This is a genomic window from Streptomyces sp. NRRL F-5755 (assembly GCF_001279365.1).
Taxonomy (GTDB): Bacteria; Actinomycetota; Actinomycetes; order Streptomycetales; family Streptomycetaceae; genus Streptomyces; species Streptomyces rimosus.
This window is the reverse complement of the sequence record NZ_LGCW01000321.1, coordinates 1-55,975: the sequence shown is the minus strand read 5'-3', so window position 1 is coordinate 55,975 and position 55,975 is coordinate 1. Positions and strand designations below refer to the sequence as shown.

Sequence of the window (55,975 nt, the reverse complement as noted above, 5' to 3'; positions counted from 1 at the left end):
GCGCTGCTGCCCGACTTCCGCCTCCAGTCCGCGAGCGGTGAGAGCATCACCCGGACCTTCCTCACCGCCGCGCTCGGCGCCGGCGCCTTCGGCCTGCTCAGCGCCCTGGTGTGGCCGCTGCTCGTCCGGGCCCTGCTGCTGGTGCCGGCCCTCGTCCTCGGGCTGCTGGTCTTCTTCCTGAACGGCTCCCTGCTGCTGGTCGCCCTCGGCCTGATCCCCGAGGGCGGCCAGGCCGCGCCCGAGACAGCGGTGATCGTCGCCGCCGTGATGTCCGCGACCTCCTCCGCCACCTCCACCTTCCTCGCGGTGCGCGACGACGACGCGTATCGAAGACGCCTGGTGCGGCTGGCCGGGCGCCGGCACGGCCGCCGCCGCGGCGCCCCCGGCGACGTCGGCCCCGTCGCGCCCGGCACGGTCTTCCTCCAGCTCGACGGCCTGGGCCACGACGTGCTGCGCGAGGCGACGGACGGTGAGCGGCCCCTGATGGGCACGGTCGCGGGCTGGCTCCGCAGCACCCACCGGCTGACCCCGTGGCGTACGGACTGGTCCAGCCAGACCGGCGCCAGCCAGCTCGCCCTCCTGCACGGCACCAACCACGACCTGCCCGCCTTCCGGTGGTACGAAAAGGAGACCGGCCGGCTGATCGTCAGCAACCGGCCCAGCAGCGCGGCCGAGCTCCAGCGCCGCGCCGTGGCCCGCACCGGCGACGCCGGGCTGCTGAGCTACGACGGCGCCGGCCGCGGCAACCTCTTCAGCGGCGGCGCCGACCAGCTCGCGCTCGTGATGTCGGTGGCCGCCCGCCGCGGCCGGCACAACCGCTCCCGCGCCGGCTATTTCGCGTACTTCTCCGACCCGGCCAACGCGACCCGCACGGCCGTCTCCTTCGCCGCCGAGATCGTGCGGGAGGCGGGCCAGTCCCTGCGCTCCCGCATCCGCGGGGAGCGCCCGCGGGTGAAGCGCGGCGGCCTCTACCCCTTCATCCGGGCCTTCGCGACCGTCGTCGAGCGCGACGTCGTGGTCGCCGCCGTGATCGGCGACCTGCTCGCGGGCCGCACGGCCGTCTACGCCGACCTCGTCGCGTACGACGAGGTCGCGCACCACTCCGGCCCCCGGCACCGGGACACCCACCAGGTCCTGCGCCGCCTGGACCGCGCCGTCGGCCTGATCGCCGATGCCGCGCAGTACGCCCCCCGCCGCTACCGGATCGTGCTGCTCTCCGACCACGGCCAGAGCCCGGGACCGACCTTCCTGGAGACCTACGGACTCGGCCTGGAGGACCTGGTGCGCGCGGGCTGCGGCCTGCCGGTGTCCCGGCGCGCCGGGCGGTCCGCGAGCGGCGCGGAGGCGCGCGAGGCGGCCCGCGCCGCGCTGCACCGCCCGGAGGGCACGGACGGCTGCGGCACCTTTGACCCCGTCGTGCTCGCCTCCGGGAATCTCGGCCTGGTGTCCTTCCCCGACCTGCCCGGGCGGGTGACGCGCGAGGAGATCGACCGCCGCCACCCGGCGCTGCTGCCCACCCTCGCCAACCACCCGGGCATCGGCTTCCTGCTCGTGCGCTCCGCCGCGCACGGCGCCGTGGTGCTCGGACCGGACGGCGCCGAACACCACCTCGACACCGGCCGGACCGTGGGCCGCGACCCCCTCGCCGGGTTCGGCCCGGGCGCGGCGGAGGCCGTGCGGCGCACGGACGGCTTCCCGCACGCCGCCGACATCATGGTCAACTCCGCCTGCGACCCGCGGACCGGCGCGGTGCACGCCTTCGAGGAGCAGATCGGCTCGCACGGCGGCCTGGGCGGCGAGCAGAGCCGCCCCTTCCTGCTGTGGCCCGCCGAACTGTCCCCGCCGGCCGCCGACGGGCGGGAGCCGGCCGGGGCGGAGCAGGTCCACGCGGTCCTGCGGCGCTGGCTGCACGAGGTGGACGGGCCGCAGATACCCCTCGGGGGTCCGGCGGACGAACTGCGGCCGGAAGGCCCCCGGCCCGAAGTATTTCCGCCCGCCGACGGCACCGTGCGGGACAAAACCCGCTGATTTTGTGCAACGTCGCAGGTCGAAGACCATATGCAGTCGCCCGGCAACTCCGGGCCCGCACAGCACGACGAGAGGCCCACCCTGCCATGCACGACCGGCACACCCGCCGTTTCGGTCTGGGGACCGCAACCTGCCTAGTGATGGGCAACATCATCGGCGGCGGTATCTTCCTGCTGCCCGCATCAGTGGCCCCCTTCGGCACCGTGAGCCTGGTCGCCTTCGGTGTCCTGACCGTCGGCGCCATCGCACTGGCCCTGGTCTTCGGGCGGCTGGCCGAGCGCCACCCGGACACCGGCGGCCCGTATGTCTACGCCCGCGAGGCGTTCGGCGACTTCGCCGGCTTCCTGTCGGCCTGGTCGTACTGGACCATGACCTGGGTCAGCAACGCGGCCCTCGCGGTCGCCGCCGTCGGCTATGTCCATGTGCTCTTCCCCGGCCATGACTCCAAGGGCACCGACCTGCTGGTGGCGCTGGTCGCGCTCTGGCTCCCGGCGCTCTCCAACTTCGCCGGAACGCGTTATGTGGGCGCCGTCCAGCTGGTCTCCACGGTCCTGAAGTTCGTCCCGCTGCTGTTCATCGCGGTCGTCGGACTGTTCTTCTTCGACCCGGACAAGCTCGGCTCGTTCCACGAGGGCGGCGGCAGCGCGATCGGCGGCATGTCGGCCGCGGCGGCCATCCTGCTCTACAGCTACGTCGGCGTGGAATCCGCGGCGATGAGCGCGGGCGAGGTGCGCGACCCGGAGCGCAACGTGGGCCGCGCCACCGTCCTCGGCACCATCGGCGCCGCCGTCGTCTACCTGCTCGGCACGGTCTCGGTCTTCGGCACGGTCGCCCACGACAAGCTGGTGGACTCCAAGGCGCCGTTCTCCGACGCGGTCAACGCCATGTTCGGCGGGCAGTGGGGCGGCACCGTCATCGCGATCGCCGCGGTCATCTCCATCGTCGGCGCGCTGAACGGCTGGACGCTGATGAGCGCCCAGTCGCCGTACGCCGCCGCCAAGGACGGCCTGTTCCCGGCCGCCTTCCTGAAGAAGCAGCGCGGTGTGCCGACCTTCGGCGTGCTGGCCGCCTCGGTGCTGGCCACCGCCCTGACCGTGATCAACTACCTGATCGGCGCGGGCGGCGTCTTCGAGATCCTCGTACTGATCACGACGTTCTCCGCGACCGTGCCGTATCTGCTCGCCGCCGGCGCCCAGATCTACTTCCTGCTCACCGGACGCCGCGACCAGGTCCGCCCGGCCCGCTTCGCCCGCGACATGGTGCTCGCCGTGGTCGCCTTCGGCTTCACCTTCTGGCTGGTCGCCGGCGCCGGATACGCGGCCATCTACCAGGGCGTGCTGTTCCTGTTCGCCGGCATCCTCGTGTACGCCTGGATGGCCGCCCGCCGCACGGTCCGCGGCCGGACGGCCGGGGAGGATCAGGCGGTGACCCCGCCGTCCACCACCAGCTCGGCGCCCACGGTGAACGCCGCCTCGTCGGACGACAGGTAGAGCACCGCCGCCGCGATCTCGGCGGTCGCGGCCGAGCGCCCCACGGGCACCTCGCGCCGCATCCGCTCGGCCTTCTGCTCCGCGGTCTCGCCCGGCAGCGTCGACATGGAAGTGTCGACCTTGCCGGGCGAGACCGCGTTGATGCGTACGCCGTCCTTGATGTGGTCGAGGGCGGCGTTCCGGGTCAGGGCGCTCACCGCCGCCTTGGCCGCGACGTAGGCGCTGATCCCGGGGCGGCGCAGCGAGGCGCCCAGGTTGGACGCGATGTTCACGATCGCGCCGCCGCCGTGCGCCCGCATATGGGCGATCTCGTGCTTCATCGACAGGAACGTGCCGGTGAGATTGGTGTCCAGGGCGCGCCGCCAGTCCTCCTCGGGGATGTCGGCGGTGGGTGCCGGGGGCACGAACACCCCGACGTTGTTGACCGCCACGTGCAGCCCGCCGAAGCGGCGCACGGTCTCCTCGACCAGCGCGGCCACGTCGGCGCCCCGGGTCACGTCGGCGGTGACGGCCGCCGCCCGGCCGCCCGCGGCCTCCACCAGGGCGACCGTCTCCTTCAGCGTCTCCTCGGTACGCCCGGCGACCACGACGCTCGCGCCCTCGCCCGCGAACGCGAGGGCGACCGCCCGGCCGATACCGGTGCCGCCGCCGGTGACCAGGACCGACTTTCCGGCGAAGCGTGCGGGGGTGGGGGTGGTGGTCATGGGGGTGGTCATGGGGGTGGTCCCTTCTCCGGTCGTGCTCGTGGTGATGTGGTGGTCGTGTTCGTGCGGTGATCGTGCTCGTGGTGCGTGCCGTGCTCGTGGTGCGTGTTGTGCTCGCGGACACCTTCTATCGAGAACGATCAGTCTCGAATCGAGGCATGCGGAGGCGCGCGGAGGCATGCGGAGAAGGCCCCGGAGTCCCACCCCCGGCCAACCCGCCCGCGCCCTCAGTCCAGCAGCGCCAGCGCCTGTTCCGCCGCGTCGCGGAGCCGCCCCGGTTCCTGTCCCGACTTGCCCATCAGGCGCAGCCCCTGCATCAGGACGAGCAGCATCCGGGCCAGTGCCCGCGGGTCGCGGCCGGCGGGCAGCTCGCCCTGGGCCCGTGCCCGCGTCAGCGCCGAGGTCAGCGCCGTTTCCAGTACGGTCCAGCTCGCCTCGACCTGCCGGGCGGCGTGCCGGTCGTGCGCGGCCAGTTCCGCGGCCGTGTTCGTCACGAAGCAGCCGCGCCCCAGGTCGTCGCAGGCGGCCTCCTCCGCGAACCGGTGCACCAGCGCCCGTATGGCGGGCAGTGCGGGCCCCGGCTGTGACAGTTCCTCGATGAGTCCCGGGTCCGAGAGCCGGCTGTAGCGCTCCAGGGCTTTGAGGTAGAGGTCGTGCTTGCTGCCGAAGGTCGCGTAGATGCTGGCGCGGGCGATGCCGAGGTGGTCGACGAGGTCGGTCATCGACGTCGCTTCGTAGCCGCGCCGCCAGAACAGTTCGAGGGCTGCCTGGAGGGCGGCGTCCGGATCGAATGCCTTGGTCCGTGCCATGAGGGAACCCTAGGCTTTCGAGACCGACCGGTCAATAATCAGCAGGGGAATCATGACATCCCGTCACCGCCCCAGCGCCTCCGTCACATTCCGGTCCAGTTCCTCGCGCAGGTGGGTGCACTCCCGTACCGGATCGTTCTTCGGGCAGGTCAGCAGGTGCGCGAGGCGCTGCTGGGCGGCCTGGAGGTCCGCCATGCGCTCTTCGAGCTGCTGGATGGTGCCGGTCAGCACCGCCCGCCCCGGCGGGCGCAGCACCCCGTCCGGGCCGCGCTCGCCGAGCGCGGCGGCGGTGTCCGCGAGGCTCAGCATGCCGCCGTGGTGCAGGTGCTGGATCAGCGCGAGCCGCCGCAGTTCGCGCCGGCCGTAGTGCCGTACGTTCCCGCGGCGTCCGGCGGGCGGCAGCAGCCCCAGCTCGTCGTAGTACCGCAGCGTGGCCACCGACAGGCCGAAGCAGCGGGCCACTTCGCTGATCGGATACAGCTGGTCGTCCTCGTCGCCGGGCAGCACGGAACCATCTTGCGCTCAAGCCGACTTGAGCGTCCAGGCTGGGCGGATCGGGCCCGGCGGCGGACCGGGCCGGGGGAAAAGGACGGTGTGCTGTGCGCATACGGGAAACGAAGACGGAGCGGCCGACGGCGGGGCGGCCGCTCCCCCGCAGGGTGCCGGTGCTGGTGGCCGGGGGCGGCCCGGTCGGTCTGGTCACCGCGATGTTCCTGGCACGGTGGGGCGTGCCCGCGCTCGTCGTCGACAAGCGGGACCCGCTCACCGGCCCGCCCAGGGCGATGAGCAGCATCCGCACGCTGGAACTGCTCCGGTCGGCGGGCCTCGGGGACGCCGTCGAGCGGACGGGCTGGTACGGGGCCGAGCCCTTCCAGGCGGTGTTCAAGGACAGCGCGCTGGGCACCGTACGGCAGCGGGTGGCGCCGCCCGAGCCGTATGTCCGCTGGCTGCGGGCCTGCAGCCCGGTCGACTGCCGGCTGGTGCTCAACCATCTCCAGGTGCAGCGGCTGGCGCTGGACGAACTGCTGCGGCGCGGCGGTGACGCGCGGTCCGGCCTCGGCGTGACCGGCCTCGAACAGGGCGCGGACGGCGTACGGGTGCGGCTCGCCGACAGCGGCAGCGGCGAGGAGCACGACATCGCCGCGGACTATGTGATCGGCGCCGACGGCGCGCACAGCACCGTACGGCGCCTGCTCGGCATCACCATGCCCGACCGCGAGGTGGTCGCCCGGCTGCACACCGCCTTCTACCGCGCCGGCCTCCCGGCCGGGGCGGACGGCCGGCGCGACCTCATGTGCTTCATACGCACCGCGGGCATCTACGCGACGGTCTTCTCCATGAACGGCCGCGACCAGTGGGTCTCGCACCTCATGGACTACCCGGACCGCCCCGACGACACGGATGGCATCGCGCCCCTGCCTACGGACCGCGCCCTGGCCCTGCTGCGGACCGCCATCGGCGACCCGGACCTGCCCATCGACCTGGTGGCGGTGAACGCCTGGGAGGCGGCCGTCGGCGCGGCCCCGTCCTTCCGGAACGGCCGGGTCTTCCTCGCCGGGGACTCCGCGCACGTACAGAGTTCGGCCGGCGGCCTCGGGATGAACACCGGCATCCAGGACGGCCACAACCTCGCCTGGAAACTCGCCGCGGTCCTGCGCGGACAGGCCGGGGAACGGCTGCTGGACACGTACGAGCCGGAGCGCCGCGCCGCGGTACGGGCCTCCCTCGCCCTCTCCCGCGGCATGCACCAGGGGTACCGGACCCTCGGCGGCGCCGACCCGAACGAGCTGTACGCGCGGACGGCGCGGGACTACGTACGGGCGATGATGCGCTATGCGTACCCGTCCGGGGCCGTCGTCCCGCCCGACAGTGCCCCCGATCCCACCCCGGACACCCTCTCCGACCACGTACACCCGGGCCACCGGCTCCCGCACCGCACGCTGGAGCACCTGGAGCACGCCAAGGACGGCCGCACCTCCACCCACGACCTCGTCGGCGCGGACTGGGCCCTGATCGCCGGTCCGCAGGGCGCCGCCTGGCTCCCCGCCGCCACGGAGGCGGCCGCCGCCTTCGGCATCACCCTGACCGCACACCGGGTCCCGGCCGGCACCCTGCCGGGACTCGCCCCCGAAGGCGCCGTACTCGTCCGCCCCGACCACTTCGTGGCCTGGCGCGCGGACGGCCCCGCGGCCGATCCGGGCACCACCGTCAAGCGGACGCTGGCGACGCTGCTCGGCCGGTGACGCTCACGCGGCCCGCAGCCGGAAGAACATGTCCATCGCGTCGTCCGCGGCGGCCCGGCCATCCGCGTCCGTGACCGACACCGTGGCCAGCCCGGCCGCCGCGGCCAGCTCCTCGAACACCGAGCGGGGATACCAGTGCAGCAGCCACGGACGCTCCACGACCGTGGACTCACCGGCGCCGTGCCGCTCGTAGCGCAGCACGGCGGTCTGCGTCCGCGCGGTCTCGTCGCGCTCCTCGGAGACGACGGAGAAGCGCAGCTCGGCGCCGTCGTCGGCGACGGCCGTGCGGACCCGGCCCACCCGCTCGGCGGGGGTGGGGGAGGGGACGTGCAACGGAACCAGCGCGGAACCGCCGTCGGTCAGGTGGCGGCGGATGCCGTGGAGCGCGGCGGCCGCGGTCGCGTCGTCCGGCAGCAGGTTGAAGGTCGGCCCGGCCAGGAACACCGCCCGGAACCGGCGCGGCAGGCTGAGCGCTTCCATCCGCTGGTGGTGGACGGTGACGGAGACGCCCGCCGCGTCGGCCCGGCGACGGCAGCGCTCCAGCATGTCCGCGGAGGAGTCGACGCCTTCGACGTCCAGACCGTCGCGGCGCAGGGCGAGCAGCGGGTCACCGTCTCCGCAGCCCAGTTCCAGCGCCGGGCCGCCCGCCTCGCGCACGAAGGCCGCGTAGATCTCCGCATCGTAGGAGAAGGTCTTCAACGGGGCGTAGGACTCCGCGACGATACCGGTGTAGAAGTCCGCCGGATCCGTGTGCTGCTGCTCCAACAACCGCTTCCTCGTCTCTCGATACCGGCCGCCGCGCGACGGGCGCAGCGTAGGCCGCGGGTGATCGCCACCGCCGGCGAATATCCGGTCGGCCGCCCGGCGTCCCCCATTACCCCGCACGTAATCGCACCCTTCCCCGCGCCCCGGCATCTTTGGGGCATCGGTCGGCGGGCCGGCGCACTCCGGCCCGCCGACCGGCCCGAACGCGGGCCCGCGACGCACCGCGGACCCGTACCACTGACGAAATTAGAGGAGTCGGCCATGGCACAGACGGAGACGCGGCAGACCGGCACGGAGCGCTACGCGGACGCGGTCACGCGCTACTTCGCGGCCTGGAACGCGAGCGGCGACAATGCGGCCGGGGCCGTCGCCGCGGCATTCACCGAAGACGCCACGTACACCGACCCGTTCTCCGACGTCGCCGGGCACGAGCAGCTCGCCGCCGTGATCGCCGCGACCCACGCGCAGTTCCCCGGCTTCGTGTTCCGGCCGCTGGGCGAGCCGGACGGGCACCACGACCTGGTCCGGTTCGGCTGGGAGCTGGTGGCGCCGGACGGCTCGGCCCCGGTCGCCGGGTCCGATGTCGCGACGCTCGCCGCGGACGGCCGCATCCGCTGCGTATCCGGCTTCCTGGACCGCGTACCCGCCTCCTGAACCGGCACCGGCGTGGCCGCTACGGCAGCCACGTCCGCAGATGGCCGGCCGTCTCCTGGTCCGCCGGAAGGAAGGTCTCCAGGGCGAGTTCGGAGACGGTCACGTCCATCGGGGTGTTGAAGGTGGCGATGGTGGAGATGAACGACAGCACCCGGCCGTCGTGTTCGATCACCATCGGCAGCGCATACGGCGCGTGGCCGCCGTCCGCTGCGGTCTCCCGGCCGCCCGCGGGCAGCGGATAGCCGCTCACCTCCTCGAACAGCGCACGCAGCGGCGCCGAGCGCACCACCGCCAACTGCCGCTGCATCTGCGTGAGCAGATGCTCCCGCCACTCCAGGAAGTTGCGGATGCGGGGAGCGAGACCGGCCGGGTGCAGGGTGATGCGCATGGCGTTCAGCGGCGGCTCCAGCAGCTCGGCGCCGACGCCCGCCATCAGTGCCTGGATGCCCCGGTTCGCGGCGACGACGTGGTACGTACCGTCCACGACCAGCGCCGGGAACGGCTCGTAGACGGCCAGCAGCCGTTCCACCCCGCCGCGCAGCGCGTCCATCGACGGGTCGTTCAGCGGTGTCTCGGGGAAGCCGGGTGCGTAACCGGCCGCGATCAGCAGGACGTTGCGGTCCCGTACGGGTACGTCCAGGTGCTCGGCCAGGCGCAGCACCATCTCCCGGCTGGGCCGGGAGCGGCCGGTCTCGATGAAGCTGATGTGCCGGGCGGAGGAGTCGGCGCGCAGGGCCAGATCGAGCTGGCTGACCCGGCGCCGCAGCCGCCACTCGCGCAGCAGCGCGCCCACCCCGGCCGTCCCGGACGCCGTCTTCGGAGAGACCGCAGCAGTCGTCATGGGCCGAACGGTAGCCGATTCCGTACGCCTGTACGGATAAGGTGCGGTGTCGCCGGGACCCGGCGCGGCGCCGCCGGAAAAATCTCCGAAGAAAATCCGGCGGACCTGTCGATCCGGCGGTCGCCCGATCGACGCACAGGTGAGAGGCGGGGTAAGCCCGCCGTACGACCGAGGAGTCACCATGCCGCGCTTCCTGACGCTGATCCGCATCGACGAGCAGAACGCCCCCGAGGGCGGCCCGAGCCCCGAACTCCAGAAGCGTATGGGCGAGCTGCTGGAAGAGATCACCAAGGCCGGGGTCATGCTGGACACCGCCGGGCTGGCCGCCACCTCCGAGGGCACCCGGGTCACCTGGTCCGGCGGGAAGCTCAGCTCGACCGACGGGCCGTTCACCGAGACCAAGGAGGTCGTCGGCGGTTACTCCATCGTCCAGGCCAAGGACAAGGCCGAGGCGCTGGAGTGGGCCCGCCGCTTCCTGCAGGTCCACGAGGACCACTGGACCGTCACCGCCGAGGTCCGGGAGATCGTCGAGGGCTGCTGACCCGGCCCCGCCGGGAACCGCCGTGCCGGTCGCGCTTGCCGCTCCTGCGTCCGGCTGCTCTGATGGGTGGCCGTGACGGCAGGACATACGACGGCAGGCACGGCAGACGCGGTCGAGACGGTGTTCAGGATCGAGTCCGCGCGGATCATCGCCGGTGTCACCCGCATCGTGCGGGACGTGGGCATCGCCGAGGAGATCGCGCAGGACGCCCTGGTCGCCGCGCTGGAGCGGTGGCCGGAGTCAGGCGTGCCGGACAATCCGGGCGCCTGGCTCATGGCCACCGCCAAGCACCGCGCCATCGACCTCGTACGCCGCAAGGAGACCTACGCGCGCAAACTTGCCGAGGTCGGGCGGAGGTTGGAGGACGCACCGCCACCGCCCGAACCGGCGGACCCGGAGGACATCGACGACGACCTGCTGCGGCTGATCTTCACGGCCTGCCACCCCGTGCTGGCCGCACCCGCCCGTATCGCACTCACCCTGCGGCTGCTGGGCGGGCTGACCACCTCGGAGATCGCCCGCGCCTTCCTGGTGCCGGAGGCGACCGTTGCGCAGCGGATCGTCCGCGCCAAACGGGCGCTCGCCAAGGCCCGGGTCCCCTTCGAGGTCCCGTACGGCAGCGACCGGGCGGACCGCCTCTCCTCCGTCCTGGAGGTCATCTACCTCGTCTTCAACGAGGGTTACTCCGCGACGGCCGGCGACGACCTGGTGCGCCCGGCCCTGTGCGAGGACGCGCTGCGCCTGGCCCGCGTCCTGGCGAACCTGATGCCCGGCGAGCCCGAAGTGCACGGCCTGGCCGCGCTGCTGGAGTTCCAGGCGTCACGCATCCCCGCCCGTACGGGACCGGACGGCGAGCCGGTGCTGCTCGCCGACCAGAACCGCGCCAAGTGGAACCGCATGCTCATCCGCCGCGGCGTGGACGCCCTGCACCGCGCGGGCCGCGGCCCGTACTCCCTCCAGGCGGCGATCGCCGCGTGCCACGCCATGGCCACCCGCTACGAGGACACCGACTGGGCCGCCATCGCCGCCCTCTACGACCAGCTGCTGGCCCTGTGCCCCTCCCCGGTGGTGGAGCTGAACCGGGCGGTCGCCGTCTCGATGTCCGAAGGCCCCGCCGCCGCCCTGAAGCTGGTGGACGCGCTCACCGGCGAACCCGCCCTGAAGAGCTACCACTTGCTGCCGAGCGTCCGCGGCGAGCTGCTGGACCGCCTGGGGCGGGCCGCCGAGGCGCGCGAGGAGTTCGAGCGGGCGGCGGCCCTGGCACACAACGTACGCGAGCGGGAACTGCTCCTGGGGAAGGCGGCCCGCGCCGGCTCCCGGCCGGGGTCATGACACGGGCCCTCACCCCAGGTCGAACGCGTTGCGCAGCCCGAGCCGGTAGCGCGTCTCGTCGTGCCGTTTCAGCGCCGCGAACTCCGGGGCGCGGTACAGAGGCGTGACCGTGCACCGCCCGGCGCCCGAACCGGACGCGTCCAGCAGCGCGTTCACGGCCTGGCGGGCGGACGCGTTGGCGCCCTCCATGGTCGCCAGGTCGATGTCGACGGCCACGTAGTCACCGGCGAGGAAGAGGTTGGGGATCGCCGTACGGGACGCGGGCCGGTTGAACCAGGTGCCGGTGGGGTGAATGAGCAGCTGCTCGTCGTTGGTGGGGTGCGGGGTGCCGAGTCCGCCGACGGCCGGGTCCAGGAACCAGGAGTGCAGCTTCGCGTCGAGCAGCACATGCTCACCGGTGTCGTTGAGGCCGCCCTTCATCTGCGCCCAGACTTCCCGCGCGATCTCCTCGCGGGTGCACTGCTTGGCTGTCTTCCCGTACAGGATGCCCGGCTTGTCCCACTCCGAGATGTCCACGGACAGGCAGTCGGCGACCGTCCCGTCCCCGTAGTCGGCCGGAAAATCGCGGCTCTTCCAGTACTGCGCCTGCCCGACCGAGGTCAGCGACCACGGCGAGTCGATGTGGTTGATGTGCCCGTGGATGATGGGTGTCGGCTCGGTCAGATAGAACTGGATGCCCGTCATCCAGTCGGTCGCCAGCTTGTCGCAGCGCGCCAGCTGGGGATCGGCGGCCCGGACGGCCGCGTTCCAGGTCCCGCGGGCGTGCTCGACCGGCATCGCCTGCACGAAGTGGTCGGCGACGACCGACTGCCGTGCGCCCTGCGGGTCGGTGACGACCGCCTCCGCGATCCGGCCGCCCGCGAGCCGCAGATCCCGTACGGACCACCCGACGCGGAACGCCACGCCCAGCGACCGCAGATGCGCCACCCACGGGTCGATCCACGCTTCGTTGGTGGGCAGGTTCAGCACCCGGTCGGGCTGCCCGTCGGCGCCCCGGCCCAGCATGTTGAAGACGAACGCCTCGGCGCAGGTCGCCACGGTCCGGGTGGACGCGATCTCCGCCTTGGTCGCGACGATGTTGCGGGTCAGGCCGACGGCCAGCAGCCGCTGATAGTCCGGCGACATCGACGCGGCCCGTACGAACCGCCACCACGGCGTGTGCTCCCACACCTCCAGCCGGCGCCGGTCGCAGCTGGTCAGGAACACCAGCAGCCGGTTGGCGAAGTACGCGATCTCGTGGGCGGGCAGGTGCGTGGCGGTCTGCAGCAGCCCGGTCAGCATGCGCAGGAACGCGTCGGGGGTCAGGACGGGCGGGGGAGTTCCGATCATGGAGAACGGGAGGCGGATGTCCTCCCGGCCGCCGGTACGGGCGAACATCACCTCGGTGGAGGCGACGAGGTTGTCGTGGCAGCCGTTGGCGTTGCCGGGGAACGGGATGCGGCGCAGGGTGTCCGGCAGGTTGTGGTAGATGCCCGGAATGAAACGGAAACCGTGCTCGCCGGGCAGCGGCTTGCGCCCCCCGCGCCCGCTGCCCGGTACGTCCATGCTGCGGGCCTTGCCGCCCAGCCCGCCCGGCTTGCGCTCGTAGACGGTGACCTGGAAGCCGCGTTCGGCCAGTTCATGGGCGGCCGTCAGCCCGGCCACACCGCCGCCGAGCACGGCCACGGTCCGGCCCGCTCTGCGGCGACGGGCCCCGCCCGGCGCGGGCGCGGCGACAGCCGTCCCCCCGGCCCCGAGGGCGAGCGCGCCGCCCACCGCGGCAGCCCGGCCGAGGAACACTCGCCGCGGACTCCCCATACCGTCTGTGCACTGATGCTCCATACGGTTCACGCTGCCCACGGTCACTCCCCACTACGCCGCGTAACGGCCGACTCGTCAGGCGCAGGAGCATACGAGCGGCCCCCGTGTCCCGGAAGCCCGCCGCGTGGCCGTGCGCACATTGGCGCGAAAGCGTCCTCGGCGTGCCACGCTGGAACTGCTGCAATCAATGCCATCAACACGACGCGGACGGCCCGGTGATGCGGACGGTGCGCCCGGGACGTACGCGGTGAACGGAGAGGCGGAGCGAGATGGACGCATCGGTGGACCCGCTGACGGACAAGGAGATCGAGGACCGCCTCGCGGAACTGCCCGGCTGGTCGGTGGCGGACGGCAGGCTGACCCGTACCTACAGCTTCGAACGGCACCTGCCGGCCGCCGCGATGGTGGTGCACGTCGCCCAGATCCAGGAGGAGCTGGGCCACCACTCCGCACTGACCCTCGGCTACAACACCCTCACCCTCGCCGTGAACACCCACAGCGCCGGCAACGCGATCACCGGACTCGACTTCACACTGGCGCGGCGGGTCGAGGAGATCGCCACCGGCCACGGGGCGAGCTGAGCGGGCGCACCCGGCCGTCCGTACGGCAGCGGGCGGGTGCGCTCAGCCGTCCGCGGCCTTGCCGGTTCCGCCCCCCGGGGCGCTGTCCGCGTTCTCCATACGGGCCAGCTCGGCGTTGAACTGGGCGCCGCTCAGCAGGGACAGGTGGGAGAACCACAGCCATATCAGGAAGACCACGGGCCCGGCGAGCGACCCGTAGAGGCGGTTGAAGGTGCCCACGTACGACGCGTAGAACGTGAACCCCGCCGAGGACACCAGCCACAGCAGCACCGCGACCACCCCGCCGGGCACCGCCCGCCGCCCGCGCGTGCGGGAGGGGCCCGTACGGAAGAGCACCATCACCAGCACGACCGCCAGCAGCAACAGCAGCGGCCACTGCAACAGGTCCCATACCGCCCCGCTGCCTTCGCCCAGGCCCAGCCCCCGCGCGGCCGTGTGCGCCAGCGGGCCGCTGACCACGAGGGCCACCGCGCTGCTGATCAGCAGCGCCATCAGCAGCAGCGCCGTCGCCAGGATGCGCGGCGCCTTGTGCCACGGCGGCCGGTCGTCGCGCACCCGGTACATGGCGTGCAGGGCCCGCCGGAACACCGCCAGGTAGCTGCACGACGACCACAGGGCGCTGACGGTCCCGCCGCCCACCAGCATCCACGCGGCGGTCCGCTGGTGGGCCATGGTCACCAGCGCCCGGCGGACGGTCGCGCCGGACCCGGCAGGGGCGAGCGAACTGACGTGGTTGATCAGCTCCTCGGTGGCCTCCGGAGCGGCGATGCCGATCAGCGAGATGGTGACGATCACGGAGGGCAGCAGGGCCAGCACCGAGTAGTACGTCAGGCTGGCCGCCCAGTCGGACACATCGTCGTTCCAGATCGAGACCGGGGTACGGCGGGCCGCGGTCCGGATCCGGGGCCAGCTCGGCAGCGCCGCGCTCCGCGCGCGCGGACGGCCGGCTCCGGTGGTCAGCAGCGCCCGCTGCGGCCCGCGGCCGTTACCGCTCCCGCTCATCGTGTGTCCGTCCTCTCCCCGATACAGCCGGGCTGCTCGCCCGGCCTGGTCCGTCTGCCCGTTTGCGCAGCGTACAAGCGTGTACGGGGCACCAGAACGCGCGGTGCGCGGTGGAGCGGCCTAGGAGCGGTGCCGGGCGGACGCGCGCGGCGGGTGCCGGTGTCCGCGTGACGTTCGGCGTCGGCAGGTGTCCAACGGGGCGCACGGGGCTATGACGTAGGCGTGGCGGCGCGGCCGGGGCCGGGCGGCGGAGCGGCCCCGTGCGCACGGCCACAGCGAGGAAGGAGCCGGTGAGTGCCCGAACCCAGCGATGCCCTGCTGGCCGTACGCGCCGGGGAGGGGGACGAGGGGGCCTTCGAGGTGCTCGTACGCCGGCACAGCGCTCAGCTCCTGCGCCTGGCCACCCGGCTGCTCGGCAGCCGCACCGACGCGGAGGACGCCGTACAGGACGCCTTCGTGAGCGCCTGGCGCAGAATCCCGGAATTCCGCGGCGACGCCGCCTTCGCGACCTGGATGTACCGCATCGTCACCAACCGCTGCCTGAATCTGCTGCGGACCCGCAGACCCCTCACCCAGGACCTCGGCTCGGTCCCGGAGCCGACCGCGCCCGAGCACGCGTCGTCACCGGTGCGGGCGGCCGAGTCGACCGCCGCCGTCGAGGCGCTGACGCGGGCCATGGACGGGCTCACCCCGGAGCAGCGCGCCTGCTGGGTGCTGCGCGAACTGCACGGCCTGCCGTACGAGGAGATCGCCGACGTGGTGGGCATCAGCCACCAGGCGGTCCGTGGCAGGGTCTTTCGAGCACGCCGCTATCTGACGGAGGCGATGGGCGCATGGCGCTAGGCGAGCACGACGACCCGACCCTGCCGTGCGGCCGCACGCTGTCGTCCGTGTGGGCGGACCGGGACGGCGACGCGGGCGAGGACGCGGGCACCGGCCCGCATGCCGAGGAGTGCCCGTACTGCCAGCAGGCCCTGGCCGGACTCGGCGTGCTGGACAGCTACGTACGCGAGGCCCGGCAGGCCGCCGGAGAGGCCGGGCGCGAAACGGACGACCAGGACGCCGAACGCTTCACGGCCCGGGTGATGGACCTGGTCAGAACCGAACTCCGCCCGGGGCGGACGCTGCCGCTGGGCGAGCCCGAGGACGACGCGTGGATCACCGAAGCCGCGGCGGCCAAGGTCTTCCGCGCCGCGGCCGAGACGCTGCCGGACGTACAGGCGGGCAGTTGCCGTGTCACCCTGCTCGCACCGCGGGGGCCCATGAAGGTGGCGCTGGAACTGGTCGCCGGGTACGCCTGGCCGCTGCCCGCCCTCGCCGACCGGGTACGCGAACGGGTCCGCGCGGCGGCGCGGGACGGCGTCGGCCTGGCCGTCGAGCACATCGACGTCAAGGTGATCGACCTCATGGAGAGCGACACCGGCGGCGGCCCGGGCACCGGGGAGAGGAGCACCTCATGAACGGTGACGCGGAACTGCGCGGGGCGGTCCTGCGGGCCGCGGCCGGGGCCGCCAAGGACACGCCCGGCGTCGCCTTCCTCCGGCCCGGGTTCGGCGAACTGCTGCGGGGGACGGTGACCGGGCGAGCGTCGCGCACGGGCTCCGCGGCGGCCCCTTCGGTGGTACGGAACGGCCGCGTCGCGGGCGTACGTGCCGAGCACGGGCCCGGCCCCGGCGAGTGGCGACTCCGTGTCCACCTGGCGGTCCGGCGCGGCCACCGCGCCCTGGACGTGACCCGCGCGGTCCGGCCGCGCGTCGTGGCGGCGGTGCGGGAGGCGCTGGGGCACGCGTCAGGGGAGGAGGGCGGCGGCGCGCCGACGGTCACCGTGACGGTGACGGTCACGGACATCACCTGACGGGCGGTGCGATCGCCCGCGTACGACCCCTCAGGCCAGCGGCAGGCCCACCCACGGCGAGGCCGGGTCCTGGGTGAGGACACGGTGAATGTGCACGGCCTCCTGATACGCCGCGCCGAACCAGCCGTTGTCGAAGGCCAGCGCCCGGCCCAGCGCGTACCCGGCCGAGAACTCCTGCCACGAGCCGTACGCCGCCCGCGCCAGCTCCCCGGCGCGCAGCACCGCCTGCTCGGCCTCCGGCGGGGCGCAGAGGCGGGCGCCCAGGCCCCAGCGGACGAGGGCGACGGCGTGCGCGTAGTCCAGGGCGACGAGCGACTTCACCCGCCCGCCGGCGGGCAGCACCCCGTCCGCGCGGAACCGCTCCTCGTACTTCTCCACCAGCTCCGGCACCTCACCGGAACCCGCCTCCGCCTTCTCCTCTTCCTTCTCCCCGCCGCTCCGGGCCCGCAGCGCGGCCTCCGTCCCGGCAGGCACGAACTGCGCGTCGAGCAGCTGGCCGAGGCGCTGCTGCCAGGACGGCGGATCGACCACCGACCACTGCTCGCGCAGCAGCCCGGCGTCGGCCGAGTAGTCGAGGAAGGCGGTGCCCAGCTCGTTCCACGGCACGCTGTGGTGCACCGCGACCGGCGCGCCGCAGGCGAGCCCCTGGGCGAGCGGGCCGTGCAACGGCCCGCCGAAGTGGGTGCTGAGCAGCCCGCCGGGCCGTATGCCGCACTGGGCCCTGATCCGCGTCCAGGCGGCGCGGTGCGCGGCGGTGGCCGGCAGGTACGCGGCGCACGGCGTGCCCGGGTTGACCGCCAGCTTCCACTTGTCGTTCGGCCAGTCCATCGCCAGCTCTTCGAGCGTCACCCGGTCGAAGAACTGCTGCGGGTGCCAGGGCGGCAGCATGCCGCGGGTCGTCACCGGGATGCAGGTGCCGCCCACGGCCGGGTCCTCGTAGACCGGCAGCGGCTCCTGGCCCTGCTGGGGCACCACCAAATACAGGTCCTCGCCTGCCACCGCCGCGATCTGGCCTTCCCAGTCGCCCCGCGCGCCCGCCTCACACAGCCGCCGTTCCGTTTCGGTCGGCGGTATCCATCCTGGAGTTCCCACGGCCCAAGACCTTACGGTGGCCGGCTCACCGGGCCGGACGCGGGGTGTCTTGCCGGACCGGCAACAAAGGTTGCCCTCCGGTGCGGCCTGCCCGACCCTCGGTCCATGACCGACCACAGCCACGGCACCACCATCCCGGCACCCGGCCACGACCACGGCCCGCAGCCCGGCCCGGCCGACCACCACCCTCACCACGACCACACCACCGTCGACTGGGAAGCGCTCGCCGCCCACCTCGAAGGCGAGGCGGAATTCCAGACGCCGATGCTCGACCAGGCCACGGCCTGGCTGCGCGACCTGCTGACCGAGCCGTCCGGGCCGGGCCCCGACGCGGTACGCCGGGTACTCGACGTCGGCAGCGGCCCCGGTGTCACCAGCTGTCTGCTCGCCCGCGCCTTCCCGCAGGCCGAAGTCGTGGCGGTGGACCCGACCGAGGCGCTCCTCGAACGCGCCCGGGACCGCGCCGCCCGCCTCGGCCTCGGCGACCGCTTCCGTACCCACGTCGGTGAACTGCCCGACGGCCTCGACGGCCTCGGCGACGCCGACCTCATCTGGTCCAGCAAGGCCCTGCACCACGTCGGCGACCAGGCCGCCGCGGTGGCCGCCCTGGCCGGCCGGCTGCGTCCGGGCGGCCTGCTCGTCGCGTCCGAGGGCGGCCTGTCGTCCCGCATGCTGCCCCGCGACTTCGGCTTCGGCCGCCCCGGCTTCGAAGCCCGTCTGGAGGCGGTGCGCGAGGACTGGTTCGCCCGGATGCGCGCGGCGCTGCCCGGCTCCCGCGGCGTCGTGGAGGACTGGCCCGCCCTGCTGACCGGCGCGGGCCTGGTGTCCCCGCGCAGCCGCAGCTTCCTGCTGGACGTGCCCGCCCCGCTCGACGCGGCCCGGCGCCGGCACATCACCCGGCAACTGGACCGCGCCACCGAGGTCTTCGCCGAGTTCCTGGACGAGGACGACCGCGCCACCCTCGCCCGCCTCCTCGACCCGGACGACCCGCTCGGCGCCGCCCGGCGCCCTGACCTCTTCTGGCTCTCCGCCCAGACGTTCCACACGGCGCGGGCGGCGTAGGCGGGGCGGCGTGCGGGGCGGGCGGCGTGGGCGGGCGGCGTGCGGGGCCGGGGGTGCCGTGCGGGGCCGCGGGTCCCGTACGGGGCGGGGCGCGCCGTCCGGGGAATGACCGGTGCCCGCCTCCGATTGATCTTCAAGCCACGACTTGATCTTCATGCCGCGACGACCGGGCGATCGCCCGCCCCGAGCGGGACGACCGCCTTGCCGAAGGGACCCGTACAGCATGAGCGCCACCCCGCCCCCGCACGCCCCGCTCGCCGAACGCACCGTGCCGTCCGCCACGCCGCGCCCCGGCTCTCCCAGGACGGCTCCGTGGTCCTGATGTCCGGCGCCGCGAGCGTCCGCCCGGCCGGTCCGGCGCCCGCCTACGTCGCCTGCAATGCGGCGATCGAGGGCCTGGGGCGCGGCCTGGCCGTCGAACTCGCGCCCATCCGCGTCAATGTCGTCTCGCCCGGCATGATCGACGGCAACCTCTGGTCCGGCCGCCCCGCCGACATCCGCGAACAGGCCGCCACCCACTACCGCGAAGCCGCCCTCCTCAACCGCCTCGGCACCGAACCCGAAGTAGCCGAAACAGTCCTCTTCCTCTTCACCAACGGCTATATGACGGGCTCGACGCTGTATCCGGACGGGGGGTATGCGTTGCGGTGAGGGCGGGGCTCGGTCGTCCGGGGATCACGAGGCCGTGCCGATACGCCCCGCCCGGACCGTGAGGTGGTGCGTCCCTCCGGCATCTTCCGAACTTCCGCACCCCGCGACCGTGCTGAGATTCCACGGTCTGTGTCTCGTTCAGCTCGCCCATGCCCCGGACTGGTACATGGGCGGTCTGAACGACGACGGCAGTATCGACTGCTGGTCGGTTTACGACGACTTCCACGAGGCGCTGCGCGGGCTGTGACGCGGAACCGATTCGCCGGACGTCCTAGGGCGCTTCTGACCTCGCGACGCCCGGCACGCACCCTCGCCGCACGGCGCAAAGGGACAGGTGGCTCCGCCACATGACCCTTCACACCGCACGCCGAGCGCACGCACCGAACGCCGCTCCGTCCCCCCACGGAGATCCATCAGAAACGCCCTAGCCCTCCTCGGGCTCCGGATGCCGCACCTTCCCCTTCAGCGCCTTCTCGACCTCGTACCTGCTCTCGCCGGCGGCCTCGGCGTGTGCGCTGATCGCGGCCTGGACGGCTTCCGAAGCCGTGCGCCAGGCGTCCCACTGCTGTTGCCAGGCCGTGTGCTGGTCGTCGGTCCAGCCGTCGCCGTCGGCGGGGCGGCCGTACTCGGCCTGCATGGCCCGGACCTTCGCGTGCTCCGCGACGGCAGCTTCTTCCAGCTTGATCAAATCGTCTGTGAGTTCGATAGCCACTGGCTGATATTACGCCGTCCTGGCCAGAACCCCACGCAACGCCACAAAGACGTGAGCCGCGCCGGTATCGGGACCGCCCTGGGAGCGGGCGGGCCCGATACCGGCGCCGGCCGGGCGCCGTCCCCCGGTCGACCACGTGTGCCGACGCCGCGCGCCCCCGTCGGCGTGCTCGCGTGCGGTGTGCGGTCGTGGCCGCGGCGGCCGGCCGGTGCCGGGCGGGGTGGTGGCCCTCCCGGGCCGGGAAGACCCTCCACCACCCCGCCGTGTGTTCGGCTCGCCGGGCCGTGGCGCGGGCGTGGCCGGGCCGGCGAGCCGGGTTTCAGCAGTTCAGGTAGGCGACGTGGATCCACACGCCGGTCCGGCCGCCCCAGAGGTCACCCATGACCCAGGAGCCCTCGCGGCCCTTCGCGTTCATCTTCTGGCCCCTGTTCACCTGGCCCAGGACCGGGTAGTTGGTGCCCGGCCCGCCGCGGTAGTTGACGCCGTTGTCGTTGACGGTGCAGACGATGTCCTGGACTGCGGGCGAGGCGGTCTGCCGGGCGGGGGCCGAGGTGCCGGCGGCGGTGGCCACCGTGCTGCCGGCGAGCGTGAACACGGCCGCGGTGGCCGCGAGTGCGGCGGCGGCGCGAGGGATGCGGAACATGTGGTTCTCCTCCGTTGTGGTTCTTCCGGTGCCGGGGCCGCTGGCTGCCCGGACCCGGCACTCAGGACATTCGCCCTGTTCAGCGCCGCGGCCAAGGGGTTTCCCAACCCCCTGGGCAGCGCGGGAAACCGGGAAACCGCGCTTCAGCTGGGGTGCGGTGAGGAGAAGGTGATGCCTACGCGACGGCGCCGCCGGCCCGGGAGCGGGCCGGCGGCGCCGGAAAGAGGTGCGTACGGCCGAGCCGTACGCCGAGATCGCGGAACCGCGGTCTCAGCCGTTGTACGAGTCCGGGTCCGGACCCAGCCGCGTACCCGAGTCGAGGGCCGCGATCGCCGCCATGTCGGCGTCGTCCAGCTCGAAGCCGAAGACGTCGATGTTCTCCTTGATCCGGGACGGGGTCACGGACTTCGGGATGACGACGTTGCCGAGCTGGAGGTGCCAGCGGAGCACGATCTGCGCGGGGGTGCGCCCGTGCTTCTCGGCGAGCCGGGTGACGGTCGCGTCCGTCAGGAGGTCCTTGCCCTGGCCCAGCGGCGACCAGGCTTCGGTCGCGATGCCGTGCCGGGCGTGGAAGGCGCGGGCCTCGGCCTGCTGGAGCCGCGGGTGCAGCTCGATCTGGTTGACCGCGGGCACGACCGAGGTCTCGCCCAGCAGGCGCTCCAGGTGGGCGGGCTGGAAGTTGGAGACGCCGATCGCCTTGGCGCGGCCCTCCTCGTAGATCTTCTCGAACGCCCGGTAGGTGTCCACGAACGTGCCCTGGGCGGGCAGCGGCCAGTGGATCAGGTACAGGTCGACGTACTCCAGCCCGAGCTTCTTCAGGGACTCGTCGAAGGCGCGCAGCGTGGAGTCGTAGCCCTGGGCGTCGTTCCACAGCTTCGTCGTCACGAAGAGCTCGTCACGCGCGATGCCGGAGGCGGCGAGCGCCTTCCCCGTGCCCTCCTCGTTGCCGTAGATCGCGGCGGTGTCGATGCTGCGGTACCCGGCTTCCAGGGCGCTGCCGACGGCCGTGAAAGCCTCGTCGTCCGGCACCTGCCAGACGCCGTAGCCGAGCTGCGGCATGGCGACGCCGTTGTTGAGGGTGATGTGGGGGACCTTGCTCACGAGAGATTCGATCCTTAGGTCGACGTGCATGTTCTCCAACGTCAACGATCATCCGGCACGGTGCATTCCCGCGCACCTCAAGTGAAGGTCGAAAAGTTACGGTATGTGCGCCACCGGACGCTCCGGGCGCACCGGGCGGTCCGGCGCCGTCTCCGCCGCCAGGGTGAGCGTGCCGAGGCAGAGCACCACCAGACCGGCGATCAGCTCCAGCGCCCCCACCAGACCGGGCAGGCCGCGGGCCGGGGACGTGCTCCCGCCGGTCAGGGCGTCGGCCGCGGTCCACGAGAGCCACAGCGTGCCGCCCCACGCGAACACCGTCGCCGAGCCCAGCCAGGCCAGCGCGAGCGGCACCCGCGTACGCAGCTGACGCCAGGCGCCCCGGCCGGGGAAGAGGAGAGCCCCCAGCCCGGCCGCGCCGGCCAGCACCAGCAGTCCCTGGACGACACCGGACGTGGCCGTGACGGCGGTCCGCGCGGGCAGGGCCCCGGCTCCGGCTCCCGTCGGCATGCCGAGGCCCCACAGCACGTCGATGACGCCGAGTATGGCGAGCAGCAGCGCCGCGGGGACGCCGAGCAGCCGCCGCGCGGCCCGTACACCAGGGGCCGGAGCGGGTACGGACCCCAGCCGCCGGCGCAGCAGCGCGCCCCAGCGCCGGTGCGCGTACACCGAGAACGCCCCCATCAGGGTGATGCCCTCGACGATGAAGGCGCCGTAGACGACGAAGTAGACCCACGGCTGGAGGAAGGTACCGGACATCATCGGGTTCGCCGCGCCGGTGAGGGCGGCGACGGCCGAGCCGGTGGGCACGGTGAGCATCAGCGGTGTGAGCAGCCCGGACGCCATCCACAGCGGCAGCGCGAGCAGCCACGCGGGAGCGCGCAGGCCGGACGGGCGGGTGAGCGTGTACGCGACGGCGGCGGCGACGGCGTCCATGAGGAAGGTGACGACGTTGGCCGCGATCCAGGTGCCCCGGCCGGCCCTGCCCAGGTCCACGATGCCGATGTCATGGCCCAGAATCCACAGCAGTTTCAGGAGGAGGTACGGGGCGCAGGCCGCGACGGCGACGCGGCCCAGGAGGCCCTGGCGGTCCGTGCGCTGATCGGTGTTCATGGGACCCGAGCCTCCCGGCGGCCCGCGTACGGCGCCTCGGGCCGGGGGATGAACCGCTTCCGCCGTACGGGGGAGGCGGCATCCGCGCAGGTACGAGCGCCACGGGTACGTACGGGGGAGGCACCCGGGGCCCGCCCCTCACGTCCGGTACAGCGCGTCCACCTCCGTCGCGTACGCCGCCTCGATGGCCTTGCGCTTCAGCTTGAGCGAGGGCGTCAGCAGGCCGTGCTCCTCGCTGAACTGGTGCGCCAGTATCCGGAACGTACGGATCGACTCGGCCTGCGAGACCAGCGTGTTGGCGGCGACGACGGCCCGGCGGATCTCGGTCTCCAGGTCCGGGTCGTGCACCAGGTCCGTCGGCGGCAGCTCCGGCTTGCCGCGCATCGCGAGCCAGTGCGCGACCGCCTCGGGGTCCAGCGTCACCAGCGCGGCCACGTACGGGCGGTCGTTGCCGACGACGATGCACTGGGCGACCAGGGGATGGGCCCGCACCCGCTCCTCCAGGACGACCGGGGAGAGCGTCTTGCCCCCGGAGGTGACCAGGATCTCCTTCTTCCGGCCGGTGATCGTCAGATAGCCGTCCTCGTCGAGTGCGCCGAGGTCGCCGGTGGCCAGCCAGCCGTCGTGCAGCACGGCGTCGGTGGCCCGGGGGTTGTTCAGATAGCCCTGGAAGATCTGGCCGCCGTGCAGCCAGATCTCGCCGTCCTCGGCGATGTGCACGGTCGTGCCGGGCACGGGCGAGCCGACCGTGCCGAAGCGGGTGCGCTCGGGCGGGTTGGCGGTGGCGGCGGCGGTGGACTCCGTCAGGCCGTACCCCTCGTAGATCGTCACGCCGGCGCCCGCGAAGAACAGCCCGAGCCGGCGCTCCATCGCGGAGCCGCCCGACATGGCGTGCCGCACCCGGCCGCCCAGCGCCTCCCGCACCTTGCCGTAGACCAGCTTGTCGAACAGCTGGTGCTGCATGCGCAGCGGGGCGCCGGGCCCGGACGCGGTGCCGAACGCCTTGTGCTCCAGCGCCTCCGCGTAGCGGACCGCCACCTCGACGGCCTTCTCGAACGGGCCGAGCCTGCCCTCCGCCTCGGCCTTGCGCCGGGCCGCCGCGAAGACCTTCTCGAAGATGTACGGCACGGCGAGGACGAAGCTCGGCCGGAACGACTGGAGGTCGGGGAGCAGGGCGGCGGCGGACAGCTCGGGCTGGTGGCCGAGCTTGACCCGGCCGCGGATCGCCGCGACCTGCACCATCCGCCCGAAGACATGGGCGAGCGGCAGGAACAGCAGGGTGGACGCCTCGTCACCGGGCTTGGAGTGGAAGACCGTCTCGTAGCGCTGGACGACGTTGTCGGCCTCGGCCATGAAGTTGGCGTGGCTGATCACGCAGCCCTTGGGGCGGCCGGTGGTGCCGGAGGTGTAGATGACCGTGGCGGTCGCGTCCGGGGTGACGGCCATGCGGTGGCGGTGCACCACGTCGTCCTCCAGGTGCGCGCCCGCCGCCGTCAGCTCGGCCACCGGGTCGGCGTCCAGCTGCCACAGCCGGCGCAGCTGCGGCAGCCGGTCGATGACCGAGCCGATGGTCATCGCGTGGTCCTCGTGCTCGACCATGCAGGCCGTGACCCCCGCGTCGTGCAGCATCCAGTAGACCTGCTCGGCGGACGAGGTGGGGTACAGCGGTACGGGCTGGGCGCCCACGGACCACAGGGCGAAGTCGAACAGCGTCCACTCGTAGCGGGTACGGGACATGATCCCCACCCGGTCGCCGAAGCGGACGCCGTGCGCGAGCAGCCCCTTGGCCAGGGCCAGCACCTCGTCGCGGAACGCGGCCGAGGTCACGTCCCGCCACTGCCCGGCGGCGTCCTTGCGGGCCAGCGCCACGCGGCCGGGATCGGAGTCGGCATGGTCGAAGACGGCGTCCGCCAACCCGCCGACGCGGGGCGCCGTCGCCAAAGGCGGGACGGTGAACTCGCGCAATGACCCAGCTCCTCGTGGTGCTTCACACAGGGCCGAGACCGTACCCCAACAGGACGGCCCGCGGGAGGGGCGTCCTGCCCGGCGGACGGATGGCATAGTCGCTGGTCATGCGCCGAAAACGGGCTACTCCGGAGAAGCCCGGACATCGGCGGGGCGGTGGGAGCCGGACGATCACGGCGCCGGAACCGGATCTGCACCAAATCTTTCCCCGACGCATCTTGGAAGTCTCGGGCGGGTCGGCGACCGGCCGCAAACAGGGGTGAACGCGTCCGCCTCCGGCTCCGTATCCCAGGCATCACCGGCCCACGGGGGGAGAAGGAGACATGACCCAGCCATCGGCGCGGCGGCGTCCGGTCCGGGCGCGCGCCGCCTACGCAACCTGGCGCGCCCGCCCTGCGCATCGGGGCCACCGCACGCCGCCGCGCGGCCGTATCCCGTCCGCCGCCCGCTTCCCGGCCACGGCCGCCTGAGCCGGGAGGACTTCCACCGAATGCGTACCACCCGAGAGCCGTACGCGGCGGACGCCGCCGACCACGCCCGCTGGACCGAGTCCAACCGCGCCCTGTGGGACACCTGGACCGAGGTCCACGTCCGCAGCGACCACGACGACGTGCGGGGCTTCCTCGCCGGGCGCGAGAGCCTCCAGTCCTTCGAGCCCGGGGAACTGGGCCCGGTGGCGGGCCGTTCGCTGCTGCACCTCCAGTGCCATTTCGGGCTCGACACGCTGAGCTGGGCGCGCCGCGGCGCGCACGTCACCGGCGTCGACTTCTCGCCGTCCGCCGTCGGGCAGGCCAACGCCATCGCCGCGAAGGCCGGCCTCGCCGCCGAGTTCGTCTGCGCGCAGCTCTACGACCTGCCGCCCCGCTTCGACCACGCCTTCGACATCGTCTACGTCTCGTTCGGCTCCCTCATCTGGCTGCCGGACATCGGCCGGTGGGCGCGCGCCGCGGCCCGCTACCTGGCGCCGGGCGGGGTGCTCTATGTCGCCGAGTACCACCCGATGGTGCACGTACTCGACTTCGACGAGGACGCGGACGGGCCCCGGCTGCGCCATCCGTACTTCCACCGCACCGAACCCGTCACCCACGACCTCGACGGCTCGTACGCCGGGCCCGGATCCGGGGCGATCGCCGGATACACCTGGGCGCACTCCCTCGGCGAGATCGTGACCAGCGTGATCAGGGCGGGGCTGCGGCCGGAGTTCCTGCACGAGTACCCCTCCGCCTGGTTCCCGATGCTGCCGTATCTGGAGCGGCGGGCGGACGGCAGGTACTGGCTGCCCGCCCGTATCGAGGGGGAGTGCCCACTGCTGTTCACGCTGCGCGCCACCGCGCCGGGCGCGCCCGCCTGACCGCCGACGGTCCGATCACCGATGGAGCCGACGATGACCAGCCACCGCCACCGCACCGACCACCGTCCCGATCAGCGCCACCAGCACCGGACCGACGACCGCCCGCGGCCCGACGGCCCCGCCCACCCCGGACTGAGCGCCCTGCTGCGCCGGGTGGGCCCGGCCCGCGACCACGTCGCGAAACACCGCGTACACGGCGAACTGACCAGCCTCGGCCGGGTCACGGCCTTCCAGGAACACCATGTCTTCGCGGTGTGGGGCTTCATGGCGCTGCTCAAGAGCCTGCAGCGCGAGCTCACCTGCACCGAGGTGCCGTGGGTGCCGCGAGGGCCCGCCGTCGGCCGCCGGCTGATCAACGAGATCGTCCTGGCCGAGGAGAGCGACGCGGTCGGTGACGGCTACCGGAGCCGCTTCGAGCTGTATGTGGACGGCATGCGCCGGACCGGGGCCGACACGGTCCCGGTCGAGTCGTTCGTGGCGCTGCTGCTCGACGGCAGCACGGTTGCCAAGGCGCTGAAGTACGCCGACGTGCCCCCGGGCGCCGCCGACTTCACCGCCGCCACCTGGGACGTCGTAGCCCACGCGCCGCTGCACAGCCGGGCCGCCGTGTTCGCGTTCGGCCGCGCGGACCTGATGCCCGGCACGGTCCGGCAGGTCGCCGCCATCAAGGGCGTCCAGGAACGGCTGGCGACCTTCCGGGAGTACCTGGCCCGGCACCTCGGGGGCGAGGCGGACCCGCAGGCGCCGATGGCCCTGCGGATGCTCGTCGAGATCTGCGGCAACGACCGGGAGAAGTGGGCGCAGGCCGCGGAGGCGGTGATCGAGTCGCTGCGCGCCCGGCAGGCGCTGTGGGACGCGGCGTCGTGCTCGTTGGCGTGGAGGTGAGAGGCGGGGGTCCGCTTCTGGTGCAGAGGTGACGGTTCCGGACTCACGGCGCCGCCTACGGCAGCTGCAACCGGTCCCCGCCCGCCAGTATCGCTTCGGCCAGTGCCTCCGCGGGGCCCCTGGCCGCGCCCTCCCGCTCGTCGCCGTACAGCAGGACGAAGTCGACCCCGCCGAGGTCCGGCAGTCCGGCCCGGGACGGCACCCGGACCAGGCCGGGCGGGATCATGCCGAGGCTGTGCGCCATCACGCCGAGCCCGGCCCGGGTGGCCGCGATCAGGCCGTTCAGGCTGCCGCTCGTACAGGCGATGCGCCAGTCGCGGCCCTGCCGCTCCAGGGCCTCCAGCGCGCAGGCCCGGGTCACCGCGGGCGGCGGGAACACCACCAGCGGGACCGGCCGCCGCGCGTCCAGCCGCAGCCGGTCGGTGCCGACCCACACGAGGCGGTCGCGCCAGACGAGCCGGCCGGTCGGTGCCTCCGGGCGGCCGCGCGCGGGACCGGGGCGGCGCTTGGCCAGGACGAGGTCGAGACGGCCGGCGGCCAGGAGTTCGTGCAGCGTCCCCGACAGCTCGACCGTCAGCTCCAGATCCACTTCGGGGTGGTCGCGCCGGAACTCCTCCAGCACCTCCGGCATCCGGGTCAGCACGAAGTCCTCCGAGGCCCCGAACCGCAGCCGGCCGCGCAGCCGTGTCCCGGTGAAGAAACCCGCGGCCCGCTCGTTGGCCTCCAGGATCGTGCGCGCGAAGCCGAGCATCGCCTCGCCGTCCTCGGTGAGGTCCACGGCGTGGGTGTCCCGGGAGAACAGCCGCCGCCCGGCCGCGGCCTCCAGCTTGCGCACGTGCTGGCTGACGGTGGACTGCCGCAGGCCGAGCCGGTGCGCGGCCTGCGTAAAGCTCAGCGTCTGGGCCACCGCGAGGAACGTACGCAACTGCACCGGATCGAACATGCTCCCAGCCTACCGGCGGTCATCGCGATCCGTGATAGCAGTCACCACGGTAAGAGGGGTTCCCGATGGCCGCGGCGCCAGGCAGGCTGGAGAGGGCACCGTCCACACCACGCCTCCCGACCACCTCACCTGCACCGATCACCCCACCCACACCAACCGTCGAAGAGAGACCATGCGCCGCCCTCAGCTCAGAAACCCCTCCTGGCTCCCCGTGGACGGATTCATCCTGGCCCTCGTCGGCACCGTCGGCCTCGCGGCGCTGCTGCCCGCCCGCGGCACGGCCGCCACCGTCGCCGACAACGCGTCCACCGGCGCGGTCGCGCTGCTCTTCTTCCTCTACGGCGCCCGGCTCTCCACCCGCGAGGCGCTCGCCGGGATGCGCAGCTGGCGGCTGCACCTGACGGTCCTGGCCTGTACGTTCGTGATCTTCCCGCTGCTGGGCCTGGCCGCCCGCGGCCTGGTCCCGTACGTCCTGACGCAGCCCCTCTACACCGGCCTGCTCTTCCTGTGCCTGGTCCCCTCCACCGTCCAGTCCTCGATCGCCTTCACCTCCATAGCGCGCGGCAACGTCGCGGCGGCGATCTGCGCGGGCTCCTTCTCCAGCCTGGTCGGCATCGTGCTGACCCCGCTGCTGGCGGCCCTCCTCCTGGGCGGCGACGGCGGCGGCTTCTCGGCCCGCTCCCTGGTCTCGATCGTCTTCCAACTGCTCGTGCCCTTCCTCGCCGGACAACTGCTGCGCCGCTGGATCGGCGGCTTCCTCACCCGGCACAAGAAGATCCTCGGCTTCGTCGACCGCGGCTCCATCCTCTTCGTCGTCTACAGCGCCTTCAGCACGGGCATGGTCGAGGGCATCTGGCGCCAGGTCTCCCCGTGGCAACTGCTGAGCCTGCTGGGCGTCGAGGCCGTCCTGCTGGCCCTGATGCTGACCATCACCTCGTACGGCTCGAAGAAGGCCGGCTTCCCCCGCGGCGACCGCATAGCCGTCACCTTCGCCGGCTCGAAGAAGAGCCTGGCCGCCGGACTCCCCATGGCCACCGTCCTGTTCGGCGGCGGAGCCGGACTGGCCGTCCTGCCCCTGATGCTGTTCCACCAGATGCAGCTGATGGTGTGCGCGGTGCTGGCGAAGCGGTACGCGGCACGGGCGCCGGAAGAGGCGGAGACCGCAGCGGCGACCGGTACGGGGCAGGCGCGGCGCGGGGAGAGGGCCGAGGTGGTGGGGGCGTCGGGGCGGTGAGGCCGCGCGGCGTGTCGTATGAACCGTCGCCCTCGAACGGCCCGTGGCCCTTGAGGAATCCCGGCCTTTCGCCTTCCGTCATCACGGACGCGCCGCGGGCTCCGGAACGGTGACCCGGCTTTTGCGGCAATTTCCCGGGGTGTCCCGTTAGGTGCGCTACGCCGTTCCCGGGCTCGCACATCAACCCCAAATAATGGTCAAGAGAATTATTAGGGCTGACCAATAACCAGCAAAGCGCGGTCGGTAACTCCACGCCCCGCGCCGCCTCTTGACCCCACATATCTGCACAAGGGCCCCAACACCCCCGTCCTGCCCGCCGCCGGTGACGCCGTACTGTGGTCCGGGTCTTTGCGGCGCCCCGGCGCGCCTGACCGCACCATGACAACGGATCGGGGGAGATCTGTGCCCGAGCAATTCACCGCTGCTCAAGAAGCTCTGCACAAGTTCGCCAAAAGTTCTGACCAGCGCGCGGAAAAGCTGCGGGCGATACGCAGCAAGCTCGCCTCGCACTCGCTGAACCAGCAGGCATTCGGGAAACTCCCGGAGGCCGACGAACTGTACAGCGCCTACTCGGAGCAGAGCGAGGACTGCCTGGACATCCTGGAGAAGGCGGCGACGCTGGAGGAGAAGGTCGGCGAGGGCGTCACCGAGACGGCACGGGCGTACCAGTCCGACGAGGACGAGACCGTGCGCACGATGCAGCACGTCCAGGGCGGGTCCGGGGGCGCCCGATGAGCGGCGTGGCGACGGGCGCGGTGAGCGCCTACAACAAGGTCAACGACTGGATGAGCGGGTTCGACTCGGCGGTGGACGCCATCATGCGTCCGCTCGTCGAACCGCTCGCCGAGCACCTGGAAGCCGTCACCGGTGACGACGAGGGCCTTCAGGAAGCCGCCAAGCTGTGGCGCGAACAGGCCGGCGACCTGCGCGATCTGATCGCCGACCAGCGCCGGGACCGCGCGGACCTCGCCCACGAGTGGACCGGCGACGCGGCCGACGCGTTCCAGGGGCACCTCGCCGAAATGGAAGCGGCCCTGGAGCAGGAAGCCGCCGACATGGACGCGGTCGCGGACGTCCTGGAACAGGCCGGTTCCCGGGCCAAGCTGGCCGAGCAGGTCGTGGAGACGCTGATCCGCGAGCTGATCGAGTGGGCGATCATCGAGCTGGCCGTGGCGCTGGCCACCTCGATCATCACGGTCGGCGCCTCGGCCGCGGCGGCCGCCGCCACCGCCGTGGCCCAGGCCGGGATCGTCTCCACCCGTATCGCCCGGGTGCTGGAGGAACTGGCCACCGAACTGCGGGCCTTCGTCAACATCATCAAGTTGCTGAAGAAGGCCAAGAAGATGTCGAAGGTCAAGAAGCTCAAGCCCTGGACCTGGAAGCACATCAAGGACCCGGTCGAGGCCGAGAAGTTCCTGAAGGGGATCGCCGCGAAGAAGGCGCTGAAGGCGATCAAGGTGCCGATGAAGGGCGCCGTCGGCCTCGGCATGGGGGGACTGGGATTCTCGGGCGATCCGACGCAGGCCCTTTCGCCCATTGTCCAGGCAGGAGCCGAAAAGCTCGACCACATGCTCGATGGCAGTGACGATGGGGGCGCCAAGGCCGGCGGCGCGCAGCGGCACGGCGATGTCCACCTGCCGCCGGCGTCGGACTTCGATCCGTCGCCCTCCGGGGGAAGGACGGCCGGCGGGCCCGCCGTCAGCGGGCCGCTGAGCCCGCCGTCGAAGACCGGGGTCCCCACCGACCCGGCCCCCGCCAACCCGGACCCGCTCGGCCGCTACCAGAAACCGGCCGCCGACCAGGACATCCGCCTGATGTCCCGCCCGGCGGCGGCCCAGCAGCCGCGCGATCCCGACAATCCCTTCGGCTGAGGCAAGGAGAATGGCCGCGTGATCGACCACGAGACCCCGTGCCGGCAGTTCCTCCAGCCCGGCGAGGTGCTGCTGCAGAGCGAGCAGTACGAGGTGTACCCGTCCCTGCCGCTGGTCCCCGCCCACCTGCGGCTGCCGCCCAAGCAGTCGGCGCTGGAGAAGCGGATCCGGGGCGTGCTGGGCAATGTTCTGGGCAAGGCATCGCGGCCCATCGGCGCGGTCACCGACAACCGGTTCACCAACAACCGGCTGACCCGCGCCGTGGGCAACGTCGCGGAGGGGATCAGCGAGGCCCCGGAGAACATCGAGGACGCCATCGACGACGCGGCCGAGCGCATGATGTACGGCAAGCCCATGGAAGGCAGCTGGACCAGCATGGCCGGGCGCTTCCACGTGCAGGTCACCAATGCGGGCGGCGAGCCCCGGCACCAGGCGATCACCGACCGCCGGCTGTTCGTGGTCACCGACCACGCCACCGGGTGGCGGGCCCGCGACCCCGAACTGGCCCTCGCCGTGGAAGTCCCGCGCCAGGACATCGCCGAACTGCGGCCCCGGCCGCGCACGACGCTGCCCCGCGGCCGGTTCGACCTGGTCTTCGTGGACGGGTCGTGGATCGCGCTCTGCTGCTCCTTCCAGAAGAGCATGGAGTCGCTGGTCAACGCCTTCTACGGAAGGCGCTGACCATCGGCCTCGTGCCTACTCGTCGTCCACGTCGTCCAAGGGCAGGTTCAGCACGACGGGCCCCCTGACGCGTCCGTTCTCCTCGCGGACCCGGGCCAGTTCGCCGTCGCTCAGTGCCCGCCCGTAGACGCGTACTTCGTCCAGATCGCCGGTCAGGTGAGCGCGGCTGTCCACCTTCTGGCCCGCGTGCACGCCGAAGACGGAGTTGCGGCTCACGGAGCCGGGGACGTCGGGGACCGTACGGGTCTCGGCGCCGTCGACGGCGAGGGTCAGCCGGCCGCCGGTGCGCCGCAGGGACAGGTGGTGCCACCGGCCGTCGTTGTACGCGGCGGTGGTGGCGGCCTCGGCGGTGGCGGCGGGCCGGGCGCCGTCGAGCGCGGTGATGGAGGCGCTGATCCGGCCGCGGGCCGGGTCGCCGCGCAGGGCCACCTGCGGGCTGCGGCTGCCCACCCCGCCCATCCACAGGAACGGCTGCTCGCCGGACGTGGCGCGGTAGCGGAACCAGAGGCTGCACGTGAAGTCCCCGCTGCCCAGGGGGAGCGAGCGGCGGAAGGGCAGCCGTACGGCGTCGTCCCGGCCGTCGAAGGAGAGCGCGTCCCCGAAGCGGCCCGGTACCGGGCGGGCACCGCCCAGCACGAGCGCGGGCCGGGCGTGCCGCCCGTGGTCCGGGGTCGTCGGGTCGGGGCCCCGGCGGGGGCCGAGCCAGGCGTCGGTGAAGCGGGCGAAGCGGATCTCGTCGCGGGCGTCGGCCGCCCCGCCCTCGTAGAGCAGCCCGGTCAGGCCGGGGGAGACGGCCACCAGGTCCGAGTAGCCGGACCAGTCGGTGGTGATCCGGGCGCCCCGGTCCACGCCTTCCCAGGTGCGGCCCTCGTCGTACGAGGAGCGGACGGTCATCGTGCGGCGGCGGTCGGGGTCGGCGGGCGCGGCGATCAGGGTGCGGGCGGGCAGCCGCAGTACGGAGCCCTGCACCATCGGCGTGTACAGGTCGGGCAGGGTGCGGAAGGGGTGGGCGAAGGAGGCGCCGCCGTCGCGGCTGACGGCCGCCGTGCGGTGGCCGAGATCGGTACCGTCCTGCTCGCGCCCGTTGACGTACACCGAGCCGTCGGAGCGTTCCAGCAGGCTCATCTCGGACGGTTTCTGACGGAATGTGCCGTCGGCGGCGGTCGGGTAGCTGTCCACGGCGCCCACCCGCCAGGTGTCGCCGCCGTCGTCGCTGAGCATCAGCGCGGCGTGGTTGGCCGTTATGCGGCCGCCCGCGTAGCTCTCGGCGTTGACGGTGAAGACCAGCCGCCCGGCGTGCCGTCCGCGGGTGAGCTGGATGCCGTGCACGGGGCCGGTCGCGTACCAGGAGTTCCATCCGGCGGGCCGGAGTTCGGCGGTCAGGTCGCGCGGCGCCGACCAGGTGGCGCCGTCGTCGTCGCTGTACTGGAGGTGCGGGGTGCGGTCGCAGGGAACGTCGCAGTTCCCGGCGTCGGTGCGGCCCTTGTTGTAGGTCTCGGCGAGCAGGATGCGGCCGGTCCCGCGGTCGACGACGGGGGCCGGGTTGCCGTGCGTGTCGCCGCCGCCTTCGTTGACGACCTGGAGGGGGCCCCACGTACGGCCGCCGTCGGTGGACCGTTTCAGTACGAGGTCTATGTCGGCCGCGTCGCCGCAGTTGCGTACCCGGCCCTCGGCGAACGCCAGCAGGGTGCCGTGGGCGGACCGGACGATGGCCGGGATGCGGAAGCACGCGTAGCCGTGCTCCTGGGCCGCCTTGAACAGCACCTGCTGGTCGAAGCCGGTGGACGGAGCGGCGGTGGTGGGGCCGGCCTGGGCGGTGGCCGCCGGGACAAGGATGGTGGTCACGGCGGCGAGCGCGGCCAGCGCGCGGCGCCGCGGCCGGGACCCGCCGGCGGGTCTGCCGCGGTGGTTGTCATGGAGACGGAACGGTGACGTCATGATCCGACCTGCCCTTCGAGGCGTAGGCGGGGCATCGGCGGGGCGTCGGAGGAGGGAGGGGAGGGTGAGGCGGGCGGGATACCGGGATCGCGGGTGAGAGGCACCCGGAACCCCGGTATCGCACCCGCCCGTATGGACGCTGTACGTAGGACGTCCTACCTCCTCGCGGTGCGCAGGAAGCTACTGGGCTCCCGGCACCGCCACAAGCCACGCGCGGCGGTTCTTCGCACCCGGCCGGATTTCCCCCCGTCCGGAGGACGCGGAGGATGTTTGTACGGGCCATGGGGCAGGCCGCCGTCGCGCCCCGGCCCGTCGCTCAGGGGATCAGCATGACCTTCCCCAGATTGCCGCGGCCCTCGATGATCTCGTGCGCCCGCGCGGCCTCCGCCAGCGGAACACGGGCGTGCACGGCGGCCCGCAGCCGGCCCGCGAGGAAGTGCTCCCACAGTTCGGCGCCGTGCCGCTCGTACAGCTCCGGGCGGGTGGCGGCGAAGCGCGCCATGGTCAGCCCGGTGATCGTCTTCGAGCCCGCGAGGAGGTCGTACGCCGGGACCGTGCCGCCGCCCGAGTTGAAGAACACCAGCCGGCCGCCGGGCGCGAGGGCCGCCACCGCACGCGGCAGCAGGTCCCCGCCGACGCCGTCGAGCACGATGTCGACGGGCTCGCCCCAGGACGAGTCCTCGTACGTCACGACCTCGTCGGCGCCGAGCCCGTACAGGAAGTCCGCCTTGGCGGCGGAGCCGACGGCCGCCACCACCCGCGGCACGCCCCGCAGCTTGGCGAGCTGCACCGCAAGGTGCCCGGTGGCGCTGGCCGCGCCCGTGATCAGCATCGATTCCGTACCGGCCGGGGCGGCGGTGGCCAGCGCGGCGAGGGCGACCTGGCCGCCGCGGACCAGCGCGACGGCGTCCTCGCTCGACGCACCGTCCGGAATCCGGGAGGCCAGCGCAGCCGGCACGGTGGCCACGTCGGTGTACGAACCGGTGAAGGAGAGCCCGGTGATCCGCTCGCCGACCGTGAAGCCGGTGACGTCCGGGCCCAGCCCGGTCACCTCGCCGGCCACCTCGCCGCCGAGGACGGCGGGCAGCGGTACGCCGCCGCCGTTGCCGTCCCCGCGTGTGCGGCGTACGGACGGCAGGCTCACACCGATGGCTTCGGTACGTACGAGCAGCTCACCGGGGCCCGGTTCGGGAACCTCGGCCTCCTCCACCCGCAGGACCTCCGGACCGCCGTAGGAATGGAAGCGGACTCGCCGCATGGGCACCTCCGGGGAGTGGGCGCGGCACAAAGCGCGCAGGGGCGGTCGCCCGGACGCACCGGGAAACCGTTGGACGCCCCAACGGTAACAGCAATCATTGGGGCGCCCAATGGTTTTCCGGATAGGCTGGCGCCATGGCAGAGACCCCGTACGCGCCCGCCCGTATCCGCGCCCTCCCCAGCTGGCTGCTCGGCCGGGCCGCCGCCCGCGGCCACCGGCTCGTCGCCGAGGCGCTGGCCGAGGAGGGGATGCGGATGATGCACCACGCGGTGCTGTCGGCCGTCGGCGAACTGGGCCCGGTCTCCCAGGCCGAACTGGGCCGCAGCGTGGGCATCGACCCCAAGGACATGGTCGCGGTCGTCAACGACCTCCAGGCCGACGGGCTGGTGACCCGCACCCCCGACCCCAGGGACCGGCGCAAGAACGCCATCGAGATCTCCGCCGCGGGGGAGCGCACCCTGCGCCGCACGGAAAAGCTGGGCGACCGCGCCAACGACGAACTGACCGCGGACCTGACCCCCGCCGAACGCGAGCAGTTGATGGCGCTGCTGGCGCGGGTCGTGCATCCCGGGGAGAAACCGGGGCCGGCCGCGGGCTGACGGGCCCGCGCCGGCCGGTGCGCTCAGGCCCTGCCCGCTCCCGCGCCCAGCGCCAGCCGCTCCGCCCCTGCGTAGACATTCATCGACGAGCCCCGCAGGAAGCCCACCAGCGTCAGCCCGCTCTCGGCGGCCAGGTCGACGGCGAGGGAGGACGGCGCGGAGACCGCGGCGAGGGTGGGGATGCCCGCCATGACCGCCTTCTGGACGAGTTCGAACGAGGCCCGGCCCGAGACCATCAGGATGGTGTCGCGCAGCGGCAGCCGCCCGTCCTGGAGGGCGCGGCCGACGACCTTGTCGACGGCGTTGTGGCGGCCCACGTCCTCGCGTACGTCGAGGAGTTCGCCGTCCGCGTCGAAGAGCGCGGCGGCGTGCAGCCCGCCGGTCCGGTCGAACACGCGCTGCGCGGCCCGCAGCCGGCCGGGCAGCGCGGACAGCGTCGCGGGCTCGATGCGGGCGGGGGCGTCGGCGGGCGGGTCCAGGGGCCAGCGGGCGGAGGTGCGGACCGCGTCCAGACTGGCCTTGCCGCACAGTCCGCAGGACGACGTCGTGTAGACGTTGCGCTCCAGCGTGATGTCCGGGACGGGGACACCGGGCGCGAGCTGCACGTCCACCACGTTGTACGTGTTCGACCCGTCCTCGGTGGCGCCCGCGCAGTACACGATGTTCGCCAGCTCCCCGGCGCCGCCGAGCACGCCCTCGCTCACGAGGAAGCCCGCGGCCAGCGCGAAGTCGTCGCCCGGCGTGCGCATCGTGATGGCGAGCGGCCGGCCGCCGAGCCGGATCTCCAGCGGCTCCTCGCCGACGAGGGTGTCCGGGCGCGTGCTCACGGCTCCGTCGCGGATGCGGATGACGCGGCGTCGCTCGGTGACCCGTCCCATGTCTGATCAGTCCTGTCCGTCCCTGGTGTGCCGGCCCGTGGTGGCGGTCCGGCCTCGGCCGTTCCATTGTCCGGTACGCGTACGGGCGGGTGCCCGGCGCCCGGGGGCGCGTGGCTGTGCCGGCCGTACCGGCACCCGTCGTACCGGCCCCCGTACCGGCCGCCGACAGGCCGTCACCCCTGTACGGCTCCCCGCACCTCCGACAAGGCCCGCCCGCCGAACTCCCCCGCGCCCGCCCCCGCCCACAGCGCGTCCAGGTCCGTCTGGCCCGCCGTCCGCCAGTCGGGGCCGCGCAGGACGAGCGCGTCGCCGAGGCGGCGGCCGAGTTCCATCATCGAGGTGCCGATGGGGCCGCGGGACGCGTCGTACGCGGCGGCCACCTCGGACCAGGTGTCCGCGGCGGTGCAGGCGGCCTCCAGGGCGGTGGCGTCCTGGAGGGCCTTCACCGCGCCGCTGCCGGTGTGCGGGCGGGCGACCGTGGCAGCGTCGCCGGTGAGCAGTATGCGGCCCGCGGCATAACGGGGCGCCGTGAAGTCGTACATCGGCTGGATGAACAGCTCCTCCGGCCGGGTCAGCTGGAGCAGGCCGCCCCAGTACGGCGGCAGGAGTTCCCCGGTGACCTGCGCGAAGTGGGCGTGCAGCGCCTCGCCGAGGGTGCCGGGCGGGAGGCTGGTGGGGGTGTCCAGGCCGAGGCCGAGGTCCGGGGGCGGGACGGTGTAGAGCACCCAGTTGGCGCGGTGGCCGCCGGAGCCGTCCGGGATGCGGTAGATGACGGCGTGGCCGCCGGGGAAGACGACGAAGACGCAGTCCTCGGCCGGCCACGCGCCGGCCGGGCCGCCGAGCGCGGTCAGCCGCTCGGCGGGGAACGTGCCGCGCAAGGCCAGATAACCGGCGTACGCGGGCCGTACGTCGGGGAAGGCGGCGCCCCGGACCGCCGAGCGGTAGCCGTCCGCGCCCACGACCAGGTCGGCGCGGTGCGCGCTGCCGTCCTCCAGGCGCACCGTGGCGCCGTCGGCCGACATCTCGACCGTACGGACCGGGCTGTCCCCGCGGAACACGGCGCTCGCGGGCATCCGGTCGCGCAGCTCGCGCCAGAGCGGGCCCCAGTTGTAGGTGCGGAACGGGAAGGGCAGTTCGCCCACCGGCCGGCCGAGCGGGCGGTGGCCGTCGCGGGTGTACCAGCGGCGCCGGGACAGCTGGAGCCAGGGCATGTCCGCGTCCATGTACCCGGCCGACGCCAGTTCCGCGTAGCGGGCGTTGTGCACGGCCAGGCCGGCGCCGCGGTCCGCCAGTCGGCCGGCGGCGCGTTCGTAGCCGGTGATGTCCGTGGCGCCGCCCCGGTGTACGGCGAGTGCGGCGGCGCATCCGGCGATGCTCCCGCCCACGACGGCGACCGTTCCTCCGTGCATGGGTGCCCTGCCCTCCCCGCGGCCTCGTAACGGTCCGCGGTGGTCCGAGGTGGTGCAAGCGAACGCATTCTCGCAGGAGTTGCCGCTGCCCGGGGGGACGGCCGGGCGCGGCGCGGCCGGTGGACGGCCCGCGCGCGGGCGGCGCTGATCGGTAGACTGTAGACGATAACCAATCGGTCGCCCGGGCGGCCGCGCGCACCCGCACCGCCCCCGGTCGCGTCCACGGAGGGGTATCTCGATGCTGTCCACAGGGCTGCCGCAGGGCACCGTGCCGAAGCTGGAACGCCCCGGCCCGCTGCGCGAGCGCGTCTACGAAGCGCTCCTCGAACTGATCACGACCCGCGCGCTGCGCCCCGGCCAGCACCTCGTCGAGAGCGAGCTGGCGGGCCACCTCGGTGTCTCCCGGCAGCCGGTCCGCGAGGCGCTGCAGCGGCTCAACACGGAGGGCTGGGTCGATCTGCGCCCGGCGCAGGGCGCGTTCGTGCACGAGCCCACCGAGGAGGAGGCCGACCAGCTGCTCACCGTACGCACCCTGCTGGAGGCGGAGGCCGCCCGGCTCGCCGCCGCCAACGCCGGATCGGCGGGCATCGCGGAGCTGGAAGCGCTGTGCGACAAGGGTGAACAGGCGGTACGGGACGACGACGTGGAGACCGCGGTCGCCACCAACGCGGAGTTCCACGCCAAGGTGATGGCCCTGGCGGGCAACGCGGTGCTGGCCGATCTGGCGGCGCAGGTCGGGCGGCGGGTGCGCTGGTACTACACGCCCGTGGCCCGGCAGCGCGGCAAGCGGTCCTGGGCCGAACACCGCGAGCTGATCGCGGCGATCACCGACCGGGACGAGGCCCGGGCGACCGCGGTCATGCGGGCCCACACGGAGCACACCCGGCGGATGTATCACGAGCGGGCCGAGAGCTGAGCCGTAACTTAGATTCGGCTAACCATGGTTACTGGGGGCGAGGGAGAACTCCACGCAGACGATCGAGGAGTGACCATGGGAAACTTCGGCGGCAAGGTTGCGCTGGTCACCGGTAGCAGCCGGGGCATCGGACGGGGCATCGCCGAACGCCTGGCCCGGGACGGCGCTCTGGTGGCCGTGCACCACGGCAGCAACGAGGCGGCGGCCAAGGAGACCGCCGCGGCCATCGCCGAGGCCGGCGGCCGGCCTTCGTCGTGGGCGCCGAACTGGGCGTTCCCGGCGACGTGGACACGCTCGTGGGCGGTCTGGAGGCCGGACTGCACGCACATGGGGAACCGGCGATCGACATCCTGGTGCGCAACGCGGGGCTCAATTTCATGGGACGGCCGATCGAGGTGCTCACTCCTGAGGAGTTCGACCGGATGGTCGCGGTCAACGTCAAGGCGTCGTTCTTCCTCACACAGCGGCTGCTGCCCCGGCTGCGCGACGGCGGCCGGATCATCAACATCTCCTCCGTCTCGACCCGTATCGCCTCCGCCCACGGCATCGGATATCCGCTCACCAAGGGCGCACTCGACGTGTTCAGCCACACCCTGGCCAAGCACCTCGGCCCCCGCGGCATCACCGTCAACGCGTCTCGGTCGGCTTCACCCGCACCGACATGACCTCCGAGGTGCCAGCCGACCCGGCGAACGTGGAGCGCACCATCGGCCTGACCGCGCTCGGCCGGATCGGCCGGGTCCCGGACATCGCCGACGCGGTCGCCTTCCTGGCCTCCGACGACGCCCGCCGGATCATCGGGGCCAAGATCGACGTCACCGGGGGCGTCAACCTGTAGCGAGGCCGGCGCGAAGGCCGGGCGGCCATCGCGCCGGCCACCGAGCCGGCCTGACGCTCAGTCGGCCGAGATCGCGTTGACCGGGTCCATCGCCACGTCGTTCTGCCGCGCGGGGGCCGAGTCGGCCGCCGGGCGGGGCGAGGCGGCGGGCGACTGACCGGCCGGCTGCTGCGCGGCACCGGCCGACGGGCGCTGCGCGGCGCCCGCCGACGGCTTCTGCGCCGTGCCGGGCGTCTGCCGGGCCGGGGCGGGGGTCACCTGGTTCTGGGTGGTGCCGGTCCCGGGCGACGCGCTGCCGGCCTGCTGCAGGGTGAACTTCGCCGCGCCGTCCCCGTCGAACATGCGCTGACCCGCGCCGATCGGCGACTGCCCCCGGAACGCGCCGCGGAAGGCGCCGACGCCGCGCTCGGTGAGGGTGAAGCTCATCTTGGCCTGTGCCTGTCCGCTGCCCACCTTGACCCGGTTCGGATCGACGTGGAACGCCAGGAAGTCGGTCCGGCGTCCCTTGGAGCCGCCGACGGTGCCGGTGACGCGCGAGGTGGCGAGTTCGCCCCGCAGCGCGCTGACCTTCAGATGGCGGTGGTCCTTGCGTACGAAGTCGAAGCCGCCCCCGAAGTCGAGGTGCCCGGAGGTGAAGCGGGTGTTGAGCGTGCCGCCGGAGATCGGGGTGGTCACGCAGCGGCGCGCGGCCGGTCCGGTGAGCTTCGACGGGGCGATCGGGGCCAGGCGGATTCCGGCCTTGTCGAGCGCGCGGGTGGCGTCGGGGGTGAGGCAGAAGTTGGCGGTGCCGGTCCCCACCCGCACCGTCGCCTCCCGCGGGTCCTGGGGCGCGGCGGCGCGCGCGGGCCCGGAGGCGGTGGCGGGCGAGGCGACGAGGGCGGCCCCGGCGCCCAGGGTGGCGGCGAGGGCCAGGGCGCTCGCGGAGGCGATGGGCAGCAGTCGGCAACGGTCCGTGGGCATGGTGGTGTGTTCCGTTCTCGTGCGGGACCCTACGCGGCCGGTGGCACCGGACGCTTCCTGTCAGCAGACGTATTGACGGCGGGGCCTCCGTAGTGACGGCCTCGGGGGCGAATCACCCGGATAGCTCGGGCAGGGGCGGCGGCGACCGCCCGCACGCATGCCGCGCGTGCAGGTGCGCTGTAGGTGCCGTGTAGGCGGCGGCTGCGACGGTCGTCCCACTGCCCCGTACGGCGCGCCGGAGGTCCCGCGCGCGCTGTGCCGTCCGCGCGCCACGGCCCGTCGCCGGCCGATGGCCCTGTCCACGGAGACACCATGCGACAGCACCCTTCCCAGCCCGCCACCCTGCCGGTCCGCTACCTCCGGGTCACCGCGGTCCGGCGCCTCTCACCGCGCATGGTGCGCGTCACCTTCGGCGGTCCCGACCTCGCCGGCTTCCGTCTCGACGCGCCGGACCAGCAGGTGAAGCTGTACTTCCCCAAGCCGGGCCGGACCGTCCCGCGGCTCCCGGAGCCGCCCGCCGACGGCGACCCGATGCGCTGGTACGCGGCGTACCACGCGATCCCCGAGGGCGAACGGCCGTGGATGCGCAGCTATACCGTCCGCGCGCACCACCCCGAGGACGCGACGATCGACATCGACTTCGTGCTGCACGGCGCGGGGGCGGCGCGCGGCCCGGCGACCGAGTGGGCGGGCCGCGCCGCGCCCGGCGACACGCTCGGCATGTTCGGCCCCTCGGCGTACTTCGCCCGGCCCGTCCCCCTCGGTGCGGCCGACTGGACGCTGCTCGCCGGGGACGAGACCGCGCTGCCCGCCATCGGCACCCTCGCCGAGTGGCTGCCCGAAGGGGCCCGCGCGGTGGCGTACATCGAGGTGGCGGACGCGGCGGAGGAGCAGACCCTCGCCACCCGCGGCGATCTGACCGTGCACTGGCTGCACCGCGGCCGGGGCGCGGCCGGGCCCGGTGAGCTGCTGGTCGAAGCGGTACGCGGGGCCCGCTTCCCCGCCGGTTCGGTCTTCGCCTGGCTCGCCGGGGAGGCGGGCGCGGTACGTGCCCTGCGGCGGCATCTCGTCGAGGACCGGGGCCTGGACAAGCGGTCCCTCGACTTCACCGGCTACTGGCGCCGTGCGCTGTCCCAGGACGACGCGCCGACGGAAGAGGACCTGGCCGAGGCGCGGGAGCGGCTGGCGGACGCCCAGTAGGCACGCGGGCACCGGAGTTCGCGCTGGTCAGATGAGGGCGGCGGCCTCCTTCACGGAGAGGCCGCCGCCTTCGCGGTAAGCGCTCTCGTACGCGTCCGCCGCCAGCGCCGCGCGCACCGCCGCCCCGGCCCGCTCCCGTACCCGGGCCTCCACCGCGGGCGGCAGCGGCTGGAAACCGAAGCCCTCGGCCTCGGACGCGTGCCGGTCGTACGCACCCAGCAGGCGCGCCCCTGCCTCGGCAGTCCCTTCCCCGGCCGCGCCCAGCTCCGCCATCGCCCATGCGGCGCCGAGGAACTGATGGGTGACCAGGTACGGAGCCACCAGGTGCGCGAGGGCGGCGAGCTGCCGGACGGCCCGGCGCACGTGCTCACGGGCCCGGACGAAATCCCCGTCGAGACAGTCCAGCCAGCCGTGCAGCCCGCTCACCATGCCCGTGAAGACCGGCGGGGTTCCGCTGGTGAACGCCTGCTCCGCCTCGTTCAGCTGCTCCCGGGCGAGGCCGGTCCGGCCGGTCCGGCCGTAGTGCCGCGCCAGCAGCAGCCGCGCCGTGCTCAGTGTCTCCCCGGCGGCGGGCAGGGATTCGGCCACGGCTTCCAGCAGCAGTTGCTCGGCCTGCTGGACGCGGGGTGACCGCACCGCGGCGCCTTCCTCCGTCCCGTAGGTCCCCTCCAGTCGTACGGACGCCAGCCGCGCCTTGAACTCCGGCACTTGAGCGTGCGCGCCGATCCGTTCAGAAGCCTCCATGGCGCGCGAGAAGTCCGCGTCCGCCAGTGCGTACTGCCCGCGCCGCTCGTATGTGTCGCCGCGCGCGGACAAGGACTCGGCGATGCCCCACAGGTCACCGGCCTCCTCGAAGAGGGACAGCGCCTCCTCGGCGTCGCGCGCCGACCGGTCCAGTCCGGCGGGCCGGTTGTCGAGCAGCTTGGTCCGCAGCAGCAGCGCCAGGCCCAGTTCCCAGCCGTCGCCCAGCTCCCGGCAGTGGCGTACGACGGCGTCGACGGTCTCGTCCAGCCCGGCGAACCCGCCGGTCATCAGCCGGGCGAAGAACCACATCACGCCCGGCTGCCGCCCGGTCTGCGGCAGCCCGGGACGGTACGCGGCCACGACCGACTCCGCACGCACCAGCCTGGACGGCCCGGCCCCCTCACCGCTGCCGGCCAGCACCAGCAGCCGCACCCCGCGCCGGGCCTCCCGCAGCCGCTCCCCCGACCACGGCGGCGCGACCGCTGTGCACCGGTCCGCCAGCGGCTCCGCCGGCCGTACCGGATCGGCGAACGGGTCGGGGCCCAGGTCCGCGACGGCGGCGGCCCAGTGCCGCGCGTCCGCCTGGTGGTTGCGCAGCTGCCAGAACCAGCTCATCGACAGCGCCAGGCACAGCCCCTCCTGCTCCTCGCCCCGGCCGACCGCCGTGCGCAGCGCGGCCCGCACGTTGTCATGCTCACTCTCCAGGCGCGCCAGCCACTCCGCCTGCCGCGGCCCGCGCAGTCCGGGCTCGCCGGTACGGGCCAGCTCCCGGTACGCCGTCAGGTGCCGCAGCTCCACGGCCGCCCGCTCACCGGACTCCGTCAGTCGCTCTCCGGCGTACTCGGCGACCGTTTCGAGCAGCCGGTAGCGCATGCCGCGCGGGCTCTCCGGGGCGGCGGTGACCAGCGACTTGTCGACAAGCGAGGTGAGCGCGTCCAGGACATCGGCGGGGGAGCGGGGGCCGTCGGCCGGGCCCGGGACGGCACACACCTGCTCCGCCTCCGTCACTTCGCAGCCCCCGGAGAAGACGGCCAGGCGGCGCAGCACCGCCCGCTCGTCCGCCGTGAGCAGGTCCCACGACCAGTCCACCACCGCCCGCAGCGTCTGCTGCCGGGGCAGCGCCGTCCGGCTGCCGCCGCTCAGCAGCCGGAACCGGTCGTCCAGCCGCTCCGCGATCTGCCGCGGCGTCAGCGCCCGCAGCCGCGCCGCCGCCAGCTCGATGGCGAGCGGCAGCCCGTCGAGCCTGCGGCAGATCTCCGCGCACGCGGCCGGGTCGTCCTCCGTACGGAATCCGGGGCGCGCGGCGGCGCCCCGCTCGGCCAGCAGCCGGAGCGCGGCCGACGGCGGCAGCGGCTCGACGGGGCGCACCGACTCGCCCGGCACGCCGAGCGGTTCACGGCTGGTGGCCAGCACCGTCACACCGGGGCAGCCGGCCAGGACGGCGTGCGCCAGCCCGGCCGCCGAGCCGATCACGTGCTCGCAGTTGTCCAAGACGAGCAGCAGCCGCCGCTGCCCGCAGTGCTCCACCACCTGGGCGAGCGGCGTCGTGGGACCGCCAGGCGCGCGCAAATCGTCGGCACCGGGGGCGCGTACCTGCGTCGGATGCCCGCCGAGCGCGGTCAGCACGGCCTCGGGCACGTTCTCCGCGTCCCGTACGGAGGCCAGCTCGGCGACCCGGACGCCGTCGGGCCACCGCGCGCCGTCCGCGACCGCCGCGTCGGCGGCCTCCAGGGCCAGCCGGGTCTTGCCGACACCGCCCGCGCCGAGGAGAGTGATCAGTCGGCTACTCTCCAACTCCTCGACTAGGCTGGCTAGTTCGGCGTCCCGGCCGACGAACGAACTGAGGCGGGAGCGGAGCCGCGCGGACGGCACGGGCGTGCGGGGCGCCGGGGCCGGTTCCGGCGATCCGGCCAGCAACTCCGCGTGCAGGGCACGCAGTTCGGTACCGGGGTCCGTGCCCAGCCGCTCGGCGAGCCCGGCCCGTACCTCCTCGTACGCCTGCAACGCCTCGGCCTGCCGCCCCGCCGCCGACAGCGCCCGGATGTACAGCGTTTGCAGAGGCTCGTCCAGTGGCTCCGCCACGGCCAGCGCCGCCAGCTCGGCCAGCGCGTCGGCCGCCCGGCCGCACGCCACCTCGGCCGCCAGCCGGGCACGGCGCGCCTCGCCGTGCCGCCGTTCGGCCCGTACGGCGAGCGGGTCGCCGTCCCGGTCCGGCAGATCCGCCAGCGCGGGACCGTGCCACAGCGCCAGCGCCTCGTCCAGCAGACCGGCGGCGCTCGCGGGGTCGCCCGCGCGCAGCGCGGCGGTGCCCTCCGCCGTCAGCCGCTCGAAGCGGAACAGGTCGATGGCGTCCGTCTCGGCCGCCAGCGCGTACCCGCCGGGCGACGAGGTCACCGCCGGCCCGCCGAGCGCCCGCCGCAAGCGCCCCACCAGAGCCTGAAGCGCCGCCGGGGCATCCGCGGGCGGCTCCGCGTCCTCCCCCCACACCTGCGCGATCAGGCGCGCCACCGACACCGGCCGCCCGCCACCCGCCGCCAGGGCCACCAGCAGCGCCCGAAGCCGCGCACCCTTCAACGGCACCTCGGTGCCGTCGGGGCGGCGGGCCTGCGCGGTGCCGAGAATGCGGTAGCGGTAGATCACCGGGCCATTGTCCCCGGGCGGCCGTATGCCGCCGGACGGTGACCACTCCAGAGCTTTGTCCTCGGAGAGGAAAAGCGGCCATCGATCCCGTCCGTCTGTCCGCCCTCACCAACCTGGAGACCGCCGTCCAGCAGATCGCCAAGGGCGTGATCATCGTCGTCGCCGTACTGGTCCAGAAGGGACACATGTCATGACCGACCCGGCGCCCTCCTCGGCCCCGGAGGCGCCCCCGCGCACGCACCCCAGCCCGGCGCCCCCACCACCGCCCCGTCATCCCGCCCGGCCGCCTCGGTATCCAGCTCTCCGCTACGGCAACACCATCGGCGCCTGGAAACGCGCCGCCGCGGAATTCAACGCGTACGGCGCCGCCGGTGGGCTCCCTGTCCGCCGCCCGCCGCTCGGCCCGCCACCTGCGGAGTCTGCGCGCGCCGCGCGGTTAAGCCGTACGCCCGTGGCCGGGTAGTGTGCACAGGATCAGCACTGCCCGACCGGGGCGGCCGGTACGACCAGATTGGCGAGACGTACATGAGCGAGGGGACCGCACCACTGGCGGGCGACGCGACCTCCGTCGCCGACGAGGAGGCGCGCGAGCGCCTGATCTACCTGCGGGGCAGCATCGACAATCTGGATGCCGCGCTGGTGCACCTGCTCGCCGAGCGGTTCAAGTGCACCCAGCAGGTCGGTGAGCTCAAGGCCCGCCACAATCTGCCGCCCGCCGATCCGGCCCGCGAGGCCACCCAGATCGCCCGCCTGCGCACATTGGCGGAGGACGCCAAACTGGATCCGGCTTTCGCCGAGAAATTCCTGAATTTCATCATCGGCGAGGTCGTGCGGCACCACAAAGCCATTGCGCAGCAGGGCACACCCGCGGCGGACGAGGCTCCCGAGGTGTCGGTCCCGGCCGCCGAACACTGACCGGGACGGCGGCGGCCGAACAAGAATTCCCTCCCCACCCCGTACAACCCTCGCGGGGTACCGGCGGTCTCCCTGTCCGTCACGGTCCGTTACGGCATCATCGCCGTACCGGCGCCGTACTCGGACCGACGCCATGCCCGCACTGGGGGAGCCATGCACCGCACCACCGTCACCGCCGCCGCTGTCGCGGCTCTTTGCCTCGGGCTCGCCGCCTGCCAGCCCTCGGGGAGCGCCGACGGCAACGGCGGTTCGCCCTCGAAGGCGGCGCCGGAGCCGAGCGTGGCGGGGGAGACCACACCGGGCCCCGCTCCGGCCCGTACGGCCACGCTGCCCGACCTGGTGGGCAAGGGTCTGCAGAGCGCGCAGGACGCCGCCCAGGCGGCCGGTTTCCGGGCGCTGCGCAGCCATGACGCGCTCGGGCGCGGGCGTATGCAGGCGTTCGACCGGAACTGGAAGGTCTGTACGCAGACTCCCGGGCCCGGCGCGGTCGACACGCGTAAGACGGTGGATTTCGGGGCGGTGAAACTGTCGGAGACCTGCCCCGACAAGGACGCCGGGGCCGATGCCTCCGCTGCTCCCGCCTCGACCATGCCCGACCTCCGGAACAAGTCGGTGAAGGTGGCCCGGGGCGCTTTCGACACCAGTACCAGTATCACCGTGAAGGACGCGTCGGGCCGCAACCGGATGGTTCTCGTGGAATCCAATTGGAAGGTGTGCCGCCAGAACCCCACGGCGGGCACGAAACTGGACGGTCAGCCGGTGACGCTGGAAGCGGTGAAATTCCAGGAGGAGTGCTGAGGGGAGGGCACGTCCCGGGAATCCGTTACCCCGCCACAGCCGCCTTCTTTCCTGCCGGCCGTCGCAGCAACAGTGACAGCCCCGCCGCCAGCAGCCCCACGCATCCCGCCACCGCGTAAGCGCCCTCGTACCCCCACGCCGCGACCACCGACGCGCCGATACCGCCGCCCAGGAGGCCGGAGACGAGTTTCGAGCTGTAGACGAGGCCGTAGTTCGACGCGTTGTTGTTCTCGCCGAAATAGTCGGGGACCAGGGCCGCGAAAAGCGGGAAGAAAGCGCCACCGCCGAAGCCGGATATGAAGGCGAAGACGAGGAACAGCGGCTGGTTGGCGTTTTCGCCCGCCCACAGCACTCCGAACTGGGCCAGTCCGAGAATCAGGCACACATACGTCAGGGTCGGCCGCCGCCCCAGCCGGTCCGAGAGCCAGCCGACCACGCCCCGGCCCGTGCCGTTGACCACCGACATGATGCCCATGGAGGACGCGGCCACCAGCGGCCCGAACCCGGCCTCCCTGGCGAACGGCACCTGGAAGGAGATCCCGAAGATCGAGACGCCGGCGGTGCACAGCAGGCAGACCCACATCAGCGGCAGCATGCCCGTACGGACGGCCTCGCGCGGTGTGAACTGCGCCGCCGCGGGCGGGTTCCTGCGCAGCGCGGCGGAGGTACGGGCGTCGCGCGGCACGGTCAGCGGGTCGATGTGCGCGGGCCACCAGTTCTTCGGCGGGTCCTTGAAGAACAGGCCCGCCACGGCGGTCAGCAACAGTACGTACAGGCCGACCAGGTCCAGAACGGTCCGGTAGTCGCCGGTGTCGAAGCCGTAGGAGAACAGGAAGACGAACGGCACGGCGCCGTACGCGAAGCCGCCGTTGACGAAGCCGGTCTTGCCGCCGCGCCGCTCCGGATACCACTTGCCGACCGTGTTGATGCAGGTCGCGTAGACCAGACCGGCGCCGGTTCCGCCCAGCACGCCGAAGCCGGCGACCGCCCACCGGATGTCCGCGGCGTGGCTCAGGCCGAGGAAGCCCAGCAGCGACAGCACAGACCCGCACAGCATCGCGGCCCGGCTGCTGAACAGGCCCTTCTCCCGCAGCCTGCCCGCGGGGAAGGCCACCGCCGCCTGGCAGAAGATCCAGACGCTGAGCACCCAGAAGGTGCCGGTGTGCGTCCAGTGGTGGGCCGTGGAGAGGGTCGATTCGGCGGCCCCGTAGGCGTACTCGAAGACGCTGATGCCGAGCATCGCGATCCAGGGCAGCAGCACCATGGTCCACCGCGGGCGGCCGAGCAGCTGCCGGTCCGTCTCGCCCAGCCGGTAGATCCGGCCCTGCGCGTCCCGGACCTCGGTGAACGCGGCCCGGCTCGGGTGCCGTACGTCCTGCGTCGTCACCGCGCACCGCCTCCCGGCAGCAGGCCGGCGGCCCGCGCCCACCGGTACTTCGCCCCCAGTACCGCCACCGGCAGCTCCGTCGTGTACGGGTACGCCACCACGCCCCACTCGAAGAGGTACGCGCTCGCCTCCTCCACCTCGGTGTCCCCGGCCAGCGACGCCACCACCGGCTTCTCGATGCCCGCCGCCCGGAAACCGGCCACCACTCGGGCGGTCAGTTCCGCGAACACCATGGGCGGGGTGACGAGGGTGTGCCAGTAGCCGAGCACCAGGGCGTGGACGCGCGGGTCCGTCATGCCGAGCCGGATGGTGGCCTCGTACGTGGAGGGCGGTTCGCCGCCGGTGATGTCCACGGGATTGCCGGCCGACCCGAACGGCGGGATGAAGCGCCGGAATGCGGCGTCCAGGTCGTCGGGGACCGTCATGAGGCGCAGCCCGTGGTCGACGGCCGCGTCCGAGAGCAGGACGCCGGACCCGCCCGCCCCGGTGATGATGATGACGTTCTCGCCCTTGGGCGTCGGCAGTACGGGCAGCGCCCGCGCGTACTCCAGCATCTCGTGGAGCCCCGGCGCCCGGATGACGCCCGCCTGCCGGAGTACGGCGTCGTAGACCGCGTCGTCACCGGCCAGCGCGCCGGTGTGCGATCCGGCCGCCTTCGCGCCCGCGCCGGTCCGCCCGGCCTTCAGGACCACGACCGGCTTCTCGCGCACGGTCTCCCGCGCGGCCTCCACGAACGCCCGGCCGTCCTTCAGGTCCTCCAGGTGCATCGCGATGCTCCTGGTGCGCGGGTCCGCGCCGAAGTACGTGAGCAGGTCGTCCTCGTCCACATCGGCCTTGTTGCCGAGCCCGACGATCGCCGAGACGCCCGTGCGGGTGGCGCGCGCGAAGCCCAGGACGGCCATGCCGATGCCGCCGGACTGCGAGGTCAGCGCGACCGGCCCGGTGACGTCGTAGGGGGTGCAGAACGTGGCGCTCAGCCGCTGCCAGGGGGAGTAGTAGCCGTAGATGTTCGGGCCGAGCAGCCGGGTCCCGTACTTCTCGGCGACGGCCACCAGGCGTTCCTGGAGGGCGTGTTCACCGGTCTCGGCGAAACCGGAGGGGATCAGCACGGCGTTCGGTATGCCCTTGCGCCCCACCTCCTCCAGGGCCGCGGGCACCAGCGGCGCGGGAATGGCGAAGATGGCCACATCGGCCCCGTCCGGCACATCCGCCACGGAGCGGTACGCCGTACGGCCGAGAATGTCGCCGCCCTTCGGATTCACCGGGTGGACCGCGCCGTCGAAACCGCCGTCGAGCAGGTTGCGCAGCACCGCGTGGCCGATCTTCCCCGGCTCGTTCGAGGCGCCGATGACGACGACGGAGCGCGGGCGCATCAGCCGCTCCATAGAGGCGAGGATCTCCTCCTTGGCGTACCGGCGACGCCGGGGAGGCGGTCCGTCACCGAGCACGATGCGTACGTCGGCGGCGAGCACGCCGTCGGGCGCGGCGAACACTGGGTTCAGGTCCACCTCGGCGATCTCGGGGAAGTCGGCGGCCAGCCGGGACACCCGGACGATCAGATCGGCCAGCGCCGAACGGTCCACGGCGGGCCCACCACGTACACCGCGCAGCACCTCGGCCGCGCGGATGTCGTCCAGCATGGATTCCGCGTCCGCCACCGAGGCCGGCGCGAGGCGGAACGTGACGTCCTTGAGGACCTCCACCAGCACTCCGCCGAGCCCGAACGCCACGACTTTCCCGAAGGTCGGGTCGGTGACCGCCCCGACGAGCACCTCCAGCCCCTCCGGCACCATCTGCTGTACCTGTACGCCCTCGACGCGGGCCTCCGGGGCGTACGCGGCGGCGTTCCGCACCACCTCCGTGTACGCGGCCCGTACCTCGGCCGCCGAGGACAGGCCCACCCGTACGCCGCCCGCGTCCGTCTTGTGCGGGATGTCCGGCGAGACGATCTTCAGCGCGACCGGGCCGCCGGTCCGGGCGGCGAGCGCCACCGCCTCGTCCGCCGACTCCGCCAGGCCCTCCGCCGGAGTGGGAATGCCGTACGCCGCCGCGAGAAGCCGCCCCTCGGGCGCCGTCAGCGTCGTCCGTCCGGCCGCCCGCGCGGCCCGCAGCACGGCCGCCGGGTCCGCGTGCCGTAACCGATCGCCCATCAGACGCTCCTGTCCACCCGTCAACCGGTCCATCAGATGACCCCGCCCTCCCTGAGCAGCCGCAACTCCTCCGCACCGAGCCCCAGTTCGCCCCCGTACACCTCCTCGTTGTGCTCGCCCAGCAGCGGCGAGCGGTCGATCTCGACGGGGGAGTCGGACAGCTTCAGCGGCGATCCGACGGTGGTGAACGTGCCGCGCCGCGGATGCCGGACCCGCACGAGCATGCCGTCCGCGGCCAGCGACGCGTCCTCGACGAGCTCCTTGGTGGACAGCACCGGGCCGCACGGGACGGCGTGCGCGGTCAGCCGGTCCAGCACCTCCCACTTGGGCAGCGTGCTGCTCCACTCCTCGATGAGCTGGAACATCTTCGCCAGCTTCGGCAGCCGCGCGGCCGGCGTCGCCCACTCGGGGTCCTCGGCCAGCTCGGGCCGCCCGATCAGCTCCGCGAGCGGCCGCCAGCCCGCCGGCTGCACGATCACGTACACGTAGTCGTTGGGGCCGCCGGGCGCGCACCGTACCGCCCAGCCGGGCTGCCCGCCGCCGCTCGCGTTGCCGCTGCGCGGCACCGTGTCCCCGAAGCCGTCGTTCGGGTACTCCGGCAGCGGACCGCGCTCCAGGCGCTGCTGATCGCGCAGTTTGACCCGGCACAGGTTCAGCACCGCGTGCTGCATCGCGACCTGGACGCGCTGCCCGCGCCCGGTGCGTTCGCGCTGGTAGAGCGCGGCGAGGATGCCGGCGACGCAGTGCACGCCGGTCCCCGAATCGCCGATCTGCGCACCGGTCGCCATCGGTGGCCCGTCCGCGGACCCGGTGGTCGACATCGCCCCGCCCATGGCCTGCGCGACGACCTCGTACGCCTTGAACCTCGTGTACGGGCCCTCGCCGAAGCCCTTGATCGACGCGTACACCAGGCGCGGATTGATCTCCCGGACGCGCTCCCACGGGAAGCCCATCCGGTCCACGGCGCCCGGCCCGAAGTTCTCCACCAGGACGTCCGAGCGCCGGATCAGCTCGGCCAGCAGCTCCTTGCCCCGCTCGGTCTTCGTGTTCAGGGTGATGCTGCGCTTGTTGCAGTTGAGCATCGTGAAGTAGAGCGAGTCCACGTCCGGGATGTCGCGCAGCTGACCGCGGGTGACATCGCCGGTGACCGCTTCCAGCTTGACCACGTCCGCGCCGAGCCAGGCGAGCAGCTGGGTGGCGGACGGGCCGGACTGCACATGGGTCATGTCCAGCACCCGGACCCCGGTCAGGGCCTTGGCGCCGGGACCGTCCTCGTGAGCGGTGCCCATCAGCGACTCCTCACTTGTACATGGTCTGGTTGACGGTTCCGGGGGCGTACGCGTCCGGGTCCACCCAGACGTTGATCAGCGACGGCAGGCCGGACCGCCGGGCGCGCTCCAGCGCCGGCCGGATCTGCGCGGGGTCGCGGACCTCCTCGCCGTACCCGCCGAGCATCCGCGCGAAGGCGTCGTACGGCACATCGCCCAGCGTGTTGCCGATCCGCTCCCGCGCCTCGCCGTACTTCGCGCGCTGTCCGTACCGGATCTGGTTCATCGAGGAGTTGTTGCCGACGATCCCCACGAACGGCAGGCCGAAGCGGACCAGCGTCTCGAAGTCCCACCCCGTCAGCGAGAACGCGCCGTCCCCGAAGAGCGCCACGACCTCCTTGTCCGGCCGGGCCCGCTTCGCCGCCAGCACGAACGGCACACCGACGCCGAGCGTGCCCAGCGGCCCCGGGTCCATCCAGTGCCCCGGCGCCTTCGGCCGCACCACCTGCCCCGAGAAGGTGACGATGTCGCCGCCGTCCCCGATGAAGACCGAGTCCTCGGTCAGGAAGGCGTCGATCTCGGCGACCAGGCGGTACGGGTGGACGGGCGCCGCGTCCGAGCGCAGCAGCGGCAGCCGCTTCGCCACCGCGGCCTCCTCGACGGCCCGCAGCTCCTCGATCCACTCCTTGCGCCGGGCCGCCCCGGTGTCCAGCCGCCCCGACGCGGCCTGCGCGGCGGCGGCCAGCACCAGCCCCGCGTCGCCCACGATCCCGAGATCGACATCCCGGTTCCGGCCGACCGTGCGGTAGTCCAGATCGATCTGCACCACGGTCGCCGCAGGCGAAAGCCGCTTCCCGTACCCCATCCGGAAGTCGAACGGCGTCCCGACGACCACGATCAGATCGGCGTGTGTGAAGGCGTGCCGGCGGGACAGCTGGAAGTGGTGCGGATCACCGGGCGGCAGCGAGCCGCGGCCCGCGCCGTTCATGTAGGCGGGCAGGTTCAGGTCCCGTACGAGAGCGACCGCCGCGTCCGTACCGCGCGTCGTCCACACCTGGCCGCCGAGCAGAACCGCCGGCTTCTCGGACCGTACGAGCAGCTCGGCCAGCCGCTCGACCGCGTCCGGATCACCCGCCGAACGCGTCGAGGCGCGGTAGTGCCCCGCCCGGGGTACCCGCGCCGTACCGCGCGGCACCTTCGCGTCCAGCACGTCCCGGGGGATCTCCAGGAAGGACGGCCCGGGAGCCCCGTGGAAGCACTCCCGGAACGCCATCGAGACCATGTCGGCGACGCGCGCGGTGTCCGGAACGGTCGCCGCGAACTTCGTGACCGGCGTCATCATCTCGACGTGCGGCAGATCCTGAAGAGACCCCATCTTGTGCTGACCGAGCGCCCCCTGCCCGCCGATCAGCAGCATCGGCGACTCGGCCCGCAAGGCATTGGCCACCCCGGTCACGGCGTCCGTCGTCCCCGGCCCCGCGGTGACCACCGCACACCCCGGCAGCCCGGTGATCCGCGCATGGGCATCCGCGGCATGCGCGGCGACCTGCTCATGCCGCACGTCCACCACGTCGATGCCCTCGTCCGCGCAGCCGTCGTAGATGTCGATGATGTGACCGCCGCAGAGGGTGTAGATCACGTCCACGCCCTCCGCTTTGAGGGCCTTGGCGACGAGGTGGCCGCCGGAGATGGGGGCGTCGGGATTGGCGCTCTGGGTGTCGTCGGGCATGGGGCATCGCGTCCCTTCGTGGGGTGACTGCTCGGTGGAGGCCCGGTGCTGCGGGGCACGGCACGGTGATCGCAGATCGCATACAGTCGACGAATACTGTATGGAGCGTTATCCCGCATCGGACCGCAGCTGTCCAGGGCGGACCGCACCGTTCAAGCCACCCCGCCGTCCGGCGGGGGCATAAGCCGCCCTTATGTCCCGACCGGATAGGCAGGTGAAACCCACTCCCAAACCTTGGTATCGTTGTCCATGTCGCCGCGGGGAACGCCCCGCGAAGACCACACCTAGTCCGGGTGGCGGAATGGCAGACGCGCTAGCTTGAGGTGCTAGTGCCCTTTATCGGGCGTGGGGGTTCAAGTCCCCCCTCGGACACCAGCTGAGACCCCAGTTCATCTGGGGTCTTCTGCTTTTTGGCGCGAGCCGCGGAGCGGCCGTGACGGCGACGCCGAAGTCCGTGATCTTCGGTGCGGGTCGCCGTGGGTGGTTCTCAAGCGCGGGCGTTATCTCCCATTGGTGCGGCAGGGGCGGGCCGGGGCCATTGATGCTCGCGGGGGCGGCGGTGGTGTTGTGGGCGGTGGATTGTGGGGGATCGGGGGATTGCTGTGGGGTGGGTTCGGGGCTCTGGACGGTGATTGTTGTTACGCGCCGTGAGGGTGATGGGGGAGGTCGTGCGGTGGGTGGTCAGGGGAATGGTGGACTCCTCAAATTGTTTCCCTGCCGGGGGTGGTGGCGGGGTAATGTTGGTGGAATAAGGGACGTGTTAGGGCGGGGCGGGTCGTCGCCGGGTGCGGACGCGGGAGATGACTGTTCCGGGGCCGGGGAATGACGGCCGGGTGCATTTTCTGTGGCTGTTGGAGCCGAGGGGCCGGTCGCGGCTGGATATCCGTCCTACTGAACAGCGGGAGTCCGGATACGGGGGTGAAGCCGGCTCATGAAGTTGGTGGAACGGGACACGGAGCTCTCCGTCCTGGAGGGCATGCTCGACGCCTGTGCGGCCGGGCGTGGCGGGGCGGCGTTGGTCAGCGGTGCGGTGGGCGGCGGGAAGACGGCGTTGCTGCGCGCGTTCCGGGAGCGGGCGGCGCCGGCCGGTGTGGTGTGGTTGCAGGCCACGGCGACCGCGGCGGACAAGGACGTGCCGCTGCGCGTGGTGGGGCAGTTGCTGCGGACCGCCGGGCCGCCCGGGGCGGACGGGGAGCCGGCGGTGTGGCCGCTGTCGTCGCCGGTCGCGGCCGGCGTGCCGGTGCGGGGCGCCGACGGAGCCGTTCCCGCAGAGGTGGTCGCGGATGTGTTTCCGCGGCTGTGCGGAATTCTCTTCGCCCGGGCCAGGAAACGGCCGGTGGTGGTGTGCGTCGATGACGTACATCTGGCCGATGCCTATTCCGTGGAATGCCTGCTGCATGTCGTGCGACGGCTGGATGTCAGCAGGATTCTGGTGGTTCTCGGGGAAAGCAGCGGTTCGGAGTGGGACGACAGTCGTACGCGGCGGGAATTGCTGCGGCGGCCGATATGCCGTTTTGTGCATGTCGGTGCGCTGCCGCGGGACGGTATCGCCGCCATGCTGGCCGACGGGCGGAAAGGGCGGCGTTCGGCGCCGCCCGTATCGGAATTCCACCGGCTGAGCGGTGGCAGTCCGCTGCTGATGCGGGCGCTGTTGGATGATTACGCGGACGCGGACCGCGCCGGGGGTGCCGAGCTGGTGCCTGGCGAGGCGTACGAACGCGCCGTCGCGCTGTGCCTGAACCGCAGTGACCGCCTCACCCGCAGTACGGCCTGGGTGCTGGCGGTGCTCGGGCCGCGCGGTGAACGGGCCGAGCCCGCCGAACTGCTCGGGGTCCCGCGCGCGGCGGGCGAGCGCAGCCTGCGCGCCCTGCACGACATGGGGCTGCTGGCCGCCGGCCGGTTCCGTCACGAGGCGGGGCGGACGGCGGTGCTGCGCCGGGTGGAGCCGCCGCGCTCGCCGCAACTGGAGGCCCGCGTCGCCCGGGTGCTGTACGAGTACGGGGCGTCGTCGACCGTACTGGCCCGCCACCTGGTCGCCGCGGAGAACGTGGACGCCCCCTGGGTGCTGCCCGCCCTCCTGGAGGCGGCCGAGGCGGCACTGGCCCGTAACGAGGTGGGGCGGGCGCTGGACTGCCTGCGCGTGGCCCGGGACAGCTGCGCGGACGAGCGGCAGGTGCTCAGGGTGCGGATCGCGCTGGTACGGGCCGGGTGGCGGGTCGATCCGTCCGCCGCCGTACGGTACCTGCCCGCCCTCACCGACGCCGCGCTGGCCGGGCGCCTCACCCCCCGGGACATGAAGGCGCTGATCGGTCATCTGCTGTGGTTCGGCAGGGCGGATGAGGCGCTGGAGGTGCTTCGGGTGGTGGAGGGCCTGGGGGAGAGGGAGGAGCTGGGGGGTAGGG

51 protein-coding genes, 1 tRNA gene and 1 pseudogene (1 of these 53 cut by a window edge) are annotated in these 55,975 nt (G+C 73.1%); 29 read left to right on the top strand and 24 right to left on the bottom strand.

What is annotated here, in order from left to right; genetic code table 11:
- Nucleotides 1–2,028: the 3' portion of a phage holin family protein gene (locus tag ADK86_RS39055; RefSeq protein ID WP_053700902.1), read on the top strand. It extends 93 nt beyond the left edge of the window; 2,028 of the gene's 2,121 nt are visible here — the last part of the coding sequence; its start codon lies beyond the left edge, outside the window; it ends in the stop codon at nt 2,026–2,028.
- Between the two features lie 86 nt (nt 2,029–2,114).
- Complete coding sequence (locus tag ADK86_RS39050) at nt 2,115–3,518, top strand: amino acid permease (protein ID WP_033022317.1); 1,404 nt, start codon at nt 2,115–2,117, stop codon at nt 3,516–3,518.
- Here the strand turns inward: ADK86_RS39050 and ADK86_RS39045 are convergent.
- From ADK86_RS39045 to ADK86_RS39035, 3 genes are all read right to left on the bottom strand, one after another.
- Complete coding sequence (locus ADK86_RS39045; protein WP_420718913.1) at nt 3,446–4,234, bottom strand: SDR family NAD(P)-dependent oxidoreductase; 789 nt, start codon at nt 4,232–4,234, stop codon at nt 3,446–3,448. The genes ADK86_RS39050 and ADK86_RS39045 overlap by 73 nt on opposite strands.
- Nucleotides 4,235–4,449: 215 nt before the next feature.
- On the bottom strand, nt 4,450–5,031 hold the full coding sequence (locus ADK86_RS39040) for a TetR/AcrR family transcriptional regulator (RefSeq protein ID WP_053700901.1): 582 nt from the start codon (nt 5,029–5,031) through the stop codon (nt 4,450–4,452).
- Between the two features lie 63 nt (nt 5,032–5,094).
- Nucleotides 5,095–5,538, bottom strand: coding sequence for a MerR family transcriptional regulator (locus tag ADK86_RS39035; protein ID WP_053700900.1), 444 nt, complete (start codon nt 5,536–5,538; stop codon nt 5,095–5,097).
- A gap of 92 nt (nt 5,539–5,630) precedes the next feature.
- Between ADK86_RS39035 and ADK86_RS39030 the strand changes: the two genes are divergently transcribed.
- Nucleotides 5,631–7,274 (top strand): FAD-dependent monooxygenase, encoded by a 1,644-nt coding sequence (locus ADK86_RS39030; RefSeq protein ID WP_234346333.1) that lies wholly within the window; start codon nt 5,631–5,633, stop codon nt 7,272–7,274.
- 3 nt (nt 7,275–7,277) lie between these two features.
- Here ADK86_RS39030 and ADK86_RS39025 read toward each other — a convergent pair whose 3' ends face one another.
- The gene (locus ADK86_RS39025) at nt 7,278–8,039 is read right to left on the bottom strand and encodes a class I SAM-dependent methyltransferase (protein ID WP_053700899.1); all 762 of its coding nucleotides are present in this window, start codon (nt 8,037–8,039) and stop codon (nt 7,278–7,280) included.
- Between the two features lie 261 nt (nt 8,040–8,300).
- On the opposite strand from ADK86_RS39025, the gene ADK86_RS39020 reads away from it, so the two are divergent.
- Nucleotides 8,301–8,693, top strand: a complete 393-nt coding sequence (locus ADK86_RS39020) for a nuclear transport factor 2 family protein (protein ID WP_053700898.1) — start codon at nt 8,301–8,303, stop codon at nt 8,691–8,693.
- A gap of 19 nt (nt 8,694–8,712) precedes the next feature.
- Here the strand turns inward: ADK86_RS39020 and ADK86_RS39015 are convergent, their stop codons facing one another.
- Entirely contained in the window at nt 8,713–9,534 is an 822-nt protein-coding gene (locus tag ADK86_RS39015; protein ID WP_053700897.1) for a helix-turn-helix transcriptional regulator, read from the bottom strand.
- Between the two features lie 181 nt (nt 9,535–9,715).
- Here ADK86_RS39015 and ADK86_RS39010 point away from each other — a divergent pair, with 181 nt between their 5' ends.
- Together ADK86_RS39010 and ADK86_RS39005 are read left to right on the top strand one after the other, a co-directional pair.
- A complete protein-coding gene (locus ADK86_RS39010; RefSeq protein WP_053700896.1) occupies nt 9,716–10,075 on the top strand; it encodes a YciI family protein in 360 nt (119 codons plus the stop codon).
- A gap of 72 nt (nt 10,076–10,147) precedes the next feature.
- Entirely contained in the window at nt 10,148–11,407 is a 1,260-nt protein-coding gene (locus ADK86_RS39005) for an RNA polymerase sigma factor (RefSeq protein ID WP_053700915.1), read from the top strand.
- A 9-nt stretch (nt 11,408–11,416) separates the two neighbouring features.
- On the opposite strand, the gene ADK86_RS39000 is transcribed toward ADK86_RS39005, so the two are convergent.
- Entirely contained in the window at nt 11,417–13,204 is a 1,788-nt protein-coding gene (locus tag ADK86_RS39000) for a hydroxysqualene dehydroxylase (RefSeq protein ID WP_053700895.1), read from the bottom strand.
- A 272-nt stretch (nt 13,205–13,476) separates the two neighbouring features.
- Here ADK86_RS39000 and ADK86_RS38995 point away from each other — a divergent pair, with 272 nt between their 5' ends.
- Complete coding sequence (locus tag ADK86_RS38995; RefSeq protein WP_030597232.1) at nt 13,477–13,788, top strand: 4a-hydroxytetrahydrobiopterin dehydratase; 312 nt, start codon at nt 13,477–13,479, stop codon at nt 13,786–13,788.
- A gap of 42 nt (nt 13,789–13,830) precedes the next feature.
- Here ADK86_RS38995 and ADK86_RS38990 read toward each other — a convergent pair whose 3' ends face one another.
- Complete coding sequence (locus tag ADK86_RS38990) at nt 13,831–14,790, bottom strand: YihY/virulence factor BrkB family protein (RefSeq protein ID WP_053700894.1); 960 nt, start codon at nt 14,788–14,790, stop codon at nt 13,831–13,833.
- 294 nt (nt 14,791–15,084) lie between these two features.
- On the opposite strand from ADK86_RS38990, the gene ADK86_RS38985 reads away from it, so the two are divergent.
- From ADK86_RS38985 to ADK86_RS38975, 3 genes are read left to right on the top strand one after another with little or no spacing between them, the layout of a single operon-like run.
- Nucleotides 15,085–15,633 (top strand): RNA polymerase sigma factor, encoded by a 549-nt coding sequence (locus ADK86_RS38985; protein WP_053700893.1) that lies wholly within the window; start codon nt 15,085–15,087, stop codon nt 15,631–15,633.
- Nucleotides 15,624–16,250: a hypothetical protein gene (locus tag ADK86_RS38980; protein WP_053700892.1), complete on the top strand. Its 627-nt coding sequence runs from the start codon at nt 15,624–15,626 to the stop codon at nt 16,248–16,250. The genes ADK86_RS38985 and ADK86_RS38980 overlap by 10 nt, the downstream gene beginning before the upstream one ends.
- Nucleotides 16,247–16,645: a hypothetical protein gene (locus ADK86_RS38975; RefSeq protein ID WP_063789189.1), complete on the top strand. Its 399-nt coding sequence runs from the start codon at nt 16,247–16,249 to the stop codon at nt 16,643–16,645. Before ADK86_RS38980 ends, ADK86_RS38975 begins: the two co-directional genes overlap by 4 nt.
- Before the next feature lie 30 nt (nt 16,646–16,675).
- On the opposite strand, the gene ADK86_RS38970 is transcribed toward ADK86_RS38975, so the two are convergent.
- Nucleotides 16,676–17,737: a DUF1266 domain-containing protein gene (locus ADK86_RS38970; RefSeq protein WP_234346327.1), complete on the bottom strand. Its 1,062-nt coding sequence runs from the start codon at nt 17,735–17,737 to the stop codon at nt 16,676–16,678.
- A 105-nt stretch (nt 17,738–17,842) separates the two neighbouring features.
- Here ADK86_RS38970 and ADK86_RS38965 point away from each other — a divergent pair, with 105 nt between their 5' ends.
- From ADK86_RS38965 to ADK86_RS43595, 3 genes are all read left to right on the top strand, one after another.
- The gene (locus ADK86_RS38965) at nt 17,843–18,799 is read left to right on the top strand and encodes a class I SAM-dependent methyltransferase (protein WP_078952558.1); all 957 of its coding nucleotides are present in this window, start codon (nt 17,843–17,845) and stop codon (nt 18,797–18,799) included.
- 105 nt (nt 18,800–18,904) lie between these two features.
- Complete coding sequence (locus ADK86_RS45360; protein WP_267888837.1) at nt 18,905–19,450, top strand: SDR family oxidoreductase; 546 nt, start codon at nt 18,905–18,907, stop codon at nt 19,448–19,450.
- Between the two features lie 109 nt (nt 19,451–19,559).
- The gene (locus ADK86_RS43595; RefSeq protein ID WP_159394066.1) at nt 19,560–19,697 is read left to right on the top strand and encodes a hypothetical protein; all 138 of its coding nucleotides are present in this window, start codon (nt 19,560–19,562) and stop codon (nt 19,695–19,697) included.
- Nucleotides 19,698–19,874: 177 nt separating this feature from the next.
- Here ADK86_RS43595 and ADK86_RS38955 read toward each other — a convergent pair whose 3' ends face one another.
- The 5 genes from ADK86_RS38955 to ADK86_RS38935 form a co-directional block, all read right to left on the bottom strand.
- Nucleotides 19,875–20,162 carry a hypothetical protein gene (locus ADK86_RS38955; RefSeq protein WP_078882265.1) on the bottom strand — a complete coding sequence of 96 codons (288 nt, stop codon included), beginning with the start codon at nt 20,160–20,162 and terminating at the stop codon, nt 19,875–19,877.
- Between the two features lie 319 nt (nt 20,163–20,481).
- A complete protein-coding gene (locus tag ADK86_RS38950; protein WP_053700891.1) occupies nt 20,482–20,805 on the bottom strand; it encodes an SH3 domain-containing protein in 324 nt (107 codons plus the stop codon).
- A 270-nt stretch (nt 20,806–21,075) separates the two neighbouring features.
- Complete coding sequence (locus ADK86_RS38945; RefSeq protein WP_053700890.1) at nt 21,076–21,906, bottom strand: aldo/keto reductase; 831 nt, start codon at nt 21,904–21,906, stop codon at nt 21,076–21,078.
- Nucleotides 21,907–22,002: 96 nt separating this feature from the next.
- A complete protein-coding gene (locus ADK86_RS38940; RefSeq protein ID WP_053700889.1) occupies nt 22,003–23,016 on the bottom strand; it encodes a hypothetical protein in 1,014 nt (337 codons plus the stop codon).
- Between the two features lie 138 nt (nt 23,017–23,154).
- The gene (locus ADK86_RS38935; protein ID WP_234346325.1) at nt 23,155–24,981 is read right to left on the bottom strand and encodes an AMP-dependent synthetase/ligase; all 1,827 of its coding nucleotides are present in this window, start codon (nt 24,979–24,981) and stop codon (nt 23,155–23,157) included.
- Nucleotides 24,982–25,304: 323 nt separating this feature from the next.
- Here ADK86_RS38935 and ADK86_RS43590 point away from each other — a divergent pair, with 323 nt between their 5' ends.
- The 3 genes from ADK86_RS43590 to ADK86_RS38925 are packed head-to-tail and all read left to right on the top strand — an operon-like array spanning nt 25,305 to nt 27,217.
- Nucleotides 25,305–25,451 (top strand): hypothetical protein, encoded by a 147-nt coding sequence (locus ADK86_RS43590; RefSeq protein WP_159394065.1) that lies wholly within the window; start codon nt 25,305–25,307, stop codon nt 25,449–25,451.
- A gap of 20 nt (nt 25,452–25,471) precedes the next feature.
- Nucleotides 25,472–26,332 carry a class I SAM-dependent methyltransferase gene (locus tag ADK86_RS38930; RefSeq protein WP_053700887.1) on the top strand — a complete coding sequence of 287 codons (861 nt, stop codon included), beginning with the start codon at nt 25,472–25,474 and terminating at the stop codon, nt 26,330–26,332.
- Nucleotides 26,333–26,365: 33 nt separating this feature from the next.
- Entirely contained in the window at nt 26,366–27,217 is an 852-nt protein-coding gene (locus tag ADK86_RS38925; protein ID WP_078952557.1) for a DUF3050 domain-containing protein, read from the top strand.
- A gap of 55 nt (nt 27,218–27,272) precedes the next feature.
- Here ADK86_RS38925 and ADK86_RS38920 read toward each other — a convergent pair whose 3' ends face one another.
- Entirely contained in the window at nt 27,273–28,160 is an 888-nt protein-coding gene (locus tag ADK86_RS38920) for a LysR family transcriptional regulator (RefSeq protein WP_053700886.1), read from the bottom strand.
- 172 nt (nt 28,161–28,332) lie between these two features.
- On the opposite strand from ADK86_RS38920, the gene ADK86_RS38915 reads away from it, so the two are divergent.
- The 4 genes from ADK86_RS38915 to ADK86_RS38900 all read left to right on the top strand — a co-directional run bounded on the left by ADK86_RS38915 (nt 28,333) and on the right by ADK86_RS38900 (nt 31,946).
- A complete protein-coding gene (locus ADK86_RS38915) occupies nt 28,333–29,394 on the top strand; it encodes a bile acid:sodium symporter family protein (protein WP_053700885.1) in 1,062 nt (353 codons plus the stop codon).
- 402 nt (nt 29,395–29,796) lie between these two features.
- Nucleotides 29,797–30,129, top strand: coding sequence for a hypothetical protein (locus ADK86_RS38910; RefSeq protein ID WP_030370366.1), 333 nt, complete (start codon nt 29,797–29,799; stop codon nt 30,127–30,129).
- Nucleotides 30,126–31,265 (top strand): WXG100 family type VII secretion target, encoded by a 1,140-nt coding sequence (locus ADK86_RS38905; protein WP_053700884.1) that lies wholly within the window; start codon nt 30,126–30,128, stop codon nt 31,263–31,265. The genes ADK86_RS38910 and ADK86_RS38905 overlap by 4 nt, the downstream gene beginning before the upstream one ends.
- An 18-nt stretch (nt 31,266–31,283) precedes the next feature.
- Complete coding sequence (locus ADK86_RS38900; protein WP_053700883.1) at nt 31,284–31,946, top strand: hypothetical protein; 663 nt, start codon at nt 31,284–31,286, stop codon at nt 31,944–31,946.
- A 15-nt stretch (nt 31,947–31,961) separates the two neighbouring features.
- Here ADK86_RS38900 and ADK86_RS38895 read toward each other — a convergent pair whose 3' ends face one another.
- A complete protein-coding gene (locus ADK86_RS38895) occupies nt 31,962–33,884 on the bottom strand; it encodes an exo-alpha-sialidase (protein WP_199834556.1) in 1,923 nt (640 codons plus the stop codon).
- Between the two features lie 316 nt (nt 33,885–34,200).
- Nucleotides 34,201–35,142, bottom strand: a complete 942-nt coding sequence (locus tag ADK86_RS38890) for a quinone oxidoreductase family protein (RefSeq protein ID WP_053700882.1) — start codon at nt 35,140–35,142, stop codon at nt 34,201–34,203.
- 134 nt (nt 35,143–35,276) lie between these two features.
- Here ADK86_RS38890 and ADK86_RS38885 point away from each other — a divergent pair, with 134 nt between their 5' ends.
- Entirely contained in the window at nt 35,277–35,741 is a 465-nt protein-coding gene (locus tag ADK86_RS38885; protein WP_053700881.1) for a MarR family winged helix-turn-helix transcriptional regulator, read from the top strand.
- Between the two features lie 23 nt (nt 35,742–35,764).
- Here ADK86_RS38885 and fdhD read toward each other — a convergent pair whose 3' ends face one another.
- Both fdhD and ADK86_RS38875 read right to left on the bottom strand, forming a co-directional pair.
- A complete protein-coding gene (gene fdhD / locus ADK86_RS38880; protein WP_053700880.1) occupies nt 35,765–36,619 on the bottom strand; it encodes a formate dehydrogenase accessory sulfurtransferase FdhD in 855 nt (284 codons plus the stop codon).
- Nucleotides 36,620–36,792: 173 nt separating this feature from the next.
- Complete coding sequence (locus tag ADK86_RS38875; protein ID WP_053700879.1) at nt 36,793–38,028, bottom strand: FAD-dependent monooxygenase; 1,236 nt, start codon at nt 38,026–38,028, stop codon at nt 36,793–36,795.
- 238 nt (nt 38,029–38,266) lie between these two features.
- Here ADK86_RS38875 and ADK86_RS38870 point away from each other — a divergent pair, with 238 nt between their 5' ends.
- Nucleotides 38,267–38,944 (top strand): GntR family transcriptional regulator, encoded by a 678-nt coding sequence (locus ADK86_RS38870; RefSeq protein ID WP_053700878.1) that lies wholly within the window; start codon nt 38,267–38,269, stop codon nt 38,942–38,944.
- Between the two features lie 75 nt (nt 38,945–39,019).
- Nucleotides 39,020–39,782: pseudogene (locus ADK86_RS38865) on the top strand (SDR family NAD(P)-dependent oxidoreductase).
- Nucleotides 39,783–39,839: 57 nt separating this feature from the next.
- Here ADK86_RS38865 and ADK86_RS43585 read toward each other — a convergent pair.
- Nucleotides 39,840–40,742: a hypothetical protein gene (locus ADK86_RS43585; protein ID WP_053700877.1), complete on the bottom strand. Its 903-nt coding sequence runs from the start codon at nt 40,740–40,742 to the stop codon at nt 39,840–39,842.
- A gap of 312 nt (nt 40,743–41,054) precedes the next feature.
- Here ADK86_RS43585 and ADK86_RS38855 point away from each other — a divergent pair, with 312 nt between their 5' ends.
- Entirely contained in the window at nt 41,055–41,942 is an 888-nt protein-coding gene (locus tag ADK86_RS38855) for a siderophore-interacting protein (protein WP_053700876.1), read from the top strand.
- A 27-nt stretch (nt 41,943–41,969) separates the two neighbouring features.
- Here the strand turns inward: ADK86_RS38855 and ADK86_RS38850 are convergent, their stop codons facing one another.
- Entirely contained in the window at nt 41,970–45,326 is a 3,357-nt protein-coding gene (locus tag ADK86_RS38850; protein WP_053700875.1) for an ATP-binding protein, read from the bottom strand.
- A 38-nt stretch (nt 45,327–45,364) separates the two neighbouring features.
- Here ADK86_RS38850 and ADK86_RS43580 point away from each other — a divergent pair, with 38 nt between their 5' ends.
- From ADK86_RS43580 to ADK86_RS38835, 3 genes are all read left to right on the top strand, one after another.
- Nucleotides 45,365–45,520, top strand: a complete 156-nt coding sequence (locus tag ADK86_RS43580; RefSeq protein WP_159394064.1) for a hypothetical protein — start codon at nt 45,365–45,367, stop codon at nt 45,518–45,520.
- 331 nt (nt 45,521–45,851) lie between these two features.
- Nucleotides 45,852–46,241: a chorismate mutase gene (locus ADK86_RS38840; protein ID WP_053700873.1), complete on the top strand. Its 390-nt coding sequence runs from the start codon at nt 45,852–45,854 to the stop codon at nt 46,239–46,241.
- A 153-nt stretch (nt 46,242–46,394) separates the two neighbouring features.
- Nucleotides 46,395–47,039 carry a PASTA domain-containing protein gene (locus ADK86_RS38835; RefSeq protein ID WP_053700872.1) on the top strand — a complete coding sequence of 215 codons (645 nt, stop codon included), beginning with the start codon at nt 46,395–46,397 and terminating at the stop codon, nt 47,037–47,039.
- 25 nt (nt 47,040–47,064) lie between these two features.
- Here ADK86_RS38835 and ADK86_RS38830 read toward each other — a convergent pair whose 3' ends face one another.
- The 4 genes from ADK86_RS38830 to ADK86_RS38815 are packed head-to-tail and all read right to left on the bottom strand — an operon-like array spanning nt 47,065 to nt 53,573.
- A complete protein-coding gene (locus ADK86_RS38830) occupies nt 47,065–48,426 on the bottom strand; it encodes an OFA family MFS transporter (RefSeq protein ID WP_053700910.1) in 1,362 nt (453 codons plus the stop codon).
- Nucleotides 48,423–50,576, bottom strand: coding sequence for an acetate--CoA ligase family protein (locus ADK86_RS38825; protein ID WP_053700871.1), 2,154 nt, complete (start codon nt 50,574–50,576; stop codon nt 48,423–48,425). The genes ADK86_RS38830 and ADK86_RS38825 overlap by 4 nt, the downstream gene beginning before the upstream one ends.
- A gap of 32 nt (nt 50,577–50,608) precedes the next feature.
- On the bottom strand, nt 50,609–51,865 hold the full coding sequence (gene frc, locus ADK86_RS38820; protein WP_053700870.1) for a formyl-CoA transferase: 1,257 nt from the start codon (nt 51,863–51,865) through the stop codon (nt 50,609–50,611).
- Nucleotides 51,866–51,875: 10 nt separating this feature from the next.
- A complete protein-coding gene (locus ADK86_RS38815) occupies nt 51,876–53,573 on the bottom strand; it encodes a thiamine pyrophosphate-binding protein (protein ID WP_053700869.1) in 1,698 nt (565 codons plus the stop codon).
- A 287-nt stretch (nt 53,574–53,860) separates the two neighbouring features.
- On the opposite strand from ADK86_RS38815, the gene ADK86_RS38810 reads away from it, so the two are divergent.
- Together ADK86_RS38810 and ADK86_RS38805 are read left to right on the top strand one after the other, a co-directional pair.
- A tRNA-Leu gene (locus tag ADK86_RS38810) sits at nt 53,861–53,948 on the top strand.
- A 556-nt stretch (nt 53,949–54,504) separates the two neighbouring features.
- A partial coding sequence (locus ADK86_RS38805) for an AAA family ATPase (RefSeq protein ID WP_159394063.1) occupies nt 54,505–55,975 on the top strand: 1,471 nt, incomplete at its 3' end.

Coding starts and splice junctions, on each gene's coding strand:
- ADK86_RS39050 (WP_033022317.1), top strand. CDS start 2,115: ATGCACGACCGGCACACCCGCCGTTTCGGTCTGGGGACCGCAACCTGC.
- ADK86_RS39045 (WP_420718913.1), bottom strand. CDS start 4,234: ATGACCACCCCCATGACCACCACCCCCACCCCCGCACGCTTCGCCGGA.
- ADK86_RS39040 (WP_053700901.1), bottom strand. CDS start 5,031: ATGGCACGGACCAAGGCATTCGATCCGGACGCCGCCCTCCAGGCAGCC.
- ADK86_RS39020 (WP_053700898.1), top strand. CDS start 8,301: ATGGCACAGACGGAGACGCGGCAGACCGGCACGGAGCGCTACGCGGAC.
- ADK86_RS39015 (WP_053700897.1), bottom strand. CDS start 9,534: ATGACGACTGCTGCGGTCTCTCCGAAGACGGCGTCCGGGACGGCCGGG.
- ADK86_RS39010 (WP_053700896.1), top strand. CDS start 9,716: ATGCCGCGCTTCCTGACGCTGATCCGCATCGACGAGCAGAACGCCCCC.
- ADK86_RS39000 (WP_053700895.1), bottom strand. CDS start 13,204: ATGGGGAGTCCGCGGCGAGTGTTCCTCGGCCGGGCTGCCGCGGTGGGC.
- ADK86_RS38995 (WP_030597232.1), top strand. CDS start 13,477: ATGGACGCATCGGTGGACCCGCTGACGGACAAGGAGATCGAGGACCGC.
- ADK86_RS38990 (WP_053700894.1), bottom strand. CDS start 14,790: ATGAGCGGGAGCGGTAACGGCCGCGGGCCGCAGCGGGCGCTGCTGACC.
- ADK86_RS38980 (WP_053700892.1), top strand. CDS start 15,624: ATGGCGCTAGGCGAGCACGACGACCCGACCCTGCCGTGCGGCCGCACG.
- ADK86_RS38975 (WP_063789189.1), top strand. CDS start 16,247: ATGAACGGTGACGCGGAACTGCGCGGGGCGGTCCTGCGGGCCGCGGCC.
- ADK86_RS38965 (WP_078952558.1), top strand. CDS start 17,843: ATGACCGACCACAGCCACGGCACCACCATCCCGGCACCCGGCCACGAC.
- ADK86_RS45360 (WP_267888837.1), top strand. CDS start 18,905: ATGACCGGTGCCCGCCTCCGATTGATCTTCAAGCCACGACTTGATCTT.
- ADK86_RS38950 (WP_053700891.1), bottom strand. CDS start 20,805: ATGTTCCGCATCCCTCGCGCCGCCGCCGCACTCGCGGCCACCGCGGCC.
- ADK86_RS38940 (WP_053700889.1), bottom strand. CDS start 23,016: ATGAACACCGATCAGCGCACGGACCGCCAGGGCCTCCTGGGCCGCGTC.
- ADK86_RS43590 (WP_159394065.1), top strand. CDS start 25,305: ATGACCCAGCCATCGGCGCGGCGGCGTCCGGTCCGGGCGCGCGCCGCC.
- ADK86_RS38930 (WP_053700887.1), top strand. CDS start 25,472: ATGCGTACCACCCGAGAGCCGTACGCGGCGGACGCCGCCGACCACGCC.
- ADK86_RS38925 (WP_078952557.1), top strand. CDS start 26,366: ATGACCAGCCACCGCCACCGCACCGACCACCGTCCCGATCAGCGCCAC.
- ADK86_RS38920 (WP_053700886.1), bottom strand. CDS start 28,160: ATGTTCGATCCGGTGCAGTTGCGTACGTTCCTCGCGGTGGCCCAGACG.
- ADK86_RS38915 (WP_053700885.1), top strand. CDS start 28,333: ATGCGCCGCCCTCAGCTCAGAAACCCCTCCTGGCTCCCCGTGGACGGA.
- ADK86_RS38905 (WP_053700884.1), top strand. CDS start 30,126: ATGAGCGGCGTGGCGACGGGCGCGGTGAGCGCCTACAACAAGGTCAAC.
- ADK86_RS38895 (WP_199834556.1), bottom strand. CDS start 33,884: ATGACGTCACCGTTCCGTCTCCATGACAACCACCGCGGCAGACCCGCC.
- ADK86_RS38890 (WP_053700882.1), bottom strand. CDS start 35,142: ATGCGGCGAGTCCGCTTCCATTCCTACGGCGGTCCGGAGGTCCTGCGG.
- ADK86_RS38885 (WP_053700881.1), top strand. CDS start 35,277: ATGGCAGAGACCCCGTACGCGCCCGCCCGTATCCGCGCCCTCCCCAGC.
- fdhD (WP_053700880.1), bottom strand. CDS start 36,619: ATGGGACGGGTCACCGAGCGACGCCGCGTCATCCGCATCCGCGACGGA.
- ADK86_RS38875 (WP_053700879.1), bottom strand. CDS start 38,028: ATGCACGGAGGAACGGTCGCCGTCGTGGGCGGGAGCATCGCCGGATGC.
- ADK86_RS38870 (WP_053700878.1), top strand. CDS start 38,267: ATGCTGTCCACAGGGCTGCCGCAGGGCACCGTGCCGAAGCTGGAACGC.
- ADK86_RS43585 (WP_053700877.1), bottom strand. CDS start 40,742: ATGCCCACGGACCGTTGCCGACTGCTGCCCATCGCCTCCGCGAGCGCC.
- ADK86_RS38855 (WP_053700876.1), top strand. CDS start 41,055: ATGCGACAGCACCCTTCCCAGCCCGCCACCCTGCCGGTCCGCTACCTC.
- ADK86_RS38840 (WP_053700873.1), top strand. CDS start 45,852: ATGAGCGAGGGGACCGCACCACTGGCGGGCGACGCGACCTCCGTCGCC.
- ADK86_RS38835 (WP_053700872.1), top strand. CDS start 46,395: ATGCACCGCACCACCGTCACCGCCGCCGCTGTCGCGGCTCTTTGCCTC.
- ADK86_RS38825 (WP_053700871.1), bottom strand. CDS start 50,576: ATGGGCGATCGGTTACGGCACGCGGACCCGGCGGCCGTGCTGCGGGCC.
- frc (WP_053700870.1), bottom strand. CDS start 51,865: ATGGGCACCGCTCACGAGGACGGTCCCGGCGCCAAGGCCCTGACCGGG.
- ADK86_RS38815 (WP_053700869.1), bottom strand. CDS start 53,573: ATGCCCGACGACACCCAGAGCGCCAATCCCGACGCCCCCATCTCCGGC.